The organism is Streptomyces sp. SM11, from assembly GCF_002910905.1.
In the GTDB taxonomy this organism is placed as follows: Bacteria; Actinomycetota; Actinomycetes; order Streptomycetales; family Streptomycetaceae; genus Streptomyces.
In genome coordinates this window covers 1-57,671 of the sequence record NZ_NEUE01000108.1, presented here as the reverse complement: position 1 = coordinate 57,671, position 57,671 = coordinate 1, and the positions used below count along the sequence as shown (strand labels likewise).

Annotated in this window: 38 protein-coding genes and 3 pseudogenes (1 of these 41 running past the window's edge); 25 read left to right on the top strand and 16 right to left on the bottom strand. The window is 69.3% G+C overall.

Annotated features, from left to right (window positions below):
• The 9 genes in view from B9S58_RS07885 to B9S58_RS07845 are tightly spaced (at most 50 nt apart) and all read right to left on the bottom strand, a layout consistent with a single transcriptional unit that may run on beyond the window.
• A protein-coding gene (locus tag B9S58_RS07885) for a polysaccharide lyase family 7 protein (protein ID WP_103531396.1) crosses the window boundary here: on the bottom strand, nt 1-294 show its beginning. Its footprint begins 486 nt before the window's first position; the window shows 294 of its 780 coding nt (coding positions 1-294); it begins with the start codon at nt 292-294; the stop codon falls past the left edge of the window.
• 50 nt (nt 295-344) lie between these two features.
• On the bottom strand, nt 345-1,418 hold the full coding sequence (locus tag B9S58_RS07880; RefSeq protein ID WP_103531395.1) for a DUF1565 domain-containing protein: 1,074 nt from the start codon (nt 1,416-1,418) through the stop codon (nt 345-347).
• Nucleotides 1,415-2,002, bottom strand: a complete 588-nt coding sequence (locus B9S58_RS07875) for a hypothetical protein (RefSeq protein WP_103531394.1) — start codon at nt 2,000-2,002, stop codon at nt 1,415-1,417. The genes B9S58_RS07880 and B9S58_RS07875 overlap by 4 nt, the downstream gene beginning before the upstream one ends.
• 24 nt (nt 2,003-2,026) lie before the next feature.
• Nucleotides 2,027-4,054 (bottom strand): heparinase II/III family protein, encoded by a 2,028-nt coding sequence (locus tag B9S58_RS07870; RefSeq protein WP_103531393.1) that lies wholly within the window; start codon nt 4,052-4,054, stop codon nt 2,027-2,029.
• 8 nt (nt 4,055-4,062) lie between these two features.
• A complete protein-coding gene (locus tag B9S58_RS07865; RefSeq protein ID WP_103531392.1) occupies nt 4,063-5,820 on the bottom strand; it encodes a heparinase II/III family protein in 1,758 nt (585 codons plus the stop codon).
• A complete protein-coding gene (locus B9S58_RS07860; RefSeq protein WP_103531391.1) occupies nt 5,808-6,575 on the bottom strand; it encodes an SDR family NAD(P)-dependent oxidoreductase in 768 nt (255 codons plus the stop codon). The genes B9S58_RS07865 and B9S58_RS07860 overlap by 13 nt, the downstream gene beginning before the upstream one ends.
• 40 nt (nt 6,576-6,615) lie before the next feature.
• Nucleotides 6,616-7,542 (bottom strand): carbohydrate ABC transporter permease, encoded by a 927-nt coding sequence (locus B9S58_RS07855; protein ID WP_258044220.1) that lies wholly within the window; start codon nt 7,540-7,542, stop codon nt 6,616-6,618.
• Complete coding sequence (locus B9S58_RS07850) at nt 7,532-8,473, bottom strand: carbohydrate ABC transporter permease (RefSeq protein WP_258044219.1); 942 nt, start codon at nt 8,471-8,473, stop codon at nt 7,532-7,534. Before B9S58_RS07850 ends, B9S58_RS07855 begins: the two co-directional genes overlap by 11 nt.
• Nucleotides 8,474-8,523: 50 nt before the next feature.
• Complete coding sequence (locus B9S58_RS07845; RefSeq protein ID WP_103531389.1) at nt 8,524-9,813, bottom strand: ABC transporter substrate-binding protein; 1,290 nt, start codon at nt 9,811-9,813, stop codon at nt 8,524-8,526.
• 129 nt (nt 9,814-9,942) lie between these two features.
• Between B9S58_RS07845 and B9S58_RS07840 the strand changes: the two genes are divergently transcribed.
• Nucleotides 9,943-11,061, top strand: coding sequence for a LacI family DNA-binding transcriptional regulator (locus B9S58_RS07840; RefSeq protein ID WP_181009226.1), 1,119 nt, complete (start codon nt 9,943-9,945; stop codon nt 11,059-11,061).
• Between the two features lie 239 nt (nt 11,062-11,300).
• Entirely contained in the window at nt 11,301-12,656 is a 1,356-nt protein-coding gene (locus B9S58_RS07835) for an MFS transporter (protein ID WP_103531387.1), read from the top strand.
• Nucleotides 12,657-12,936: 280 nt separating this feature from the next.
• Here the strand turns inward: B9S58_RS07835 and B9S58_RS07830 are convergent.
• Both B9S58_RS07830 and B9S58_RS07825 read right to left on the bottom strand, forming a co-directional pair.
• A pseudogene (locus B9S58_RS07830) lies at nt 12,937-13,341 on the bottom strand (GNAT family N-acetyltransferase); the annotation flags it as partial.
• Nucleotides 13,342-13,471: 130 nt separating this feature from the next.
• Nucleotides 13,472-13,870, bottom strand: a complete 399-nt coding sequence (locus tag B9S58_RS07825) for a DUF302 domain-containing protein (protein ID WP_103531406.1) — start codon at nt 13,868-13,870, stop codon at nt 13,472-13,474.
• A 160-nt stretch (nt 13,871-14,030) separates the two neighbouring features.
• Between B9S58_RS07825 and B9S58_RS07820 the strand changes: the two genes are divergently transcribed.
• From B9S58_RS07820 to B9S58_RS07810, 3 genes are read left to right on the top strand one after another with little or no spacing between them, the layout of a single operon-like run.
• Nucleotides 14,031-15,395 (top strand): rhodanese-like domain-containing protein, encoded by a 1,365-nt coding sequence (locus tag B9S58_RS07820; RefSeq protein ID WP_103531386.1) that lies wholly within the window; start codon nt 14,031-14,033, stop codon nt 15,393-15,395.
• Between the two features lie 33 nt (nt 15,396-15,428).
• Nucleotides 15,429-15,794 carry a rhodanese-like domain-containing protein gene (locus B9S58_RS07815; RefSeq protein ID WP_103531385.1) on the top strand — a complete coding sequence of 122 codons (366 nt, stop codon included), beginning with the start codon at nt 15,429-15,431 and terminating at the stop codon, nt 15,792-15,794.
• Nucleotides 15,791-16,534 (top strand): sulfite exporter TauE/SafE family protein, encoded by a 744-nt coding sequence (locus tag B9S58_RS07810; protein WP_103531384.1) that lies wholly within the window; start codon nt 15,791-15,793, stop codon nt 16,532-16,534. Before B9S58_RS07815 ends, B9S58_RS07810 begins: the two co-directional genes overlap by 4 nt.
• 21 nt (nt 16,535-16,555) lie before the next feature.
• Here the strand turns inward: B9S58_RS07810 and B9S58_RS07805 are convergent, their stop codons facing one another.
• Nucleotides 16,556-16,834 (bottom strand): metal-sensitive transcriptional regulator, encoded by a 279-nt coding sequence (locus tag B9S58_RS07805; RefSeq protein ID WP_103531405.1) that lies wholly within the window; start codon nt 16,832-16,834, stop codon nt 16,556-16,558.
• 93 nt (nt 16,835-16,927) lie between these two features.
• Here B9S58_RS07805 and B9S58_RS07800 point away from each other — a divergent pair.
• From B9S58_RS07800 to B9S58_RS07755, 10 genes and pseudogenes are all read left to right on the top strand, one after another.
• A pseudogene (locus B9S58_RS07800) lies at nt 16,928-17,498 on the top strand (rhodanese-like domain-containing protein).
• Nucleotides 17,499-19,814: 2,316 nt separating this feature from the next.
• Complete coding sequence (locus B9S58_RS07795; RefSeq protein WP_103531383.1) at nt 19,815-20,342, top strand: hypothetical protein; 528 nt, start codon at nt 19,815-19,817, stop codon at nt 20,340-20,342.
• 487 nt (nt 20,343-20,829) lie between these two features.
• Entirely contained in the window at nt 20,830-22,977 is a 2,148-nt protein-coding gene (locus B9S58_RS07790) for a hypothetical protein (protein ID WP_103531382.1), read from the top strand.
• A 100-nt stretch (nt 22,978-23,077) separates the two neighbouring features.
• Nucleotides 23,078-24,601 carry a GT4 family glycosyltransferase PelF gene (gene pelF, locus B9S58_RS07785; protein WP_103531381.1) on the top strand — a complete coding sequence of 508 codons (1,524 nt, stop codon included), beginning with the start codon at nt 23,078-23,080 and terminating at the stop codon, nt 24,599-24,601.
• Complete coding sequence (locus tag B9S58_RS07780; RefSeq protein ID WP_103531380.1) at nt 24,598-26,004, top strand: hypothetical protein; 1,407 nt, start codon at nt 24,598-24,600, stop codon at nt 26,002-26,004. Before pelF ends, B9S58_RS07780 begins: the two co-directional genes overlap by 4 nt.
• Nucleotides 26,005-26,103: 99 nt before the next feature.
• Nucleotides 26,104-27,105, top strand: a complete 1,002-nt coding sequence (locus tag B9S58_RS07775) for an SDR family NAD(P)-dependent oxidoreductase (RefSeq protein ID WP_103531379.1) — start codon at nt 26,104-26,106, stop codon at nt 27,103-27,105.
• Between the two features lie 32 nt (nt 27,106-27,137).
• Nucleotides 27,138-27,851, top strand: a complete 714-nt coding sequence (locus tag B9S58_RS07770; RefSeq protein ID WP_103531378.1) for a nucleotidyltransferase family protein — start codon at nt 27,138-27,140, stop codon at nt 27,849-27,851.
• 7 nt (nt 27,852-27,858) lie between these two features.
• The gene (locus tag B9S58_RS07765; RefSeq protein WP_103531377.1) at nt 27,859-28,785 is read left to right on the top strand and encodes an NAD(P)-dependent oxidoreductase; all 927 of its coding nucleotides are present in this window, start codon (nt 27,859-27,861) and stop codon (nt 28,783-28,785) included.
• Nucleotides 28,782-29,444 (top strand): spherulation-specific family 4 protein, encoded by a 663-nt coding sequence (locus B9S58_RS07760; protein ID WP_103531376.1) that lies wholly within the window; start codon nt 28,782-28,784, stop codon nt 29,442-29,444. The genes B9S58_RS07765 and B9S58_RS07760 overlap by 4 nt, the downstream gene beginning before the upstream one ends.
• Entirely contained in the window at nt 29,441-30,268 is an 828-nt protein-coding gene (locus B9S58_RS07755; RefSeq protein ID WP_103531375.1) for an endo alpha-1,4 polygalactosaminidase, read from the top strand. The genes B9S58_RS07760 and B9S58_RS07755 overlap by 4 nt, the downstream gene beginning before the upstream one ends.
• Before the next feature lie 1,009 nt (nt 30,269-31,277).
• Here B9S58_RS07755 and B9S58_RS07750 read toward each other — a convergent pair.
• Nucleotides 31,278-32,591, bottom strand: coding sequence for a hypothetical protein (locus tag B9S58_RS07750; RefSeq protein WP_103531374.1), 1,314 nt, complete (start codon nt 32,589-32,591; stop codon nt 31,278-31,280).
• A gap of 747 nt (nt 32,592-33,338) precedes the next feature.
• Here B9S58_RS07750 and B9S58_RS07745 point away from each other — a divergent pair.
• The 8 genes from B9S58_RS07745 (at nt 33,339) to B9S58_RS07710 (ending at nt 52,718) form a co-directional block, all read left to right on the top strand.
• Nucleotides 33,339-34,076 carry a hypothetical protein gene (locus B9S58_RS07745; protein WP_258044218.1) on the top strand — a complete coding sequence of 246 codons (738 nt, stop codon included), beginning with the start codon at nt 33,339-33,341 and terminating at the stop codon, nt 34,074-34,076.
• A gap of 275 nt (nt 34,077-34,351) precedes the next feature.
• Nucleotides 34,352-34,774 carry a hypothetical protein gene (locus tag B9S58_RS07740; protein WP_258044217.1) on the top strand — a complete coding sequence of 141 codons (423 nt, stop codon included), beginning with the start codon at nt 34,352-34,354 and terminating at the stop codon, nt 34,772-34,774.
• Complete coding sequence (locus B9S58_RS07735) at nt 34,771-36,834, top strand: Hsp70 family protein (RefSeq protein ID WP_103531373.1); 2,064 nt, start codon at nt 34,771-34,773, stop codon at nt 36,832-36,834. The genes B9S58_RS07740 and B9S58_RS07735 overlap by 4 nt, the downstream gene beginning before the upstream one ends.
• 121 nt (nt 36,835-36,955) lie before the next feature.
• Nucleotides 36,956-43,360 carry a protein kinase gene (locus B9S58_RS07730; RefSeq protein ID WP_103531372.1) on the top strand — a complete coding sequence of 2,135 codons (6,405 nt, stop codon included), beginning with the start codon at nt 36,956-36,958 and terminating at the stop codon, nt 43,358-43,360.
• Nucleotides 43,361-43,405: 45 nt separating this feature from the next.
• Entirely contained in the window at nt 43,406-46,381 is a 2,976-nt protein-coding gene (locus B9S58_RS07725) for a DEAD/DEAH box helicase (RefSeq protein WP_103531371.1), read from the top strand.
• Nucleotides 46,381-50,505 carry an Eco57I restriction-modification methylase domain-containing protein gene (locus tag B9S58_RS07720; protein WP_103531370.1) on the top strand — a complete coding sequence of 1,375 codons (4,125 nt, stop codon included), beginning with the start codon at nt 46,381-46,383 and terminating at the stop codon, nt 50,503-50,505. Before B9S58_RS07725 ends, B9S58_RS07720 begins: the two co-directional genes overlap by 1 nt.
• 25 nt (nt 50,506-50,530) lie before the next feature.
• The gene (locus B9S58_RS07715; RefSeq protein WP_103531369.1) at nt 50,531-51,028 is read left to right on the top strand and encodes a hypothetical protein; all 498 of its coding nucleotides are present in this window, start codon (nt 50,531-50,533) and stop codon (nt 51,026-51,028) included.
• A gap of 43 nt (nt 51,029-51,071) precedes the next feature.
• Nucleotides 51,072-52,718, top strand: a complete 1,647-nt coding sequence (locus B9S58_RS07710; protein WP_258044216.1) for a hypothetical protein — start codon at nt 51,072-51,074, stop codon at nt 52,716-52,718.
• A gap of 54 nt (nt 52,719-52,772) precedes the next feature.
• Here the strand turns inward: B9S58_RS07710 and B9S58_RS07705 are convergent, their stop codons facing one another.
• Both B9S58_RS07705 and B9S58_RS07700 read right to left on the bottom strand, forming a co-directional pair.
• Nucleotides 52,773-52,964: a DUF397 domain-containing protein gene (locus B9S58_RS07705; RefSeq protein ID WP_103531368.1), complete on the bottom strand. Its 192-nt coding sequence runs from the start codon at nt 52,962-52,964 to the stop codon at nt 52,773-52,775.
• Nucleotides 52,961-53,845: a helix-turn-helix transcriptional regulator gene (locus B9S58_RS07700; RefSeq protein ID WP_103531367.1), complete on the bottom strand. Its 885-nt coding sequence runs from the start codon at nt 53,843-53,845 to the stop codon at nt 52,961-52,963. The genes B9S58_RS07705 and B9S58_RS07700 overlap by 4 nt, the downstream gene beginning before the upstream one ends.
• A 170-nt stretch (nt 53,846-54,015) precedes the next feature.
• Between B9S58_RS07700 and B9S58_RS07695 the strand changes: the two genes are divergently transcribed.
• Together B9S58_RS07695 and B9S58_RS07690 are read left to right on the top strand one after the other, a co-directional pair.
• On the top strand, nt 54,016-54,210 hold the full coding sequence (locus B9S58_RS07695; protein WP_374935661.1) for a hypothetical protein: 195 nt from the start codon (nt 54,016-54,018) through the stop codon (nt 54,208-54,210).
• A gap of 522 nt (nt 54,211-54,732) precedes the next feature.
• Nucleotides 54,733-56,037: pseudogene (locus B9S58_RS07690) on the top strand (reverse transcriptase/maturase family protein); the annotation flags it as partial.
• 150 nt (nt 56,038-56,187) lie between these two features.
• Here the strand turns inward: B9S58_RS07690 and B9S58_RS07685 are convergent.
• Nucleotides 56,188-57,579, bottom strand: a complete 1,392-nt coding sequence (locus B9S58_RS07685; RefSeq protein WP_103531107.1) for an IS1380 family transposase — start codon at nt 57,577-57,579, stop codon at nt 56,188-56,190.
• Nucleotides 57,580-57,671 lie beyond the last annotated feature (92 nt).

Here is a 57,671-nt window from a genome sequence, read left to right as displayed (position 1 = left end):
CACGCCGTTGACCGGGGAGCGGAACTGCACTCCCGTGCACGCGGCGTTCACCATGAACCAGGGGTTCGAGGAGTAGGTGGCGAGTGCGGGCTGCTTGATCTCGGTCGGCGAGCCGGAGGACCCGGTCGGCAGGGTCTCCTTCCAGTTGGTGAGGTTGAGCTTCTGGGCCGGGTGGTCGCAGGGAGCGGCCGCGGCCGCGGTGCCGGAGGCGACGACGGGCGCGGTCAGTGCCGCCAGGGCGGACAGTGCGGCCACGCCGGCCGTGGTGAGCGTGCGCTTGCGAGTGAGACGCATGTCAGCTGTTTCCTTACGGTTGGTTGTGTCGGGTGCCGTGTGTGGTGCGGTCAGCAGGGGCGCGACGGGACGTACTCGTTCCCGTACGTGCCTGTCGCGTCGCCGCCGGTGTTGCCTGCCAGGGCGTTTCCGCACACCTGGCCCTGCGGAGTGGCTTCGAACTTGATGCCCCCCGCAGCGTTGGAGAGGAGGGCATTGCCGTAGATGTGGTTGCGGATGCCGTCCGTGGGGGTGTCTCCGCCGACGCGGACCCCGGCGCCGACGTTGTCGTGGCTGCGGTTGCCCCGGAAGGTGTTGCCGCTGCCGCGTGAGTCGAGACCGGCCGACTTGGGATCCTTCTGACCGGTGCAGTCGTTGCGTTCCACGAGATTCGCGGTGGAGTTCTCCTTGATGTCCACGCACTCGTTGCCCTGCGTGTTGATCAGGTTGTGATGGATCCAGTTGTCACGGCTGACGTCCGGCCGGTCGTCGGGCGCACCGTTCATGCCCTGCTGCTCGGGCGCCGTCCCCAGATAGATGCCCTCGCCGACCTTGCCGCCGTCGTCGAAGCGGAAGTCCCACACCCCGCAGCCGGTGATCCGGTTGTGGGCGACCTCGGCACCGGTGATCAGGTAGCGCAGCCGCACGCACTCCTCCCCCGCGTTGCGGAGGTTCATACGGGTGATGCGCAGACCGCCCACCCCGTCACCCGCTGTCGTGCTCATGACATATATGAGCTTCTTGCGGTAGCCGGACTTCTGCGTGGGGTCGTCGATGAGCCCGTCGACGGTGAAGCCGGTGAGGCGGACGTCGTCGTGCTGGATCTCGGCGATCGCGCGGCCGATACCGGAGCCCTGGACGACGGCGGACGCGGGGCCGGTGACGGTGACGCCGGGACTCCGGCTGACGAAGTCCTGGAGGTAGCGGCCAGGGGCCAGATGGACCGTTGATCCCCGCCCGGCCGCGTCCAGCGCCCGCTGGATGCCGGCGAAGGGCGAGTTGCGCGTACCGGTGTTCGTGTCGCTGCCGTGCGGAGAGACGTAGTAGTCGTGGACGCTCCTGGGCACGCCCGCGGATGCGGCGGGCGCCGCCGCCAGTAGGGCACCCAATGCGGCTGAAGCGGCGATGCAGCGGGTGAGTCTCATACCGGTCTCCTCGTATCCGTGGGTGTGAGCAGGGAGAGGGTCAGGAGCAGGGGAAGGGTAGGGCCGAGCAGCAGGGGTCCCAGAGGGATCGGCAGCACGGCGAGCGGGGCGAGTACGAGGACGAGCAGCAGGGCGACGGTTCGCCGTGGCGAACCGAAGGCCAGGACGGCCGCCCTGCGGCGCGGGTCTGCGTCGGCGCCGACCGCGCAGACGGCGGCCAGCGACAGGGCGTACACCGCCGACACGGCCATCAGTCCCACCTGGACGGGAAGCAGCACCAGGCCCGTCGCGCTTCCCGTGTCCAGGAGGAAGAGGCAGTTCAGGGTGAGGACGGCGAGCACGGCGGTGGCGACGAGGCTCTCTCTCCACAAGGTGCCCCAGAGCCGTGGGAAGGCACGCAGCGTTCCGGTGAAGGGACGTCCGGCCCCTTCACCACGCCAGTCCTGCAGCGCGCTTCCGGCGGCGGCCAGCGCCGGGAGCCAGGTGACGACTCCCAGGGCCAGCAGGCAGAACGCGGCGCCTGCCAGCGCCGGCTGCGCGACGAATTCCATCGCCCGCAGTGCACCGCGTTCCCAGCCCTTCATGGCGTACTCCCGGTTCTCGGTCGGTCAGATGCTCAGAAGGCCCGTGAAGGGCTGATCGGCCCGCAGTCTGTTGCTGCCGTCGAACTCGATGCTGCGTGCCCGTACGGCTGCGATGTGCGTACCGGAGAGGAGAACCGCCGCCGCGTCGGCGCGGACGCGCTCCGTCTCGATGACCCCCGTGCTCGGCGCGAGGAGGACGAGTTCACTCTCGGCGCCCTCGCCGACGGACACCGCGTGTCCCTGGTCCGAGGGCAGGAGAACGGCAGGGCCGGGCTGCGGGTCGAGCGACCCCGTGCTGTCGAGGACGGTCAGGAACGTGGCTGTTCGGCTCCTGGTGGTGGTGAGCCGCAGGGTGTGCATCGTCTTGCTGACCTTGAGGCTCGGGGTGCTGGAGGTGGGGTTCGCCTCCACCTCGGTGCGCTCCTGAGCCGCCGCGGCGTCCGTGGGCAGGAGCCGGGTGAGCCGTGCGCTTGCGGGCCCCGACTCCAGCCGCCAGCCGTCCGGGTCCAGCTGGGTGGTGGGCCAGTCGGTGTGCAGCAGGTAGGCCCACTCGCGTGGGGAGTCGGCCTCGAGCTGGTCGAGGATGACGACACGCCCGCGCGGAGTCACCACCAGCGTACGGTCGAGGGTTCGCACTCCCAGCCGTTCGGAGAACATCGCCGCGGACTCCGACGTGGCATGGGCGAACCCGCCCTCCGCGAGCACGTCCCGTACGCTCGCCCGGCGCTCGTGCGGTATGCCTTCGTACACGTGGTAGCGGCCCTCGTCCGCCCACCCCTGACCGTCGACCAGGATCAGGTTGTGGTGCCCGGCGCGCTTCTGGTTGCTGTACCCCTCGTCCACGGCGAGGAAGGCGCCGTGCGAGTGCAGGACGAAGGCTCCGGCGTCGGGGTGGTGGTGGCCCGCGCTCATGGCGTCCCAGCCGCCGGCGGCCTTCAGCCGGTGTCCCTCCTCCCAGGCCCGGTGGCCGCCGCCGGGCGCGGCCTTGAAGCTGACGCAGGTGGCGGCGCTGTCCCAGCCCGTGCGCGCCGTGATCTGCCCGAGGTCCGGGAAGTACGTGGTGAGGGGCTCCCGGTCGGGGGCGACGGGCACCACCTCCGGGTCGTACCAGAGCAGTTCGAGGAAGGCTTCGGGCATGACGCCGGGGCGCACGCCCGACTCGTACGCCTCGCGCCAGAAGTGACGCTCCGCGACCAGATCACCCAGCCACTGCGCCGTACCGTCCTGGTAGGCGGAGGCCAGGCGGTAGTAGAGGGCGACGCTGTGGCCGCTGCGCCGGTCATGGCAGTCGCCGTGGTCGATGTTCTCCTCGAAGCCCGGCGCGCTCTGGTGCAGGCGCCAGTGCGTGGTGTTGCGCAGGAACCCGCCTGTCGACCAGAGATCGGCCCCCTCCTGCTGCTGCACGAGGTCGGTGTGGATGGCGAGCCAGGGCACGCCGTACCGCCAGTAGACGACCCCTTCGGAGTCCGAACCGTCCTCGGGAAGCATCCCCAGGACCGTCTCCAGATTCGCCCGGGCCGCTTTGGTCCACTCGGAACGTCCCAGTGCGTAGCCCGCGGTGGCGATTCCGGTCCAGCAGATCCAGTTGTGGTTCTGCCAGTAGGCGCTCGACCACCAACTGCCGGTGGTCTCCACCGCGTAGGAGTGGAGCCGCTCTCCCTGGAGTTCCAGTTTGGCCCGCAGGATCTCCCGCCGTTCCGGCTCCAGGTCCTCGCCCAGCCAGGAGTAGGCGAGCGAGAGACCGTGCAGCAGCCATCCCGCGTCCAGGTCGTGGTCCGGCATATGGGCTCGGCCCCAGTGGGGGAAGGCGACGCAGGTCGAGATCCAGCGCCATGCCTCCTCCAGGTATCCGCGCTGGCCGGTGAGCCGGTAGGCGAGTGCGAGGTTGGCGGCGGCGGGCCCGAAGTAGGTGATGCTCGCCTCGGGGTGCTCGGTGGGCGGCGACTGCCTGCGGTACCAGTCGCACTGTTCGTACAGCCGCCGCCACTGGGCGGCGCGCGCGCCGTTCAGCTCGCTTCGGAGCAGTTCGAGTCGCCCTTCGAGAAGCAACATGTGCGGACTCACCTTCCGATGGAGTGGGTGGCGACGGTTCCGTCGGCCAGATCGATGTGGACGGTTCGTTCGGACAGGCTCACCCGGCGGATGGGTGGCGTCGCTTCGGCGGACTGGTAGACGGAGACGAACACCGCGCTTCGATCGGTCGTGGACCAGTCGACGCCGCGGCAGGGACGCGCCGGGTCGTCGGCGGGGCCGGGGTGTGCGACGACGGTGAAGTCGGCCGGTGTACGCGACACATGCTGGCCGGTCATAACGGCGCTCCCGCCGTCGCCCCAGACGGTGCGGGCACGATCAGGACCCTGGGCCGCGACCTCAAGATCCGTTCCCGGGCGCAGCTGGGCCGTGAGCCGGCGCTCGGTGTCGGCTTCAAGGACGAGGATGTCGAGGAGGTACCGGGAGTCCGTGACGACCCGCCGACTGGCGGCCACGCCTTCGTAGGCCCCGGTGCATCTCCCGGTGTCGCCGTCGAGAACGGCATCACAGGGGGCCTGCTCCGAGTCGTCGACACAGAACGTCGGGTGGGCCTTCGTGCCGGCGTAGTACGTCCGATAGCTCCGGTGGGCGTAGGGGACCTGGCCCGGATCCGGTTGCCAGGCGGTGCCGTCGTCGGCGTAGAGGTAGAGGGCCAGTTTGTCCAGATGCCCGTGCCCTCCACCGTGCGGTCCGGAGTCCAGCAGCGCGTGGACTCCGGCCGTACGGAACACCGCGTATCCCGCGTCCGGGAAGGACCGCCGGACGGTTGGGGCGGGCAGCGAAGGACCGGTGAACCATCCCGCGAGGTCCGCGGGTAGCTCGGTTTCGGTGTCTTTGTCCGCAGCGCCCGCCACCGCGGACAGCGGGGCGCCGGCGAACAACTGATCTGCCAGTGTCGCTACTTCGCGTATCTCGGCGGACTGCGCTTCGCGCCGGTACGGGCCGTCGTGCAGGGCCGGAAGAGTACCGGCGGGAGTCGCGATGCCGGCCAGAGCCGTGATCATCGCGCCCAGCACTCCGGCGATGTCGCGCGGCAGCTGTTCGGGACTGCTGCCCCGCAGGGCGAGCAGATAGGCGTGCAGGACGAAGAGGTGGTAGTAGGTACTGCCCTCCCACTCCCAACCGTCCTCGTGCACCGCCGTGCGCATGTGCTTGAACAGGCCGTAGTGGCTTGCCAGTTTCACGGTGTCGGGTTCGACACCCTCGACGGCGAGTGCGGCCGACCGGCAGCAGGTCTCCGCGGCGGCGAGCCATGCCGTGTAGTTGGAACGGCTCTCCCCCTTGTGCCGCAACTCCGCGCGTGCCTCGCCGGCGCAGTCCCCGAGCGACCGGAGGAAGGGCAGCAGGGCACCGAGTTCGGCGCGCATCCCCCGGTGCTCGGCGAGCGTGCGCACTGCATGGGAGACGGCCACCGCCCAGATGGCTTCGGTGAGGGCTTGGTGGAAAAGCCTGCCGTGCAGCATCCATCCGGCTGCCCCCGGGTGGGTGCTGGGAAGACCGGCGTACAGCTCCGCGTACTCCAGAAGCAGCCGCAGGGCCTCGGAGCGCTCGGCAGACCCGCCGCAGGCGAGATGCCGCAGGCGCTGGGCGGCGGCTTGATGGGCCAGCACGGTCCGCGCACCGCGCACCGCCTCGCTGTCCACCCGACAGCCGTACCGGCATGCGGCTCCGGTTCTCGGGAAGGGATCACCGAGCAGATCGCCGTGGTCGAGCTCGACACCATGGGCCGGGCACACGTAGGCGTGCCACCAGCCGCCCCTCTCGCGTGTGATGGTCAGCGCGGCCATACGCCACCACCGATGTCGAGCGTCGCTGCGGTGATGTAGCCGGCCTCGTGCGAGGCGAGGTAGACGGCCGCACCCGCGACGTCCTCCACGGTGCCACCACGGCCGATGGGAAGTTTCTCGACAATGCCTTGCTGAGCGTCGGAGGAGGTGAACGTGTTGTGGAAGGTGGTCCCGCCGATGTACCCGGGGGCGAGCGCGTTGACGGTGACGCCGGTGCCTCCGACCTCCTTGGCCAGCCCCTTGGCAAAGCCGATCACTCCGGCCTTGGCCGCGGCATAGGCGGCAGCTCCGGGGCCGCCACCGTCGTGGGCCGCCTGGGAGGCCATCAGGATGAAGCGGCCCGAGGGGCCCGCCTCCTTCACATACGGCAGCGCCGCCCGGCACGTGCGGAAGACGGAGAAGAGATTGACATCGACCACGCTGCGGAAGTGCCCTTCGCTCATCTCTGCGACCGGAACCCGGCCTACCAGGTGTCCCGCATTGGCCACGACGATGTCGAGTCCGCCCAGAACGGCGACACTCTCGTCGACCAGTCGTGTGACCTCGCCGGGGTCGGTGACATCAGCGGCGAGACAGGCGGACTTGCGCCCCATCGCGATGATCTCGGCCACCACCCTCTCAGCGGCATCGGCGGAGTGTCCATGATGAACGATCACGTCCGCGCCCGCCCTTGCCAGCCCGAGCGCGACCGATGCGCCGATGCCGTGGCCTGCGCCGGTGACGAGCGCTCGGCGACCTGTGAGATCAAAAGGCATGAGAATTCTCCATGGTTATGTCGAAAAGTAGGAAGAGGGGCTATTTGATGCCTGAGTTGGCAAATCCCTGGACGAAGTAGCGCTGGGTGAAGAGGAACAGCACCACCATCGGAACGGTGGCCAGCGTCGTGCCCGCCATCAGATACGCCCAGGCGTTCTGGTCGGCCTGCTGGAAGGCGGACAGACCCACCTGGATGACGCGCAGATCGGTGTCGCTGGTAATGATCAACGGCCAGAGGAAGTTGTTCCAGCTGCTCTCGAAGGTGAGCAGTCCGACGGTGGCGATAGCCGGCTTGACCAGTGGCGTCATCACCCGTGCGTAGATTCCGAACTCACCCATGCCATCGATGCGGGCGGCCTCCTCCAGCTCACGCGGCAGGGAGAGGTAGAACTGGCGGAAGAGAAAGATGGCGAACGGCGTCAGCGCCCCAGGAACGATCAGACCCCACCAGGAGTCGAGCCAGCCGTGCCCGCCCCGCCCCAGATAGTCGTTCCCGCCGAAGAACGGAATGCCCTTGGCTATCAGGTATTGCGGAACGATCTTCGTATACGTCGGAATCATCATGGTGGCCAGCACCCCCATGAACACCACGGTCCTGCCTCGGAACGGCACGCGGGCCAGGGCGTACCCCGCCATGGACGCCAGAGCGAGGTTGAGCGCCGTGTGTCCGAGCGAAATGAGCAGGCTGTTCTTGAAGTACGTGCCGAAGGGGGCATATTCGAGCGCTTCGGAGTAATTGCTCCAGTCCCATACCTGCGGCAGCAGGTTGGGGGGATAGGAAGCGAGGTCGGGATCCGTCTTCAGCGAGGTGATGACCATCCACAGGAAGGGGACGACCATCGCGAGCGATACCGTGACGAGCACCAGGTGCAGTGCCGTCCTCCGCAACCGGCGGGCCAGCAAGGGGCGATCCGCGAGCCGAGTTCCGCGAGCCATGTCCCTCCGAAGGAGCTTCTCAGCGGACATCGTCTTCCTTTCCGGTGAGACGCCGGCTGATCAGCATCAGCACCAGCAGGAACGCGAAGAGCACCACGCTCTGGGCGCAGGCCGCGCCCATGTTGAACTCCTTGAACGCCGTTCGGTAGATCTCGTAGGTCATGACCGTGGTCGAGTTGCCGGGCCCACCATCCGGTGTCAGCACGTACAGCTGGTCGAACGCCTGGAAGGAGTCGATGATCGACACCACCAGGACGAAGAACGTCGCCGGTTTCAGCAGGGGTAGCGTGATGGAGAAGAACTGCCGGACCTGCGAGGCCCCGTCGATCCGGGCCGCTTCGTACACGTCCTCCGGCATCGCCTGCAGAGCGGCCAAGTAGATGAGCATCTTGATGCCGATGCCCTTCCAGATACTGACGACGATCACCGCGGTGAGCGCCCAGTCCGGGTCGGCGAGCCAGGCCGGCCCGTCGATGCCCACCCAGCCGAGCATGGTGTTGACCACACCGAGCCGTGGTTCGAACATCCACATCCACACGAGCGCGATGGCCACCGTCGCGGTGACATGGGGCATGAAGACGGCGGTGCGATACCAGGCGGCTGCCCGCATCTTCACGCTGAGCAGGATGGCCAGGACCACCGCGATAGCCATGGCGACGGGCACGGTGAAGAAGGTGAAAACCACCGTGTGCCAGATGGAGGCGTTCCACGTCTCGTCGTTGAAGATCTCCTGGAAGTTGTCCAGGCCGTTGAACGTGACCGTGCCGGCAAGTATGTCGTAGTCGGTGAAGGCCAGGGCAAAGGTCGCGACCACGGGAATGCCGATCCACCAGACGAGGTGGATGACCGAGGGCGTAAGCAGAAGCACGGCCGCCCTGCGCCGGTCATGGCCGAACTTCTTCGTACGCGGCGGGCGACCGCTCCAGGGCGAGGACCCCGAGCGCTTGGTAGAACGATGCACTGGCGGCCCTTCCCTGCTCGTGTCTGCAGCCGGGCGGGTGGACGTCGGCATCACGCCCCCTTGGCGATGATCGCCTCGGCCTTTTCGGCAAGTCCGTGGAGGGCCTCGGCGGGAGTGGCCTTGCCGAGCAGCGCGCTCTCCAGCGCCGGCTTGAACTCCTCACGAATCTCGAGCCAGGTCGGCACCCCGCCCTCGGAGAAGGCGTGGTCGAGGTTGTCCACGGCGAAGGAGACGAGCTTGTTGCTCTTCACGTACGAGGAGTCGGCCGCGCTGAGGACAGCCGGGATGTTCCCCCGTTGCTCGGCCGCCCGGGGCGACACCTTCTCGCCGGACAGGAACTCCACCAGCTTCTTGGCCTGCTCGGGGTGGCTTGTTTTCGCCGACATGGTGGCCAGCGTGCCGCCCTGGAAGAGCGCGGGACGCTGCTGGTTCAGCATGAACCCGGCGACCTTGTCCTCGGCGATCAGCTCGGGCGCGCTCTCGGAGATCTGGCGCCACATGTCGTTGTGGCCGATCATCATGGCCGACCGCCCCTGCACGAGGGGAGCGACGACGGCCCCCTTCTGGGTGAACCCGTAGTCCTCGATCTTGTCCGTACGGATGATGTCCACCATCCACTGGAGGGCGTCCACCGCTTCGTCGGAGTCGAGGACCGGTTTGCCGCCGTCGAACAGGTCGGCACCGTGGGCCCACATCACAGGAAGGTAGGTCTGGCGGAGGTCGTTGCTGAGGATGTCGACGCCGGCCCGCGTCAGCTTGCCGGACTTGCGGACCGTCAACTCCTCCGCGATCTCTTTCAGTTCAGTGAGGTCCTTGGGCGGGGCATCGATGCCCGCCTCGGCGAAGATGTCCTTGCGGTAGATGCCCATCCTGGTGTCGAGCAGGATGGGCCGGGCGTAGACCTTGCCGTCGTATACACCGGACTGGGTCACGCGGGGGTTGTACAGCCGAGCCAGTTCATCCTCCGTCGTCTCCAGGTCGGCCAGAACCCCCTTCTCCGCGAAGGGTGGTATCCAGCCGACACCCATGAGCATGACGTCGTAGGGCTGGCCGCCCACGATCGAGGTGGTCAGCTTCTCGTTGAGCTTCCCGTACTCGGTGAAATCGACCTGGATGCTGACGCCGGGGTTGCCCTTCTTGAAGTCGGCGAGCAGGGACGTGAGGAGCTTCTGCCCGTCCGCGCGGTCGAAGATCGGCGTGAGCAGGCGGAGCGACGCACTGCCACCGCCCGACTTGCCGGGGGCAGCCCCGCCGCACGCGGTCAGTGCAGCTCCGGCGACCGTCGCGGCGCCCAGACCCAGCAGGCTTCGTCTGGACAGGGAAGAGGGATGTGAACGCATAACTGACTCCCGACAACAGAGCATGCACTGGGTGGGTGAGACTTGCGTTGACTGCGGTGCACCGATTTACTGGTGCATCGATGCATGAGACTAGGAACACCCATACTTGATGTCAACATCGTGGAAACAATGGGTTTTCAAGGAGAGCGGGGGCAAACTGTGGCCGGAACAACGATTTACCAGGTGGCGCAGGAGGCGGGAGTCTCACCCAGCACGGTGTCCAATTTGCTCAACGGCCGCACCGGCAAGATGCTCCCGGAGACCAGGGCACGGGTCGAGTCGGCGATCCGACGTCTGGGCTACCGCCCCAACCGGGCCGCCCAGCAGCTGCGTACCGGGCGGATCCAGATGCTCGGGCTCATCGTGCCGTCGGTCGCCAACCCGTTCTGGGGCACGTTCGCACGTCACCTCGAAGCCGCCGCCCTGGCGGAAGGCTTCTACATGCTCCTCTGCAACAGTGAGCGTGACCGCGATCGTGAGCGCCACTACATCGAGGAACTCTGGGGCGACGGCATCGGTGGCGTGGTCCTGTGCTCCTCGCTCCCGTCACTCGACCACGTGAAGCCGACTGTCGAGGCGGGGCTCAGGCTGGTGGCCTTCGACCGCACCGCCCAACCCGGCGACCCGCACAGCGTGGTGAACATCGGGACGGACAACGTGCTCGGAATGCGCCTGGCCACAGAACATCTGCTGGGGCTCGGACACCGCAGGCTGGCCTTCGTATCAGGATCGATCGGCAGCATCAACCGGGCCGAACGCTACAGCGGGTTCCGGCAGGCCATCGAGGCCGCTGGCCTGCCCCCGGAGGCCGGGATCGTGTGGTCGGGAGCGGACACCCTGGACTTCGACGACCGGGACACCGCTGAGCTGGGACGTTCAGCAGCGCGCGAGCTCCTCACGGCCGCAAACCCCCCGACCGCCATCGTCGCCATCAACGACATGTGCGCCCTCGGGGTCATCGCGGGCGTGAGGGAGGCCGGCCTGACCGTGGGCCGTGACATCTCGGTTGTGGGTTACGACGACATCATGCTCGCGAGCATGGCGATGCCCGGGCTCACCACCGTACGGCAGCCGGTGGAGGAGATGGCCATCACCGCGTTCACCAGGTTGAGGCAGGGCATGGAGAACTCCGGTGACTCGGCAGGGCACTCCGTGCTCCATCGGCCCCGGCTCATTGTCCGTGACTCGACCGCGACGCCGACTGCCCCCACCGTGAAGGCTCCCGTGCACCAGGACGGAGGACTTTGAACGAGCACCGCTGATACCCGGAGCCCCGGGGAAACCGGCCGCCGGGCGCGAGCGGGCGGCCACCTGGGGCTACGGACGCTGGAAGCGAACAGCGCTCTCCTCAGCGGCAGCGGCCGGTCCACTGGCCGCAGCGCACGGACCGGCCGGAGGCCGACACGACATCCACAAGCAGAGCCGGTCCCGGGAGCCGGTGCTCTCGACATGCCTGGCACCACTGCCGAGCCCTGGAGGCGATCCAGTTGAGTACGGGACGAGGAGTCGAATCCTCTTCCGCAGCCGACCCCGGTGACTCCACCGAAGCCCCACGCTCCGGAGGATCCCTGTTCTCCTCACTGAAGGTCAGAAACTACCGATTGTTCTTCCTCGGCCAGGTCGTCTCCAACAACGGCACCTGGACACAGCGCATCGCCCAGGACTGGCTCGTACTCAGTCTCACCGGCTCCTCGACCGCCGTCGGCATCACCACCGCGCTGCAGTTCCTGCCCCTGCTCCTCTTCGGACTGTACGGCGGCGTCCTCGTCGACCGCCTGCGCAAGCGCCCCGTGCTCGCGCTGACCCAGACAGTCATGGCACTCGCCGCTCTCGCCCTGGCTGCCTTCACGCTGACAGACAACGTCCAGGTATGGCACGTGTACGCCGCCGCGTTCGCGGGTGGCCTCGCGACCGTTCTCGACAACCCTGCCCGCCAGTCCTTCCTCTCCGAGCTGGTCGGCCCGGATCAGCTACGGAACGCCGTCGGCCTCAATTCGGCGAACTTCCAGTCCGCCCGCCTCATCGGTCCCGCCGTAGCGGGGCTGCTGATCACGGGCATCGGCACCGGATGGGCGTTCCTGCTCAACGGTCTCTCCTTTGCCGCTCCCCTGACCTGCATGCTGCTGATGCGCACGGCTGAACTGCGTACCGTCGAGCGCGCCCCGCGTGGCAGGGGACAACTACGCGAGGGCCTTCGCTACGTCGCCGACCGCCCGGAGCTGGTGTGGACCATTGTTCTGGTCGGGTTCGTCGGTACCTTCGCCCTGAACTTCCCTGTCCACCTCTCCGCCTTCGCCGACGACGCCTTCCATGCCGGTGCCGGTACCTACAGCCTCCTCAACACTCTGGTGGCGGCCGGCTCCCTGGCCGGTGCGCTGCTCGCCGCCAGGATGGGAACGGCAGGGCTGAGACTGCCCTTCCTGGCCGCGCTGGCCTTCGGCATCGTGGAGATCGCGGCCGCCCTGACGCCGTCCCTCTGGAGCTTCGCCCTGCTGATGCTGCCCATGGGGCTGCTCGCCATGGTCGTCAACGTCAGCACCAACACCACCATCCAGACGTCGACGGACTCCACGATGCGGGGCCGTGTGACAGCCCTGTACATGATGGTCCTACTGGGGGGTGCGCCCGTCGGCGCTCCGGTCGTCGGGTGGATTTCCGACACGTACGGACCTCGCGTCGGCCTTGTGACGGCCGGCGCCGTGGCCGCCTGCACCGCCACGACAACAGGGCTCGTCCTGGCCAGGGTCGGCGGCCGTAGAGTGGCAGTCGGGTGGAGCAAGCATCGCCTACGGGTTCGGATCGTGCGCCGGGAGCCAAGGGCGGAGAGAGAAGACCCTGCATGACCGGAGCATCTACGCACGGGAATCCGGGGTGCATCCGGACCCGCGGGCAGAGCGCATCACATCCGAGCTGGTCAGCCTTCGCCCTCGCGGCGCGCCGCCTCGTCCACGAGGCCGCTGCCGTGAACGGGCCGGGCACGTCCGGGCGGGGATCAGCTGCGTCGACACCGCTCCGAGTTCCCGCACGCCACTGCGCTTCGAGGATGCCGAACACCAGGGAGTCCCGCCAGCCGTCCCGGATCCATGCCGTGTGTCGGTGGTGCCCCTCGTACGTCATTCCGAGCTTTGCCAGCACCCGGGAGGATCCACGATTCCGCGGGGCGCAGGTGGCGTGGATCCGGTGAAGCCCCAACTGGTCGAACCCGAGCGAGAGAAGCGAGCGCCCGACTTCTGTGCCGATGCCTCGGCCCCATACCCGCGGATGCACAAGGTAGGAGATCTCACCCTGCCGCCGTCTGTGACTACGCACATACAGCTCGCCCATACCGACGACGACGCCCCCGCAGCGGGCCACACGGGCGAACCGCCGCCGAGGTTCGTCCGACCGCGCCGCGACGGCGGCCTTCACGAAGTGGCGCGTCTGGTCCTCGGTGTTCGGCCCCCAGAGCTGGAAACGACAAGCCTCGGCGAGGCTGGCCCATGAGTGGACGTCCTGCCAGTCGTCGAACGCGATCTCGTCCAGAGTCACCGAGGGCCGGCTCAGGGGCCGATCATGCCAGATAGATCGGACACGGCGGAGCAGTCGAGAAGCAGGCGCTGATCGCCCCTGGGAGGTGATCGCAGAAAGCGGCGGAGCGGATCGGCGGGTGAGGGCGGTATTAAGCCTGCTGCTGGTTGAGGGCGGACAGGGCTGCGTCCAGTCGGCGGGTGGCGTCTTCAGCAAGGGGCTCGAGGTCGTCCTGGCCGGTCAGCGTGACCATCGTGGCGGGGTCGAGGGCCTGGACCACGATGCGCCCACCGTCAGAACGGACGACGACGTTGCAGGGCAGTAGCAGGCCGATGGAGCGGTCCACCTCGATCGCCTGATGGGCGAGCGGTGGGTTGCAGGCGCCGAGGATCAGGTAGTTCTCCATGTCGTGGCCGAGCTTCTCCTTCAGCGTGGCCCGAACGTCGATCTCGGTCAGAATGCCGAAGCCCTGCTCGGCCAGGGCCTCACGTACGGCCCTCACGGCCTCCTCGAAGTCGCCGTCCACGTACACGGTGCGGCTGTAGGTCATCGTCATCGCCTCTTCCTCGTCCGCTGGCCCCGCTTCGCGCGGAGGTCTCCGGGTACCCGCCCGGTGACGCCCCACCCACGGAATATACCCCCCGGGGTACAGATGTTACGGTAAAGACAGATACCCCCCGGGGTAATTTCCATGCGAAAGGAGTATCCGCGTGTTCTTCGTTGACACCATTCAGCTGGAAGGTCTCGGCAACCGCAGCTATCTGGCCGGCGGTGAGTGCACGGCGGTGGTGGTGGACCCGCCGCGTGACATCGACCAGGTACTGGCGGCAGCCAACCGGCGCGGTGTGCGGATCTCACACGTGGTGGAGACGCACATCCACAACGACTACGTCAGCGGCGGCCTGGAACTCGCCCGGATCACCGGCGCCCGGTACCTCGTGCCGGCTGGTGCGAACGTCCCGTTCACGCGGGTGGCTGTCGCCGACGGCGACACCGTGGATATCGACACGGTCAGCCAGGTGACGCTGCTGGCGATCGCGACCCCCGGCCACACCCCGCACCACATCTCGTACGCGCTGCGCGAGGCGGGGCGTCCGGTGGTCGTCTTCACCGGTGGGTCGCTGCTGATCGGCACGGTAGGTCGGCCGGACCTGGTCGAGCCGCGGCTGACCGAACAGCTCGCCCGCGCCCAGCACGCCTCCGCCCGGCGTCTGACCTCCGGCCTTCCGGACGAGACGGCGGTGCTGCCCACGCACGGCTTCGGCAGCTTCTGCTCCTCGGCCCAGTCCGAGGGGGAGGAGAGCACCATCGGCAAGGAAAAGAGCGTCAATGCGGCGCTCACCTTCGATGTGGACACCTTCGTCGCCGACCTGCTGGCCGGGCTGGAGGACGTGCCCGCCTACTACGCGTACATGGGCCCGGCCAATACCGCAGGTCCGGCGCCGGTGGATCTGACCCCGCCCGCGCTCGCGGACCCCGCCGAGATCGCTACGCGGCTTGCGGCCGGGGAGTGGGTGGTCGACGTGCGCAACCGGGTGGCCTTCGCCGAGGGGCACGTGGCGGGCTCGTTCAACTTCGAGGCCGACGGCAAGATCGCCACCTACCTCGCCTGGATGATCCCCTGGGGCAAGCCGGTCACCCTGCTCGCCGAGTCGGCCGAGCAGCTCGCCGACGCCCAGCGCGAACTGGTGAGGGTGGGCATCGACCGGCCGGCCGCCGCTGCCACCGGTGGCCCCGCCTCATGGCTTCCCGCCGGACAGGCACCCGTCTCCTTCCCGCGTTCCACCTTCGCCGGGCTCGCCGCACAGGACAGCGACGTGGTGGTGGTCCTGGACGTGCGCCGCGACTCCGAGCGGGCGAACGGCTGGATCGAGGGATCGGTGCACATCCCCATCCACGAGCTCCACGGGCGTCTTGCCGAGGTGCCGCAGGGAGAAGTGTGGGTGCACTGCGCCGGCGGAATGCGCGCCGCGATCGCCGCATCCCTGCTGGACGCGGCAGGCCGGGCTGTCGTCGCCGTCGACGACGGTTTCGACGCCGCCACCGACGCCGGCCTGCCGCTGACCACCCGCTGACCCTCACCCCAGCACGAGAAAGGGGAGAACGTCATGTTCCTCTCCCGCCGCAGCCAGTCCCGCGTCAGCGTGGAACAGGCCCGCAGCCGTACCAGTGGCCAGGCCCCGGACGCGGTCCTGCTCGATGTCCGCGAAAAGCCTGAGTGGATCGCCGGCCATGCCCCCGGCGCGGTGCACGCCCCGCTGTCGAAGCTCGTCGCCGGCAGTGACCTGCCGCCCGGAGCGTCGGGCCGGCCGCTCGTGGTCATCTGCCGCAGCGGACACCGTTCCCAGCAGGCAGCCAAACTCCTCACCCGGCTCGGAGAGCAAGCAGTGGACGTCAAGGGCGGCATGAACGCGTGGGCCGCCTGCGGATACCCGGTCAGCGACGAACGCGGGAACAGCGGCCGGATAGCGTGAGTGCCCTCGTTCTCGCCCTCATCGCCGGAGCCGTCATCGGCCTCGCCCTCGGAGCCCTGGGCGGCGGCGGCAGCGTCCTGGCCGTGCCCGCCCTGATCTACCTGCTCGGCTTCACCCCGGCTGCGGCCACCACCGCCAGTCTGATCATTGTGGCCGCGACCTCCGCCACCGCCCTGTACGCCCACACACGCGACGGCCACGTCGCCTGGAAAGCCGGATCACTCTTCGCCGCCGCGGGCATCATCCCCGCCTACCTCACCGGAGCAGCATCCGGCCACGTAGCCGAAGCAGTCCTGACCGTAGCGTTCGCGGTGATTGCCGCACTGGCGGCCGTGCGCATGTTCCGCCCCTCCACGTCAGAGCCGGCAGGCCGGACACAGGCCGGTAAGGCAGCCGGGGCAGGCGCAGGACTCGGCGCGGTGACCGGATTCCTCGGCGTCGGCGGCGGATTCCTCGCCGTCCCCGCCCTGGTAGGCGTCCTCGGCCTGACCATGCGCCGCGCGGTGGGCACCAGCCTGCTCGTCATCACCGTCAACTCGCTGGCCGCTCTGACCGCCCGCGCGGGAAGCGGTGGCGGCCTCGACTGGGCGCTGATCGGCCCCTTCACCGGAGCGGCGATACTCGGCGCCTGGGACGGCAAACGCCTCAGCGCCAAGGTCTCCGGCGACGGCCTTCAGAAAGTCTTCGCCGGCGTGCTCCTGGCAGTGGCCGTGTTCATGCTCATCGACGTGATCGCATGAACACACCAGCCACTGCCGCACTCAGGCCAGCGACAGGAACAGCTTCTCCAGCCGGGCCCGCATCTCGTCCCGGTCGCCGGCCGCCTGCCCGCCCTCAGCCATGCAGTGCTGCAGGCCGGTCGCGATGATCGCGAACCCGGCCCGGTCCAACGCGCGGGAGACCGCCGCGAGCTGCGTGATCACATCCTCGCAGTCCCGGCCTTCCTCGATCATCTTGATGATCCCCGCGATCTGCCCCTGAGCCCGCCGCAGCCGGTTCAGCACCGCCTTCAGCTCGTCGGCCGCCATCTCAAGCTCCACCATCCACCTCCACCGAAAGAAATACCCCTAGGGGTATCATACCCGGTTACGGACATCCACCCCCGGGAGGACCACGGAAGGACCACTCCGCACATGAGCACCACCCCCACCGCCCTCATCCCCGCCCAGGCCGCCGCACGCCTCGACGACTACACCGTCATCGACGTGCGCACCCCCGGCGAATACACCGCAGGCCACCTCCCCGGTGCCCACAACACCCCCCCTCGACCACCTCCACACCGCCCTGCCCGCCCTCAAGGCAGCAGCCGCCCGCGGCAACCTCCTCATCGTCTGCGCCTCCGGCAACCGCTCCACCACCGCCTGCACCGAACTCGCCGCCGGCGGCATCCCCGCCACCACCCTCCCCGGCGGCACCACCGCCTGGGCCGCCGAGGGGCACGCCCTCCACCGCCCCGAAAACGCACAGGCCCCCTGGCCCATGGAGCGCCAAGTCCGCTTCGCCGCCGGATCCCTTACCGTCCTCGGCCTCGCCGCGGGCATCCGCTGGCGCCCCGCCCGCTGGCTGTCCGCCGCCATCGGCACCGGCCTCGTCTTCTCCGCCGCCACCAACACCTGCGGCATGGCCGCCGCCCTCGCCAAACTCCCCCACAACCAGCCCCGCACCACCAACCTGGACGCCACCCTGCGAGCCCTGCAGGACTGACGCACCGTCGACCACGAAGAGCTGGCGGCCAGTTGGCCTGACCCCGCTCAGTGTCCTTCGGCCGCCACACCTGCCCGCCGAAGGACACTGCCACGCGTGTCCGGCACCCGCGAGCGCACGATCCGCGGGGGTCGGGCGCGGCTGGACCGAGCTGGTCCGACACTCACTCTCCGACCACCCCGCCGTCGATGCGCCGACCACGTGACGTGTCCACCACGGCGGGAACGCCATCCGGAATCCCCCCCGCACCGGCGGGATACCTCCGGGGGGGGCGTACGCGGATGTACATGGTCCGGGAAGTCGCGTCGACGCCCGTGACAGACGCGCCCGGCTCGTCGGCGAGCCACTGGTCCACTGTGTGCTTGGGGATGCCGGTCCATGCGTTGAGCCGGAACGGGAGCTCCGTGTGGCCGTGAGCGGAACGAACATGCCGGCGAACAGCAGGACCGTAACGTCTCATGTGCTGCGGGCAGGCCGTCCGGCCGCCTTGTCGGCCTCCACGCCGTAGGCGAGTGAGCTCGCGCCGGGCTCGCGCGACAGGCTGCTCACCGTAGGGCGTGCGAGGGATACACGACCTCGTCGGCTCACTGCCGTCGGCGGCCGAAGAGTCGTCGTCGTTCATCAGAACCTCACGATCCCGCAAGGCATCGGCTGAGCGCCAGGCGCTCGACATCGAGGTTGCAGCACTCTCGTCGAGAACGAGGCGGCCGACGAGCCCGCACTGCCGTATAGAGCCGAAAGGCGCCCGTCAGCCGTGGGAGCCCCCTGGGACTTTGCTGGGACTTTCAGCCCCAGCAACCGGCACGAGCATGACAGAGCCGAAAGGCCATTCGTGCAGGTCAGCAGCCTCCGCGCTCCCATCACAGCAGGTCACGGCACTCGCTGGTCTCTTCCGGGACATCTGACGGGTGGTGTGTCGTTCCCCTCGGAGGCGAGGGGCACAACACACCACAGCATGCCAGCTGACCTGCAAATGCTTACCTTCACGGCCCTTTGCTGATCACTGTTGCTTTTCAGTACCGTGTGCAACGCACGTGCAAGCTGACCTTGCACGACTGACTGCATGTCAGGATCACCTGAGTAACCGTCAGCCTTTACGGAGGGTTGTCGCCGAAATAGCCTCGCAACATCCGATGTCGGTCGAGTCACACCGACCGCGTCTGTGCGACGAGGTGAACCGCCATCTGCCCGACGTCTCCGGCCTCGCGACGCGGCCTGGGGTCCGACCGCGCAGCCAAGTCGTCCGGTTGACCACTTCGCCACACAGAAGAGGACCCACACCACGCGGGCGCGCCCTCTGGCGTAGACGGGCACCCCGCCAGGGGCCGAGGCTTCCCCTTGATCATGGACGCATGAAGAATGGGACCTGAGGTTCCAGAGGAAGTAGCACCAGGTGGGAAGCATGTACACGTAGCGGTGCACCGAGGAGTTCAAGCGGGACGCGATCGCGCTCGTCGTCCCTTCCGGCAGTGCCTGCCGAAAGGGACGAACCTCGCAGCGTCCAGTCAGGACGACCTTGATGCCACCGCACGTGCCTGGGATTCCGCACCCCGGCCGAGTGTGTTGCCTTGACCGATTGAGCCCAAGGAGTACACCTGGGCGCACTTCCTCAACCGAATAAGAGAGTTGGGGCTGCGACAGAGGTACAGACGCACCGGACCCCGTTTCGACAACGCCGCAGCGGAGAGTTTTGGGTCCTGCTCAAGGGAGAGATCAGAACCCGGACCCGGCCCGACCGGGCCACCGCCCGCACCGAGGTCTTCACCTTCATCGAGACCTTCCGCAATCGTCGCGCCCGCGCAAACACAAGATCTTCGGCTACCTGTCACCAGCCGAGATCAGGCAGCGACATCAACACGCCCTCGCGGCACAACGAACAAGTGTCCAAGATCGCGGGGAAACTTCAAGCCGGCGATCAACGATCTACGCGGCCAACATCCATGCTCTGCTGAGCGTGCGAGACGGCGAGGCCAACTCCTGATAGGTATGCGGGCGTCGCATGAGCGGGCCCGAGGAGGCCCACAGATGTGGCGCCTGGAAGCGGGGGCGGGTGCCGGTCCACACCTCGGCGCGGGTTACGAGCCGCCGGAATCCGCCATTGACCTCGCGACCCGCATCGTCCGGCAGGGCAACGCGTGACAACTCTCCGTACCCGCACCACATCATGGCGCTGTCGTGCGGGAACAGCCCTCCACACCACCGCGTGAAGGCGACTGCACAAGACCTTCACTGTCCAATCACTTTCAGCCGCACTGTGAGCACCGGGCGACTCAGGGTGCAGACGGTGCGCGTGGACCGCACATACGCTCCCCGGCCATGAGATCCACTCGCACGAGACGTCTCGGTCTCGCCACGATCATCGCCCTCGCCCTCGCCCTCTTCGGCCTGGCGCCCTCCGCGAGCGCCGCCGACCCGGCCCCGGCCGAGCTGTCGTTCACCACCGACGCCGCCACCACCACGCCCGGTGGTGCGGTGAATCTGTCGATGACGATCAAGAACAATCAGACGTACGATATCTGGTTCATCTACCAGTCCATCGATCCGACCTGGCTGACCACCCAGCGCCCCGACCTCAAGTACAGCTTCACCGGCTGCAGCCTGGCGACGGACGCCGGAGCCATCCCGTGTTCCGGCACCGGTCCGGCGAACCTCGGCGGCAACTACGGCACCACCATTCCGCCCGGCCAGAGCCGTACCGTCACCCTGACCCTGCAGGTCGCCGTCGACTCCGGCTGCAACGGCAACATCGGCTTCTACTCGTACTTCTACACGGAGTTCAGTGATAGCAGCAGCCTCAGCGGCGGCCCGGTCTACACGCCCGAGACCCGCGTGCTGTGCGCGTGACCGCACCCCCGCGCACCCTCAGGGGCGCACACCCGCGTTGAGCGGGCACCTCATGGACGAAGACGGCGGCCGACCCCAGCTCCACGTTGGCCGCCGTCGGCATGTCACCCAGGAATGACTTGATGCAGCCCCACACCGACCGGGATTTAAGGTCTAGTCCATTGGCTTTCCTCGCCCTCGAGGTCCAGCATCCCGCATTCCGCCGTTCGCCTTCCGCAGCAGCACACCAGCCTGCGGGCGACTCCTCACCTCCAGCCTGGGAGCGTCGCAACCGGAGACGACGATCACTTCGTCAGATTGATCGCCACATACGCTTTTCCGTCAAGTTTCCCGACAGTCACACAAAAACTCCACAGGGGCCTCACCATGTGTCTCGACGGAAGCGTCGACGACCGGTGCCTCAGAGGGGCGGCGGTGTGGCCATGGGGTGGGGCAGGCTCCGACAGGAGCCCAACCCTCCCCTGCCCTGGGGAGGGATTTCCACCGCATGAAGCGGACTATTCGCACCACCGCGCTCGTAGTTGGCGCGCTGATGGCAACGATCGGGTTACCGGCTGCCCCCGCCCAGGCGGACGATCCGACACCGCGCGTCGATCTGCGCGTGCTCGTCGTGAGCGACGGCGGGCCGTCCACCGACGCCATCGCCGCCGAACTGGAGAACGCCGGAACGCCGTACACCGAGGTCGAGCTGGAGGACGCCGACCGGCCCGTGATCGACGCGGGCTTCCTCGCCGACACCGTCGACGGCCGACCGCGCGCGAAGTACCAGGCCGTCGTCCTTCCCAACGACAACCCGTTCCCGACGGGCTCCGCCGAAATGGCGGCCATCGTGGCCTACGAGCAGGCGTACTCGATCCCGCAGGTCGACGCCTACACCTACGCGCGTCCTCAGGTGGGACTCAACGCGGCGGTCGGCACGGGCTACGCCGGCACCATTGACGGGATACTGGCCGAGGTGACACAGGCCGGCAAGGCCGGGCCCTTCGGCTACCTGGAGGGCGCTGTCCCCTTCGAGGACAACTCCCCCACCGTGGGCGAGTCCTACGCCTACCTCTCGACGCCGGTGGCGGGCGCCGACTTCACCCCTTACGTCCAGGCCGCCATCCCGGGAAGGCCGACGAAGGGCTCCCTGGTGGGCGAGTACCGGCACGACGGGCGGCGTGAGCTCGTCGTCACCTTCGTCTACAACCGGTACCAGCAGCAGTACCGACTGCTGGCCAGAGGCATCGTGGAGTGGATGACCGGTGGCGTGCACCTCGGCGCCGACCGCAACTACTTCGCGGTCCACGTCGACGACGTCTTCGCCGCTGACGACCGCTGGGACACCGTGCTCAACTGCACGCCCGGCGACGTGGACTGCCAGCCGGGCGAGGGCACCCCGAACCCGATCCGCATGGTCCCGGCCGACGTCGATCACGCCACCGCCTGGCAGAACGGCCGGGACTTCACACTCGACTTCGCCTACAACGCCTCCGGCACCCTCGACCACCGCGAGGACAACGGCGGCCAGGATGCCCTCGCCGACAAGCTCATAGCCGACCGGGACCAGTTCCGCTGGATCAACCACACCTACACCCACGCCTTCCTGGGCTGCGTGCAGGACACCGGCGTGGTGCCGTGGAAGTGCGCGACGAACCCGGACGGATCCACCCGGTGGGTCGGCCGGAACGAGATCGCCGACGAGATCGCGACCAACGAGGCGTGGGGCGTGGCGGCCGGACTCCCGCTCAGGAGCGAAGAGTTGGTCACCGGCGAACACTCCGGCCTGAAGGTGACCCCTCAACAGCCGGTGGACAACCCCAACCTGGGGCCCGCCCTCACCGACACGGGCACCGAGTGGCTGGGCTCGGACAACTCCCGCGACCCCGTGCAGCGCCAGGTCGGCACCGCCACGACCGTCTCCCGCTACCCGATGAACGTCTTCTACAACGCCGGGCGGGAAGCCGAGCAGGTCGACGAGTACAACTGGATCTACACCGGGCGCGCCCAGGGCGGCAGCGGGATCTGCGAGGACAACCCCGCCACCTCAACCTGCCTGGCCGCACCACTGGACATCGCCACCGGCTACACCGATCACATCGTCCCGCTGGAGACCCGGATCGCGCTGGGGCACGTCCTCTCCAACGACCCCAAGCCCCACTTCATCCACCAGTCGAATCTCGCCGAGGACCGCATCGCCTATCCGGTGCTCGACGGTGTGCTCGGCGACTACGACGACCTGTTCACCGGCGACACCCCCGTGGTAAATCTCCGCATGAAGGACATCGGCGTCGAGATGCAGCACAGGGCAGCCTGGCGGGCCGCCCTCGACGCGGGCCAGGTCACCGCCTACCGGATCGGTGACAGTGTGACCGTGCAGGCTCCCGGGGGCGTGGCGATCGCGGCCACCATGCCCGCCGGTACCCAGCACGGCGGCACCGGCTTCGGAGCTCCCTACGCCGGCAAGGTCTCCGGCTGGGCCTCGACCGACGGCCTGCCCTACACCCTGGACCTGCCCGTGTCCGCGGGCCCGCCGGCCGCGGCGGACGGGCCGTACGGGAGGCCCGCCGTGACCGGCGCACCGACGGACGCCGCACCCCGGACCGAAGTGCCTTCCGGCGTCGCGGAGCAAGTCCCCTACGGCGCGGAGCGCTGACAAGCGTACGCCCTCCTGTCCCGGTCGCCGGTGCGGCGGCCGGGACGGGCCCGCGCCCCCCGGGCCCGACAACCTCACTTCCCGGCCGTGGAGCAGATCGATGTACTTTCCCCACGGCGCGCCACACTCCGGCGTGTCGCGCGTCACCCTGCTCACCGAAGGCACCTACCCGCACAGTCACGGTGGTGTGAGCGTCTGGTGCGACCAACTCGTCACCGGCATGCCTGACATCGCGTTCGACGTGATCGCCGTCACCGGCACCGGCCGGGAGCCGGTCGTCTGGGACGCCCCCGCCCACGTCGGCCGCATCGTCTCCGTCCCCATGTGGGGTCCCACCCCTGAAGGGCGGGCGCCGCGCGGACACCACCGCCGACGGCTCGCCGAGTCCTACGAGCGGTTCGTGACCGCACTGCTCGACCCGCGCGCGGAAGGCGGCTTCGGCCCGGCTCTGTACGCGCTGGCGCGGGCCGCCCAGGACGGCAGGCTCAGTCCTTTCCTGCGCGGAGACCAGGCCATCGGCATCCTGACAGCCCTCTGGAACCGGCCCGGGCTCGCGGCGCGCGAGGCCCGGCCGAACCTGCAGGACGCGGTGACCGCGACCGCACTGCTGGAGCACGCGCTGCGGCCGCTGGCCGCACCGTACCCGGAGGTGGGAGTGGCGCACGCGGTCAGCGGAGGCGTGGCGGCCCTGCCGGGCCTCGCCGCGCTGGAACGGCACGGTGTGCCGCTGCTGCTCACCGAGCACGGCGTGTACCTGCGCGAGCGCTACCTCGGGTACCGCACCGCTCCCTACCGGTGGCCGGTGAAGGCACTCGTGCTGGGCTTCTTCCGGCTGCTGGCGGAGGAGACGTACCGGCGGGCCGCCCTGATCACCCCGGGCAACCGCTACAACCGGCTCTGGGAGGAGCACGGAGGCGCCGCACCCGATGCGATCCGGACGGTCTACAACGGCGTGGACCCCGCCGCGTTTCCGCCCGCCGGCCCGGAACCTGCCGACCCCGTCCTCAGCTGGGCCGGCCGCGTCGACCCGATCAAGGACCTGGAGACCCTGATCCGCGCCTTCGCCCTCGTACGGGAGCGGGTGCCGGCCGCGCGGCTGCGCCTGTTCGGCGGCACGCCGCGCGGCGGGGAAGCCTACCGGGACCGGTGTGAGGCGCTGGCCGCGGAGCTGGGCCATGCCGCCGCGATCACCTTTGAGGGCCGGGTCGAGGACATCAAGGACGCCTACGCGGCGGGAAACGTCGTGATGCTCTCCAGCATCAGCGAGGGCTTCCCCTTCACCCTGATCGAAGCCATGTCATGCGGGCGGGCGACCGTCTCCACGGACGTGGGCGGTGTCCGGGAGGCAGTCGGCGACACCGGTCTCGTCGTGCCACCCCGCGATCCGGCCGCGATGGCCGACGCGGCCCTGGAGTTGCTGGCCGACACCGAGCGGCGCCGGAGGATGGGCGAGGGGGCCCGGCTCAGGGTGATCGAGCAGTTCACCCTCCGGCAGACCATCGACACCTTCCGTTCCATCTACCAGGAGCTGTCCGGATCCGGCGGCCGGAGTGCGCCCACGGCCGTCGAGGAGCACGCGCCGACGACGGTGGGCAGGTCACCTGTGAGGAGCGCGGCCGGATGAGTGGACCCATGTCGCTGGAACCGGGCGGCGCGGAGCAGGACACGCTGGCCCTGCGCCTCGCCGACGACCGCACCCTCGCCCTGCGCCTCGCCGGCCCGCACCCGTCGGGGCCGGTCCTGCCCGGCCACGGGGCGCGAGCCGAGGCGGTGGACGAGCTGGCCGCAACACTGGCCGACCGTATAGCACCCGCGGTCCACCCTTATGAGGTCGCCGCCCTGCTGGAGTCCGAGGGCCTCACCGGCGACGTGATCCGGGAGAAGTACGGGCACACCGACCTGTTCTCACTGGCGACGGCGTTGTACCGGCGCGTACCGCGGACGTTCCCCGAGCCGCCCCGTCCCGCCGATCCCTGGCGGCCCGACCATGTGCGCTGCGCCTTGCGAGGGCTGCTGTTCGCACTCCCCGGCCTCGCGTACGCACTCGCCGGGCGGATGCTGCCTCCTGACGGCGCGGTGCGGGCGCTGGTGGTGGCCGGGCTCATCTCCTGGGCGTGGAACCAGGCACTGGGCCACCGGGCGTACGTGCGCCTGGCGACCGGGCGGCTGGAGGCGGGCCGCACTCTCGCGAAGGGGGCGCCGCTGGGCGCTGCCGCGGCGGCCGCCGCCGGCGCCGCGCTCTCGGGGTCGGCCGTGACGGCCCTGGCCGTCACGGCCCAGTGCGCTTACCTCGCGGCGGCCGGTGTGCTGCTCGTACTGGGCCGCGAACGGCTGCTGCTGGCGGCCCTCGTGCCGGTCACCGTCGGCGGGACGTCGCTGCTGTGGTGGGAACCCGGGAACGCGCTCCGCGCCGGGTTGCCGCTGCTGTCGCTCCTCGGCACTGTCGCCGCGGCCGGCTGGGCGCTGCGCGCCACCCTCTCGGCCCCGGCCGCACCCGGTACCGCGCGTCCGGGGCTGTGGCCGTCCCTGCCGTACGGCCTGTTCGGACTGGCCGCCGGATCACTCGTGTTCCTGGCGGGCCGGGACCATCCCTGGGCCGTGATCGTGCTGACCCTGAGCATGGGGCCGGCCGAGTGGTTGCTGTACCGCTACCGCGGACTGTCGGTGGCGGCACTGCGGTCCACGAGGACGCCCGGCGGGTTCCGGGCCCGCTCCGCCGCCGTTCTCGCCGGCTGCCTGCTGGTGTACCTCGGCCCTCTGACGCCGGCGGCGCTGTTCGTGGACGCCGAACCCGCCACCCTGCTGCTGCTCGCCGCAACGCTGTGGGTCTCCCTGCTGCTTCAGGCGTTCGGCACCGCCTGGCCGCCGGCCGCCGTATGTCTCACCGCGGCGGCGTTCTCCGGCGCGGGGATGCTGGCCGGCGCGCCACCGGGCACCGCGGCGCTGCCGCTGAGCTGCGGTGCTGCCGTGCTCTGTCTCACAGCGTTGACCGTACGGCAGTTGGGCCGGCCCGCCGCCCACGGCTGACGGGGCACCACCGACCGCGCACACGCCACAGCCATCCGTTTCCCGGGCCCCACGGACCGCCACCGACCACCAACCACCAACCACCGGAAGGAATCCATCTTGAACGCCCCATCGCTCGCCGCCGTCACCGGAGCCGAGGGCTTCATCGGTTCCCACCTCACCGAGGCGCTTGTCGCCGCCGGACACCGGGTGAGGGCCATGGCGCAGTACAACTCCTTCTCCTCGTACGGCTGGCTCGAGACCCTCTCCCCCGCCGTCCTGGACCAGGTCGAGATCGTCCTCGGCGACGTCCGGGACCCGGGTTCGGTCCGCCATCTCGTCGAAGGGGCCGACAGCGTCTACCACCTGGCCGCGCTCATCGCCATCCCCTACTCCTACCGGGCGCCCCACAGCTACGTGGACACCAATGTCACCGGCACCCTGAACGTGCTGGAGGCGGTACGGGCCGCGGGCACACCGCGGCTGGTGCACACCTCCACCAGCGAGACCTACGGCACCGCGCAGACCGTACCGATCACCGAGGACCACCCCATCAACACCCAGTCCCCCTATGCGGCTTCGAAGGCGGGCGGGGACCGGCTGGCCGACAGCTATCACGCCAGCTTCGACACCCCGGTGGTGACGCTACGTCCGTTCAACACCTTCGGGCCGCGGCAGTCCATGCGGGCCGTGATCCCGACCGTCATCGGCCAGGTCGCGGCCGGGGAGCGGACCATCACCCTCGGCGACCTGCGTCCCACCCGGGACTTCACCTTCGTCAAGGACACCGCGCAGGCGTTCCTGGCGGTGGGCTCCGCGCCCGCCGAGCGGGTCGTGGGCCGCACTTTCAACGCCGGTACGGGCGGCGAGATCTCCGTCGGCGACCTGGTCGCCCTCATCGGCAAGGTGATGGACACCGCGCTCGACGTCCGCGAGGACACGCAGCGGCTGCGGCCCGCGAACTCCGAGGTCATGCGGCTGGTCGCGGATGCCGGGCGACTGCGCGCGGCGACCGGCTGGAGCCCGGCGCACAGCCTGGAGGAGGGCCTCGCGCAGACGGTGGAGTTCTTCCGCGAGCCGGGCAACCTCGCCCGCTACAAGACCGGCATCTACAACATCTGACCACACCCGGCACGTCGAGCAAGGGGAAGACCATGTACGCAGTGATCATGGCCGGCGGCAAGGGTGTCCGGCTGCGGCCCTACACAACCACCCTGCCCAAGCCGCTGGTGCCCATCGGAGACCAGCACGCCATCCTCGAGATCGTCCTGCGCCAGCTCGCCGCAGCCGGCTTCACCGGCTGCACCATCGCCATCGGCCATCTCGGCGAGATCATCCGGGCCTACGTCGGCGACGGCTCCCAGTGGGGCCTGCGAGTCGACTACTCCACCGAGGAATCCCCGCTGGGGACCATGGGGCCGCTCCTGACGATGCGTGAACGGCTGCCGGAGAACTTCCTGGTGATGAACGGGGACATCCTCACCGACCTCGACTACGCCGACGTCCTCCACAGCCACCAGAGTTCCGGAGCACCTCTGACCATCGCCACGTACGCGCGCCAGGTCCGCATCGACTTCGGTGTACTGACCACCGACGCGAGCAAGGTCGTCGGCTTCACCGAGAAGCCGAGCCTGGACTACCGCGTCTCCATGGGTGTGTACGGATTGAGCCGGGCCACACTCGACGGGTACACCGCCGGACTGCCGCTGGGCTTCGACGAGTTGGTGCTGGACCTGCTGGGTTCCGGTAACCCGCCGCACGCCTACGAGTTCGACGGCTACTGGCTGGACATCGGCCGTCCCGACGACTACGACCGAGCCAACGCGGAGTTCACCAGCCGCAAGTCCCTGCTGCTCAAGGGAGCCTGAGCCCCGTATGCGCATTATCGTCCTTGGTTCCACCGGTTATCTGGGGGCCCACGTCGCCGAGCGGCTCGGCACTCTCAAGGGCGCGCGGGTCCTCTCCGGCGGGCGGTCCCCCGCCGCCGGCGTTCCCGTCGACCTCGCCACCGACTCCGCCGACCGGCTCGCGAAGACCCTGGCGTCGGCGGCGCCGGACGCCGTGGTCAACTGCGCCGGTGCGACCGGCGGGGACCCGGTGACGCTGGCGGAGGCCAACGCCCGGGGGCCCGCTGTCCTGTGCGAGGCCATGGCTCTGGCGTGTCCCTCGGCCCGGCTGGTCCATCTCGGTTCGGCCGCCGAGTACGGCCCGGGATCCGGCCGGATCCCGACGGCGGAGTCGGCGGCCACCCGCCCGCTCAGCACCTACGGGGCCACGAAACTGGCCGGCACGGTCACCGTCTCGACCTCGGCCCTGGACGCACTCGTCCTCCGGGTCGGTAACCCGGTGGGACCCGGGGCGCCTCCCGGCGGACTGCCCGGCCGGGTCACCCGGCTCCTGCGCGAGGCGGGTTCGGACACCGACGCGGTGCTCCGCCTCGGGGACCTGTCGGCGTACCGCGACTTCGTCGACGCACGTGACGTGGCACGGGCGGTGGAGCAGGCGGTGACCGCGCCCGGGCCGTTGCCGCGCGTGCTCAACATCGGCGGCGGCGACGCCGTACCGGTGCGCGACCTGGTGCACTCCCTCGCGGAGATCGCGGGCTTCGGCGGACGCATCGAGGAACAGGGCGTCGGCTCCGCCCGATCGGAGCAGCTGTCCTGGCAGTGTTCCGACATCTCTGCCGCCGGAACATCCCTTGGCTGGCGTCCCTCGTATGTGCTCCGGGAGTCTCTGACGGCGCTGTGGTCCGCCGGCGCCCGCCCTCCGGCCCCGCGCGAGGAAGGCGGACCGTCGTCGTGAGCCTTCTGATCCCGCTGTACGTCCACCCGGCTGTGGACCCAGCCGCCTGGCACCGGCTCATTGAGGCGGCCGACCGTACCTACGCGGTCGTGCTCAATCCCGCGGACGGGCCGGGCGGCGCCCCCGATCCCGCCTTCGTCTCCGCGGCGGGCGCGCTGCGAGGAGCGGGCGCCCGCGTGCTCGGCTATGTGGACACCGACTACGGCACCCGGCCCTCCGCCGATGTCACCGCCGATGCCGCCCGGCACCAGGAGTGGTACGCCACCGACGGCTGTTTCCTGGACCGGGTGAGCGCCGCCGGGGACGCGCTGCCCGCCTACCGGAAGCTGGTGCGCGCGCTGCGCCGGCAGGGTGCGTCGCCCGTGGTCCTCAACCCGGGCGTGCACCCGGCTCCCGGCTACGCCGGCATCGCCGATCTCCTCGTCACGTTCGAGGGCCCTTGGTCCACCTATGTGTCGGCGTTCAGCAGGCCCGACTGGACGGCGCGCTTTCCGCCCGACCGCTTCTGTCACCTGGTGTACGGCGTACCCGAGGCGCTGACTCCGCTGGCCGTGCGCACCGCCCACGAGCGTGGTGCCGCGGTGTCGGGCCCGGTGACCGGGAAGCCACCCAATCCGTGGGCCCGGCTCACACCAGTGCTGTCCGGAGCGGGACGGTGAAACGCGGAGCCCTGCCGTGGGCAACCCTGCTGGCTGTGCTGGCGGTCGTGGTGAGCACCCTGCTGTCCGGCTGCTCCGATACGGGCGGCAGCCGGGACACGGCATCGGGCGGACCGGGCAAGGGCCGGTGGCAGCCTCGTCCGGGGCTGGCCTGGCAGTGGCAGCTCGACGGGAAGGTCGACGCCGCGGCGGCCGACGTGCCGGTCTATGACATCGACGGCTTCGAGAACGACGCCGAGGATGTCGCCCGGCTCCACCGCGCGGGCCGCAAGGTGATCTGCTACATCAACGTGGGCGCCTGGGAGGACTACCGGCCCGACAAGGATGCCTTCCCCCGCTCGGTGCTGGGCGGGCCGAACGGCTGGCAGGGTGAGCGCTGGCTCGACATCCGGCGGATCTCCCTGCTTCGGCCGATCATGGAACGGCGGTTCGACATGTGCCGGAAGAAGGGATTCGACGCGGTGGAGCCCGACCTCGTGGAGGGGTACGCCGACGACACGGGCTTCCCGCTCACCGCGCAGGACCAACTGCGATACAACCGCATGATCGCCGGCATCGCCCACGAACGCGGCCTGGCGGTGGGCCTGAAGAATGATCTCTCGCAGATCCCGCAGCTGGTGGGCACCTTCGACTTCGCGGTCAACGAGCAGTGCGCGCAGTATGGCGAGTGCGCGAGGCTCACACCGTTCATCGAGGCGGGCAAAGCCGTGTTCCACGTCGAGTACACCGAGCCGACCGACCGCTTCTGCCCCGAGTCCCGCAGTCTGGGACTCTCCTCCATGCGGAAGAAGTGGGAGCTGGGGACCTGGCGCAGTCCATGCTGAGCAGCGAGGCCGGGCCCGGAGTGGTTCGGGCCACGTGGCCCCACCTGGCCCGGCGCTCGCCCGGTCCAGCCACATCACCGGCGAATCCGTCGGCAACCCAGCACCGAAGTCCGTCTGGGACGCAGCACCGGGGATCGAGGTTCTCTCAACGGTGACCAACTCCAGATTCCCTTGAGGACGAGCGCGGCGCGGGCGAAGTCCCCGGTCCGTCCAACCCTGAGCGCGATGTGTTGCAGAGTGCGTCAACGCTGCTTGGGTTCGGCGGCGGTCCGCTCGCCGAAAGGGTGCTGCCGACCGGTCACCGGGCCTGCTCAAGGTCCTGTGTGAAACCGATCCGGAGTAGGTCCTGCTCGACGGGACGCTCGCCGAATGCCAGAAGCGAATGGTCATTCGAAAACCGTGGGAGCCCTCCGGGACTCCCGGGTCATCAACCGGCACGAGCATGCAGCGGCTGAAAGTGTTCAGCACCTTGTGCAACGCACACGCAAGATGATCTTGAATGGGTGACAGTACGTCAGGAGAGCCTGAGTGTCCATCAGTCTTCGCGGAAGGCGATCGCCGAAGTGGCCTCGCAAGTCCGATGTCGGTCGTGTCCGACGACCGCACCGGCGGACGTGGCCTGCTGCTTGCCGCCCCTCCTCCAACCGGTGGGAATGCGTCCCCCACCCACCCGGCGGCAAGTCCGTCCGGGCCGAGTTGTCAGCGCCTTGAACAGTTGTGTGGCCACGCCTGGTGGGGTTTGCTGCTCGATCTTTCTCAGCGCAGTCGACGGGTCTCAGGAACCCGTCCCTTGCGATGGGCCCTCCGGTCCTGACGTTCGGGTGCTGATCACACCGGATGCCAGGGGTCGAGCCCTGCGCTTGTCACAGGGTGGCGGAGGGATACAGCGGCCACCCGTGCTGGGGCGGTGGAACAGCTCAAGGTGAGGCTCGTCGGCTGCGTCTCACCAACGGGGGACGGGGCGGTTCGATGACGACGGCAGACGACTTCGCGGAACACACCGATACGTCTACGACGGCAACGCGGGGAACACGACCACCGAGCCGTCCTTGTCGCGGGCAATCTCAATCGCCACGTCTGTCGTACGGCTATTGACTGTGACACCACGGCCCAGCTGGTGAATCCGGTGGGTCGCGCTCATGAGGCGATCCACTTCACCGGTCGTGAAGACCGGTGCCCGCAAGCCGCTCGGGCGTGCCAGCTCCAGTGCCGACAGGCGCACCAGGACACCGGCGATGCTCGACTCCATTTCATCGAGGCGCTGCTGATCGCGCCTGAGTTCGCGGGTGAAGTTCTCGAACGGATTGCCGTCGTTGCTCTGTGCGTGCTCGACGGCCTGGAGGACAACCACCCGCCGCTTCAACGCGATGGCCAGGGAAGCGAGTTCGAGGTGGGTGCGGAACGTACCGCCATGGTCATCGACACCGGGGAACGCCTTGGTCAGCGTGCCGAGTTCGACGGCCTCGCCCTCGCGCAGTCCGTCGAGCGCGCCTTGCCACCGGGTAGCGCGGCCGTCGGCCTTGCTCAGCGCCGTGTCGATGGCGTGCACCGCCGAGTCGAGTCCCAGGGAGACACCGAGCTTGCCCTGGTCGAGCAGGATGGCCGTGGCCTTGTCGACGGCGCCACGGCAGCCGTCGAGTGTGCTGCGCTCGTCGTCGAGTTTCTCCTCCTGAAGTCGCTCAAGCAGTTCCGTGATGTGTTCGATGGCCTGTTGGCGCCTGCGATCGGCGTGGGCGCTCACTCCCACCGCCACGGCCATGAGCACGAGCGGAGCGGCCACGGTGAGCGCCGTGCCGCCGGCGGCCGCGGCACCGGCGGTAGCACCGGCCCCGCCGACCGTGCCCGCCGCTGCCACGCCTCCGACCGGCACGAATCGCGCTTTGGAGGCGATCCTGCCCGTCGAATTCACGAGCTCACCGTAGATGCCGCCGACCGCCCCGTTCGGCACCATCGGACGGACGATGCCCTGCCCGAACTGGGCGGCGACCTTCGCCGGGACCACCATGCGGTACAGATTCTCGCCGGAAGCGGTCGCTCTGGCCGCCGTAAGGGAACTTCGCGTCGATTGCGTGATGAACTGTGACAAGTGCTGCGCCAGGGGACTCGCGGCGTCGAGCGGGATGCCACGGCCGCGGTCGATCTTGTCGGGCAGCGGATGCACCTCAAGTGTGACGATCGGCTCGTCGGCCAGCGCGGCCAGCACTCCGCGCAGTTCAGCCAGGCGTTCAGCTGTCATCGACTCGCCCGCGGCCAGTCCCGGCACTCGGACGTCAGCGGTCGCCAGCGTCCACACCGGCACGGTCGTGTTGCGGTCGTCAGTCATCGTCTCCCCCTTGTTCCCGGCAGCAGCCTACGTCTGACATCGAATGCGACGATCCCAAACCGCGAATCCACCCATCCGTCCCCCACCGGATGCCGGGGCAGCCGGCTCCCCTGCCGGCCCAGCACCAGCCGCTGCCGGGCGCGGGTGATCATGGCCTAGTACGCCATGCGCAGGGTCGCCGCCGCGGGGCCGGTGGTCACGATATGTACATGGCCGTGTGGATTGCCGAATCATCCGGATAATCTGTCGACGTGTACAACACGACGGACCCGGTCGCCGCTCGTCGGGCGGCGAAAGCCGCTGAACAGGAACGTCTGAGGCGTGCGCGCGAACGCCGGGACAACAAGGGCTCCTCCGGGGTGAGCGGTTTCACCCAGCGAAAGTGGCGCTGGCTCGGTGTCGGGGGCAGCGAGGACGTGGAGGCCGTGCTGAACACGCTGACCGAGACCGCGGCCGCCGCCGGGGTTCCCGAAGCCGAGCGGGCAGTTCTCATGCGGGCCCTCGAGGGCAACCCGGACCGCAAGAGTCTGCTGCCCGCGGTGCGCTCGGGGCTGAGCCTCTTGCCGCCGGAATCGGTTCTCGGCCATGTGCGGAGTCTCTGGGCAGCCGGCGTGCGATGGTTCAACGAGGCGGGCCTGGAGCGGTGCGGGGTGTTGTGCTCGACTACGCCCGGCCCGGACCTCCTCGGCAGGCGCTCCCCCAGACGATCGGGGGCTCTGGCTGCTGATGGCCACCCTGTGGTCCCCAGTGGATCCGGTCGACGCAGGACGGAGTCCGTTCTGTGCGCTCGTCGCCCTCAACCGCACCTACGAGCTGGTGAAGGCCGGTGACCTGGAGGCGGCGGCCCAGCAGGCCCGCTCTCTCAGCCGGGACGGAAACAGCGGCAAGGTTCCCACGGGCTTCGTCCAGGAGGCCCACGCCCTGGCCGCGTACGTGGCCGTGGCACAGAGCAAGCAGGTTGATTCGGCTGCGGGGCGGGACAAACTTCTCGACACCGCCGTGGAGAGCGCCGAGAAGGCGGCGGACCTGGGCGGGCCCGTCGCGGAGCGCAACCTCCGGCTGCTGAACACCTGGCGAGCGACGAGAAAGAACGACCGCGGCCCGTTCGGCAACCCCTTCCTCGACATCGGCCTGGACCATGGTGCGCACGGGTGGGAGGAACGCTGCCGCGAGATCTTCCGGCAGCACGAGGGCGATGCCGGAGCCCAGTCGGAGCTGAACTGGGCCGAGGAGCGCATCCGTGGCGCGCTGCGGGGAGAAGCGGGCTGGGACGTCTTCTACCAGCTTCCGCTCGACCGGTCCCGGTACGTCATGCCCTCCCAGGTGCCGCGGCGTCTGGTGCCTCCGGTGGAGGCGCTGCCACGCCGGGTTCCGGTGACGAGCGGCGGCGAGTTGGAAACCCTCCGTGCCCGTGCCGCCGTCGAGCTGCTCGATGACTTCCGAACCACCGCGCCCCACCTCGACCGGCACAGTCCCGTGCGGTGACTCCGTCCACGCCCACTGTCTTGACCTGCCGTCCTGACTGATCCGAACGAAGCAGAGCAGAGCTGATGCCTCCCAACAAGAAGGTTCCCAAGAGGGAGCGACCGCACCGCCCGTGCCCCGCGTGCGGCCGGACACAGCCCGGTGGGAAGACGGCAGTGCCGCCACACAAGCCAGGCGGGCTGAAGCGCCGCAGGGAACGCCTGGCCGACGCTTCGGCGCAGCCCCTGCGGAACGGCGTCGTCGAAGCTCCCCCTCGCCCTGATCCGATCGACGCGATGACGGTGATCAAGGGGGTGGCCGCCCGGGTACCGGAGGCACTGGAGGCCGCCGGGGCCGACGAGGCGCCCCCTGCCGGAGCACTCACCGCGGCGGTACGCCGGGCGGTCCTGGACGAGTTCCGTACCCGCGCGCAGTTCGCCGGACGTCTCGCCGAGATCGACGCGCTCCTCTGGTCCCGGGCGGGAGAAAGCCGGGAGACCGTAGAGGGTGCGATGACGTCCCACCTGCGGGAACTGCGGCTGCTGCGGGTGACGGAGCCCGAGGAGAGCGACCGGTTCGTGGTGACCGAGGGCGAAGGGGACGCCTTCGAGCTGCTCAGTCCGGCGTACGTGGATGAGTTGACAGGAAAAGTCATTCTCGCCGGTCAACTGCGGCGCACCGCCGGGCCTGCGGGTGTGAAGGCGGGGGAGGAAGCATGACAGCAGCCGGGATCGACTTCGGGACCACCAATTCGGTCGCCGCCCAGTGGAACGGCGAGTATGTCGAGGTGCTGGAGATCGGCGGTCAGGGCCTGGACGCCAACTGGGGGCGCAGGGGGTTCGAGCTGCTCTACCCGTCGGTCGTCGGCACGAGCTCGCTGCGACCCGGCACGCTGTTCGGCTGGGAGGCGAAGCTGCGTTCGGAGCAGGCCGTCGAGGCGTGCAAGCGGATGCTGCGCGAGGAGCCGTCCGTCACGCTGAGCGGTGAACGGTTCGCCGCGACCACCGCGGCGGCCGGGGTCTTTCACGCCATCGCCGGGGCAGCGCTGGAGGAGGCCGCCACCGAGATCCGCGAGGCCGTCGTCACCGTACCCGCCAACGCGACGGGAGCGGCCCGTTTCCGGACGCGTGAGGCCGCACGTGCCGCGGGAATCGCGGTCCGCACCCTGCTGAACGAGCCGACGGCGGCAGCGATCGCCTACGCGCACGAGATGGAGGCCGACGGCGAGTTCCTGGTCTTCGACTGGGGCGGCGGCACGATGGACGCCACGCTCCTCCTGCATGACGACGGGTTCTTCGACGAGAAGGCGAGCCGGGGTGTCAACCGCCTCGGAGGTCTGGAGATCGACGCGCGATTGCGCCGCATGGTTCTCGATCGGGTGCCGAGGCGCGGACGTTGGAGCGATTCCGAGAACCGGATGTTCACCCTGGAGATCGAGCGGGCGAAGATCCTGCTTTCCCAGCAGGAGTCGGTCCGCGTCCGGACGCCCGACGACGTCACCGTCGAAATCGGGCAGGACGAGTTCTCCGAGGCGATCCAGGACCTCATCAGCCGTGCGCTCGACCCGGTGGAGGAATGCCTGGCGCAGGCCCGGATCGACCCGCAGGACCTCACCGCGGTGCTGATGATCGGGGGCAGCAGCCAGATTCCGGCGGTGCGTGCCGCGGTCTCGGAAGCGCTCGACTGCGAACTCGTGGACAGCGCCCTGTGCGACCCGATGACCGCGGTGGCCGAGGGAGCGGCCATCAGCGCCGCCGCCATGGACGGCGAGTTGAAGAGCATCATCCGGGTCGTCAACACGCACGCCCTGGGCACGATCACCAAGAGCCGCGAGGGCCGGCGGAGTTTCAGCGCACTCATCGACCGGAACCAGCGCCTCCCGCAGCAGCGCGTGAAGTCGTACGAGCCGACGAAGGACAACGTCTCCCAGCTGACCGTCGAGGTCTGGGAGGGGGACCCCGACCGCGGGGTCGATCACCCGGACAACGTCAAACTGACCGACCTGGTCCTGGCCTACCCCCGGCGGGTCAGAGCCGAGGACGGAGTCTTCGACCTGGAGTACACCTACAGCAAGGAAGGCCTGCTGACCGTCAGGGCAACTCTGCAGAAGACCGGTGACGTCCTCCTCGACGGCGAGGTGAAGGTGTTCGGGGACGGGAACGTGCTGCCGGAGGTGAGGAAGGAACTCGACCGCCTGCTCACCCTCGCCCCCGTCGCCCGGCCGGCGAGCGCACCGACCCATCCCCAGCAGGCCGGACCCCGGGGCGACAGCGCGCCCGAACCCACTCCTCTTCGCCCCGCTCCCCCGTCGGCCGGCGCGGTCACGGCCGCGCAGCCGCTCATCATCGACGGGTCCAACCTCGCGTGGAACGGGCGCCCTCCGCGTTCGGCGGGCGGCAGGCCGAGCTTCGCAGCCTTGCAGGCGGCGGTCCGGTTCCTGCGGGCCAGGCACTCGAAGAGCGACATCCACGTGGTGGTCGACGCCACCCTGCGCCACGACGTGTCCGCCGAGGAGCGGCCGCTCGTGGAGAAGGCCATCGCCGACGGAACCGTCGTACAGCCTCCGGCCGGAACCGAGGGACGCGGCGACGCCCTGGTGATCAGCATCGCCGAGGAGGTCCGCGGGGTCATCGTCTCGAACGACAACTTCGCGCCGTTCCAGAAGGCGAATCCGTGGCTACGGACCTCCGGACGGGTCATGGGGGCCACACACTCGCAGGGAGTGTGGGTCTTCAACCGGCGCGTGCCCAACCCCGCTCCGCCCGCTCAGCGAAGGTGACACGAGGCGCGCGTTGACGATGTCAACAGGGCCATGTCATGCTGGTGATCGGGTTAAGGTATACGCTCCCTGAGGATGTGCCTGCCCTGTATGCGACAGGTGAGGAAAAGGGGGAGGCGCAGTGGGCCTGGAGACGGTCGACGCACGGTTCCGGATCACGGGAATCGTGGGCCGCGGGAACATGGGCGAGGTACACAGGGCCGAAGACCTTCGGGCGGCACCTGACTCCCCGCACCGGGAGGTCGCGGTCAAGACCGTGCTGCGCGGCCGGACCGGGATCGCCGTCGACACCTCGGGATCCAACAGGGAGTTCGACCGCTTCCGCCGCGAAGTGCGGATCATGCGCATGCTCTCCCAGGGCCACCCGAACCTCACCCGGCTGATCGACGGCGGTGTCGACGGGACGCCGGGCGGCAGCGGCCTGCCCTATCTGGCCATGGAGCTGCTGGACGGTCATCCTCTCGCGGACCTCATCGACGAGGAACCCCAGCTCCCCGTCTCCTGGGTCGCCGCCATCGGCGCGCAGATCGCAGCCGGCCTCACCGCCGCGCACACGGCCGGGGTCGTCCACCGTGATCTGAAGCCCGCCAATGTCATGCTCACCCGCGACGGCACCGTCAAGATCCTCGACTTCGGCATGGGCACGATCGTCGACGATCCCGATCAGACACGGCTGACCAGCACGGGCGTCAGCGTCGGCACTGCTCGCTACATGGCACCCGAGCAGTTCCGGGCCGAACACGTCTCCGGCCTCGCCGATCTCTACGCACTCGGCTGCATCATGTACGAACTGCTGGTCGGACAGCCGCCGTTCTCCGCCAGGACCCCGTACGAACTCTCCGAGCAGCACCAGCACTCCCAGCCGCCCCTCCTGACGCTGGTACGCCCCGACCTCCCCGCCGAGCTGGTCCGCCTGGTGGACCGTCTGCTGGAGAAGAAGGCCGGGCTTCGGCCCGAGAACGCGGCCCTGCTCCGTGACGTACTGGTACCGCTCGCCCTGGAGCCGGACGACACGGCCGCACTGCTGGCTCCGCACTGGGTGGCGATGGACCCGGTGGCGCGGCTGCGGACCCTGCTCCCGGAGCGCACCCCGGCCGCACCCGTGCCCGTGCCGCGCAGGGAACCGCGTCTGCCCGAGACCATGGACGTCTTCGGTATCCACGCCGACCTGATCAGCGAGTACGAGGACTTCACCAAGAGCGCGACGGTGTTCCGGGACGCCCGGATCGAGGGCTTCGTCAAGGACGACCTGGCGGCGAAGTCGCAGTGGCCCGACCCCTGGCTCTCGCTGAACCCGTTCTTCGCCGACGGGGGCAAGGTCACCGACCTCGTCCAGGAGGGCCTGCTGCACCCGAAGTGTGCGGAGATCTTCCAGGCGGGCAAGAAGGAAAGCTCACGGCGCCCGGACGGGCGACCGCTGACCCTCCACCGTCACCAACGACAGGCGATCGAGGCCGCGAGGGCCGGCGATTCCTACGTGCTGACCACCGGCACAGGTTCCGGCAAGTCCCTGGCGTACATCGTCCCGATCGTGAACCACGTCCTGAAGGAGCGTCAGGAGGCGGGCCTGCGCGCGGGAGGGCGCACCGAGGGGGGCCGGGTCCGCGCGATCGTCGTCTACCCGATGAACGCCCTGGCCAACTCGCAGCTGATGGAGCTGGAGAAATACCTGCGCCACGGTTTCGGCGCAGGGCAGGAACCGGCCACCTTCGCCCGCTACACCGGCCAGGAGTCCGAGGAGCGGCGCAAGGAGCTGCGCAGGAACCCGCCGGACATCCTGCTGACGAACTACGTGATGCTGGAGCTCATGCTGACCCGGCCGGACGACCGGTCGAGCCTGATCCGTAAGGCCGAGGGCTTGCAGTTCCTCGTCTTCGACGAGCTGCACACCTATCGGGGCAGGCAGGGCGCGGACGTGGCGTTCCTGATCCGCCGGGTCCGCGAGGCCTGTGGCGCCTCGGACTCCCTCCAGTGCGTCGGTACTTCGGCGACCATGTCCACCGAGGGTTCCTGGGAGGAGCAGCAGCGTGAGGTGGCCGGGGTCGCCGGCCGGCTGTTCGGTACGAAGGTGCTGCCGAAGCGTGTCATCGGCGAGACCCTCGTCCGGGCGACCGAGGACGCGCCGGTGAGCGTGTCCGCCGAGCGCCTGCGGGTCCCGGCGGCTCCCCGTTCCTACGAGGCGCTCACGAAGGACTCGCTGGCGCGCTGGCTGGAGTCGCGGTTCGGCCTGGAGCGTGAGCGGAGCACGGGGCGGCTGCGCCGCTGTCCCCCGGGAACCGTCGAGGCCGCGGCGGCCGATCTAGCTTCGGAGTCCGGGGCGACCGAGGAGGAGGCACGCGAGGCCATCCGCACCACGTTGGAGGCGGGTTCGCAGGCGAAGCATCCGGTGACGGAGCGGCCGTTGTTCGCCTTCCGGCTGCACCAGTTCCTCTCCAAGGGCGACACCGTCTACACGACGCTGGAGGATCCGCTCAGCCGCCCCCTCACCCGCACCTATCAGCTGGAGCAGCCGAACAGCGACGGCAAGCCGCTGTTCCCGCTGGCGTTCTGCCGTGAGTGCGGCCAGGAGTATCTGACCGTCTGGCGCACCGAGGAGAACGGTTCGTTCCGCTACGAGCCGCGCCGGGACACGTCCGCCTCGGGCGGCCGGGCCGGCGAGGGCTACCTCTACGTGGGAGTGCCGGGCGAGGACTACGAGTGGCCGGCGGATCCGCAGACGGCCGTGGACGACCGGCGGCTGCCGGAGTCCTGGCTGGAGTCGGACGCTCAGGGCCTGACGGTCGTAAGGAAGTCCTACCGTCCCCGGGTCCCCAGGCATGTCGTCGTGGACGGCTTCGGGAACGAGTCGGGCGAAGGGCTGGCGGCGGCGTTCGTCCCGGCGCCGTTCCTGTTCTGCGTGCACTGCCAGGTCTCCTACGAGCAGACCCGGGGCCGGGACTTCGCCAAGCTGGCCACACTGGACCAGGAGGGCCGGTCCTCGGCGACCTCCCTGATCTCCGCGTCGATCGTGAAGTCCCTGCGGGCGGTGCCCGAGGACAGTCTCGGCAAGGAGGCCCGCAAGCTCCTCACCTTCGTCGACAACCGCCAGGACGCCTCGCTCCAGGCAGGCCACTTCAACGACTTCGCTCAGGTGACCCAGTTGCGCGGCGCGCTCTACCAGGCCGCTCTCCAGACCGGCGAGGAAGGGCTGCACCACGACGACCTCGCCGAAGCGGTGACCGAGGTCATGGGGTTGTCGACGCGGGACTACGCGGGGGGTGCGTCGCTGGCTCCCTCCATGGAGCGGCGCGCGACGAAGGCCTTCCGCGATGTCGTCGGGTACCGGCTCTACCGGGATCTGGAGCGAGGCTGGCGCATCACGATGCCGAACCTGGAGCAGACGGGGCTGCTCCGGATCGACTACGAGGACCTGGGCTGGATCGCCGCGGCAACGGATCGCTGGGAAGCCACGCACGCCGTGCTGCGTGACTCCGACCCCGCGCTGCGCGAGGAGATCGCCCGGACCCTGCTCGACTTCATGCGGCGTGCGCTCGCCATCGACGTGCAGTACTTCCGGGACGACTTCGACACGTTGCTGCGTGCCAGCGAGGAGCGGCTGACCGGGCCGTGGGTGCTGAGCGAGAGCGACCGGCCCGCCGTGGGCACCGCCTACCCGTACGGTTCGAAGCCGGGGATGGAGCGCTCCGCGCTGTTCCTGTCGGCCCGCGGCAAGTTCGGAAAGTACCTGCGGCGGAACATGCCCGAGCTGCGTGATCTTCCGCAGGACGACGTCCAGACCGTCATCGAGGACCTGCTGAAGGTGCTGCTCGCAGCGGAACTCGTGCGCGAGGTGGATGCGACTCCCGAACACTCCGGTCCGGCCTTCCGTCGCCGGGCGGCCCAGAAGCGCACCGGCTACCGGGTGTCGGCCGCCGCCCTGGTCTGGCGGGCCGGGAGCGGTGAGCGGGGCGCGATCGACCCGCTGGCCCGCACGTACACCAGCGGTGAGGGCCCGCGCGTCAACCCGTTCTTCCGCGACCTGTACCGGACGGCGTCGGCCGAGCTGGCCGGCCTGTTCGCCCGGGAGCACACCGCGCAGGTCACTCCGGAGGAACGGCTGGAGCGCGAGGGCCATTTCCGCACGGCCGAGCTGCCCCTGCTGTACTGCTCGCCGACGATGGAGCTGGGTGTCGACATCTCGTCGCTCAACGCCGTGATGATGCGCAATGTGCCGCCGACCCCGGCGAACTACGCCCAGCGTTCGGGCCGGGCGGGCCGCTCCGGTCAGCCGGCGCTGGTGACCACGTACTGCGCCACGGGCAACAGCCACGACCAGTACTACTTCCGCCGGTCCCAGGACATGGTGGCCGGGCAGGTGGCGCCGCCGCGCCTCGACCTCGCGAACGAGGACCTGGTCCGCTCCCATGTGCAGGGCATCTGGCTGGCGGAGACGGGGATGAAGCTGGGTATCGCGGTCCCGGACGTCGTCGACGTGGCCTACGACCCGGACGGCAGCGACCGTCCTGATCCGCAGATGCGTCTGCCGCTGCACTCCCACATCCGCGAAGACTCTCTGGACGAGGGTGCCCGCCGACGCGCGGTCTCCGTCGCCCATGCGGTCCTCGATCCGCTGAGGAGCCTGTTCGCCGACACCACCTGGTGGTACGACGAGTGGATCGAGGATCGGATCGAGCGGGCCCCGCAGCGGTTCGACGACTCCTTCGACCGGTGGCGGGACCTGTTCCGCGCGGCCGTCGTCGACCAGTACGAGCAGAACAAGCGCGTCGTCGACCACACGCTGTCGCAGGGGCAGCAGGTCCAGGCCCGTACCCGGCGCCGCGAGGCGGAGACCCAGACGAACCTGCTGCTGAACCGCTCGTCCGACAGCAAGTCGGTGATGAGCGACTTCAACCCGTACCGCTATCTGGCGTCCGAGGGGTTCCTGCCCGGCTACAGCTTTCCCCGGCTGCCGCTGGCCGCGTACATCCCGCGTTCCGGCAACCGCCGCAATGCCGACGGCGACTACCTGCAGCGTCCCCGGTTCCTCGCGATCCGGGAGTTCGGCCCCGGCGCGCTCATCTACCACGAGGGCGCCCGCTACCAGGTCACCCGTGTGCAGCTGCCGCCGGACGCCTCGGGCGACCTGGCGACGGCGGAGGCGCGGCGCTGCGACGGCTGCGGGTACCACTACGCCGTCCGGCCCGGCGTGGACCGGTGCACGATGTGCGGTGAGGAGCTGCGGAACAAGCGCACCGGTCTGCTCCACCTGCACACCGTGTACACCACCCCGCGCGAGCGGATCTCCTCCGACGAGGAGGAGCGCCGCCGGGCCGGTTTCCGTCTGGAGACCTCGTACGCGTTCCAGGACCACGGGGCCCGCAAGGGCCGCCTCACCTCGCAGGTCACCGACGCCGACGGCCTGCCCGTCCTCACCGTGGACTACGGCGACTCGGCGACCGTACGCATCACCAACCTCGGCCGGGTCCGTGACAAGGAGGGCGAGCCGGACGGCTACTGGCTCGACCTCGGCGACGGCCGCTGGCTCAACGACCGGGCCGCCGCGGACGCCATCGAGGGAACCGGCATGCCGTCGTCCTCCACCGGCATGCCGGTGGTCGACGACGACGGCAACGAGAAGCGCCGCAAGAAGCGGGTCCTGCCGTACGTGGAGGACCGCCGCAACATCCTCGTGGTCACGCTCGACGACCCGGAGCCCGAGCCGGTGGCGCTGTCGTTCCTGTACGCGCTGGAGCGCGGCATCGAGGCGGCGTTCGAGCTGGAGGACTCCGAGCTGACCGCCGAGCTGCTGCCCCCGGACGACGGCCCCCGGCGGCACATCCTGTTCACGGAGGCCGCCGAGGGCGGCGCCGGTGTGCTGCGGCGCATCCAGCAGGACAAGCGCGCGCTCGCCAAGGCCGCCCGGACCGCCCTGGAGATCTGCCACTTCGACGCGGACACGGGCAAGGACGAGGGCGAGCTGGTGGGCGGCGAGGGGTGCGCCCGCGGCTGCTACGCCTGCCTGCTGACGTACGCCAACCAGACGCACCACCGCAGGCTGAGCCGGCACGCGGCGCGGCCGTTGCTGCAGCGGCTGGCCGGCTCCCTCACGGAACGGGAGGATCGCGGCGAGTCCCGCAGCGAACAGTTCCGCAGGCTGGCCCCGGCCACCCACCACCGGACCGGTGACGGTGACGACGCGGCCGAGAGGCCGCCTGTGCCCTCTCCCACCCCGCTGGAGGCGGATCTCGGGGCCCTCGTCGCGAGCGGCGACCTGCTCGGCTGGCTCCGGGCCAAGGGCTACCGGCTGCCGGACGAGGTCAGGAGCCTCGTCCCGGAGGCGGGCGCCTGCCCCGACCTCGTCTTCCGGCTGGACGGCGCCAACCTCGCCGTGTTCGTCGACGGCCCCGGCCGGCCGGCCGACTCGACGCGGGACATCGAGGCGGGCTACCGGCTGGAGGACGCCGGCTGGGACGTCGTGCGCTTCCCGACGGACGCGGACTGGGACGCCATCACCGAGCACAACGCCGCCTACTTCCACCTGCGTTGACCGCCCCGCCGCCGCCCTCCTCCATCCCAAGGAACTGAGACAACCATGAGCCTCACGTACACAGCCGGCTCCCTGGTCGCCGCCCGTGGCCGGGAATGGGTGGTGCTGCCCGAGAGCGCCGCCGACATGCTGGTGCTGCGCCCCCTGGGCGGGAGCGAGGACGACATCGCGGCCGTCTTCCCCGCCTTCGAGGAGGTGCGTCCGGCGGAGTTCGCGGCGCCGAGCCCGTCCGACGTGGGCGACCAGCGGTCCGCCGGTCTGCTGCGCACGGCGCTGCGCATCGGGTTCCGTTCGGGTGCGGGCCCGTTCCGCTCGCTGGCCTCGATCGCCGTGGAGCCCCGGGCCTATCAGCTGGTCCCGTTGCTGATGGCGCTGCGGCAGCGGACCGTGCGGCTGCTGATCTCGGACGATGTCGGTATCGGCAAGACGATCGAGGCCGGGCTGATCGCCAAGGAGCTGCTCGCGCAGGGCGAGGCGACCCGGCTGACGGTGCTCTGCTCCCCCTCGCTGGCCGAGCAGTGGCAGTCCGAGCTGCGGGAGAAGTTCGGCATCGAGGCCGAACTGGTCCTGGCCTCCACGGTGTCCCGCCTGGAGCGCGGTCTGGATCTCGGCCAGTCCCTGTTCGACAAGCACCCGTACACCATCATCTCGACGGACTTCATCAAGTCGACCCGGCACCGCGAGGACTTCGTACGCCACTGTCCCGACCTGGTGATCGTCGACGAGGCCCACTCCTGTGTGACCGCCGACGACGCCGGGCAGGGGGCGGCGTCCGGTACGAACCAGCTCCGTCACGAGCTGCTGCGCAAGGTCTCCGCGGACGCGGACCGGCATCTGCTGCTGCTGACCGCCACTCCGCACTCGGGCAAGGAGTCGGCGTTCCGCAACCTGCTCGGCGTGGTGCGGCCCGAACTCGCGACCCTGGACCTGGAGTCCCCGGCGGGCCGGGCGAGGCTCGCCGAGCACTTCGTGGCCCGCAAGCGCGCCGATGTCCGTGAGTACCTCACGAAGAAGGACGGTCTCGCCGACGACTCCCAGGTCCAGCGGACGGCCTTCCCGTCCGACCGCTGGACGAAGGACGAGCCGTACAAACTCACGCCCGCCTACCGGGCGTTGCTCGACGACGCCATCGCCTACGCCCGTGACCGCGTCGCGGCCGCGGGCGAGCAGGGCAGGCGCGAGTCCCGGATCGCCTGGTGGTCGGTGATCGCGCTGCTGCGTTCGATGGTGTCCTCGCCCGCCGCCGCCGCGCAGACCCTGAAGACCCGCTCCGAGTCCGCCACCGCGCGCACCGCGCAGGAGGCGGATGCGCTGGGCTCCCCGGTGGCCGCCGACTCCGCCGACAACGACCGGCTCGAAGGCATGGACGTGGCGCCGGGGGCTGCCGAGTCGGAGGAGGCGGGTGCCCGGCTGCTCGAACTCTCCGAGCGGGCCGCCGAGCTCGTCGGCCCGGCCGGCGACGCGAAGCTGAAGGCGCTCACCCGGCACCTGAAGGGCCTCATCGCCGACGGTTACAGCCCCATCGTCTTCTGCCGCTACATCCCCACCGCCGAGTACCTCGCCACGCAGCTGGACGGCAAGCTCGGCCGGCGGACGAAGATCGCCGCGGTGACCGGGGCCCTCTCCCCGCAGCAGCGGCTGGAGCGCATCGAGCAGCTCGCCGCCGAAGCGGCCGGGGATGCCGGGGCCGACGGGGACGCCCCCGACCCGGCCGCCCGCCGGGTCCTGATCGCCACCGACTGCCTCTCCGAGGGCGTGAACCTCCAGCACCACTTCGACGCCGTCGTCCACTACGACCTGGCGTGGAACCCCACCCGCCACGACCAGCGCGAGGGCCGTGTCGACCGCTACGGGCAGAAGCGCGACCAGGTCCGTGTCATCACCATGTTCGGTGAGGACAACGGCATCGACGGCAAGGTCCTGGAGGTGCTGTTCATGAAGCACCGCCAGATCATGAAGGACCTCGGCATCTCCGTGTCCGTGCCCGACGAGACCGCCTCGGGCGTCACCGACGCGGTGGTGGAGTGGCTGTTGCTGCACGGGCGGCAGGGCAGCCAGGAGAGCCTGTTCGACCTGGACGGGCATCAGGAGTCGCTGGACCGTATCGAGCGCGAGTGGAACTCCGCGGCCGAGCGCGAGAAGACGTCCCGTTCCAAGTACGCCCAGCGCGCGATCCACCCCGAGGAGGTGGCGCGCGAGGTCGCCGCCGTACGGGCCGCGCTCGGCGGCGCCGAGGAGGTCCGCGACTTCGCCGTGGAGGCGCTGCGCGACCTGGACGCGCTGGTACGGGACCCGGGTGACGGCACCGGCGACTTCACCGCCCAGGCCGGCGGCGCCCCCGCCGGTCTGCGGGACGCGCTCGCCGCGACGCTCGGCGGACGGCTGGTCGAGGAGGACCGGCAGATCCCCTTCCGCACCACACCGGCGATCGGCCGCGGCGAGGCGGCCCTGGTCCGCACCGACCCGGCGATCGGCGCCATCGCCTCCTACGTCCTGGACTCGGCGCTCGACGCGAGCACCCCCGGCCCCCGCCCCGCCCGCCGCTGCGGTGTGGTCACCACGGACGCGGTCACCGTCCGCACCACGCTCCTGCTGGTCCGCTACCGCTTCCACCTCACGCTCCCGTCCCGTACCGGCGAACGGCAGCTCGTCGCCGAGGACGCCCGCCTCCTCGCCTACGAGGGGATGCCGTCGCGCGCCCGCTGGCTCGACGACGACGCGACCACCGCCCTGCTCACGGTCCGCGCCTCCGGGAACACCCACGAGCAGCTGGTCCGCAACCAGATCGCCCGGGACCTGGGCGCGCTGCCGGACCTCGCCGGGCACCTCACCGCGTACGGCACCCGCCTGGCCTCCGAGCTCGACGCCTCGCACCGCCGGGTCCGCAAGGCGAACGAGGAGATCGTCCGCGGTCTCAAGGTCGTCCCGCAGGAGCCCGCCGACGTCCTCGGCGTCTACGTCTACCTGCCGCAGCAGCCCGCCGCCGCGCCCGCTTCTCACGTGTCCGGAGCCGAAGCCTGATGTCCGCCGCCACCCGCACCGCCCTCGCCTTCACCTCGGTCACCACCGTCGGCGGTCTGCTCCCCGCCGACATGCTGCTGCGCGTCGCCGAGGCACGGAACCTGCCGGGCACCCGGCCCGCCGACTACGGGATGCCCGCCTCCGTACCCGTACGCGACGAGGCCGAGCGCGCCTGGGAGTACCTCAAGCCGCTCTGGCGCGACCTGCGCGCAGCCCTGCCCTCGGACCCGAAGACCGGCGTGCCCGCCGCCGACCCCACGGGCCGGGCCGGCACCGACTGGCTCGCGCAGCTCTTCCGCAAACTGGACTTCGGCGCGCTGACGGAGATCGGCGCGGCGGGCGTCCCCGCCGACTCCGACCCGGACAAGCGGTTCCGGATCTCCCACCGCCACGGCCCCGCGCTCGTCCACCAGGTCGCGTGGAACCAGGAACTCGACAAGCGTCCGGCCGCCGGCCAGGTGCCGCCCCAGTCCCTGGTCCAGGACTGCCTCAACCGCACCGAGGCCCACCTGTGGGCGATCGTCACCAACGGCCGCCATCTGCGGCTGCTCCGCGACTCCTCGTCGTTCTCCACGGCCGCCTACGTCGAGTTCGACCTGGAAGCCCTGTTCGACGGTGAGCTGTTCAGCGAGTTCGTCCTGCTGTACAGCCTGCTGCACGCCTCCCGGTTCACGGTGGCGGAGGGCACGGCGGCCTCGGGGTGCTGGCTGGAGAAGTGGCGTGCCGAGGCCGTCACCTCGGGCACCCGCGCCCTGGACCAGCTGCGCCTGGGCGTGCAGAACGCCCTGACCGTCCTCGGCACCGGCTTCCTGCGCCACCCGGACAACGCCGCACTGCGGGAGGACACCGACCCCAAGGCGCTGCGGGACGCCCTGCTGCGCCTCGTCTACCGGCTGCTGTTCGTGTTCGTCGCCGAGGACCGCGGGGCCCTGCTCGACGGGGCGCCCGACGACCCCCGACGCAAGGCGTACGAGCGGTACTTCTCCTCCGCCCGGCTCCGCGAACGCGCCCGCCGCCGCCAGGGCACGGCCCACGGCGACCAGTACGAGGCGCTGCGCATCGTCCTCGACGCGCTGGGTGCCGAGGGCGGCCGCCCCGAGCTGGCGCTGCCCGGCCTCGGCGGCCTGTTCTCCCGCACCGACGCGGACACCCCGCTGGACGGCCTGAAGCTGTCCAACGAGTCGCTGCTCGCCGCCGTCCGCCACCTCGCCCAGGTCCGCGACCCCGGCGCCCGCCGGTGGCGGCCGGTGGACTACCGCCACCTGGACGCCGAGGAACTGGGCTCGGTCTACGAGTCCCTGCTGGAGCTGGAGCCGAAGCACTCCGCCGCCGACCGCTCCTTCGAGCTGGTGGAGGTGGCGGGCAACACCCGTAAGACGACGGGCAGTTACTACACTCCGTCCTCGCTCATCGAGTGCCTGCTGGACACCACCCTCACCCCGGTCATAGACGACGCCGTCAAGCGGGGCGAGCAGCGCGCCGCCGCTGCGGGCCGGCCCGACCCGGCCGACGACATCGTCGCCGAGCTGCTGTCCCTGACGGTCTGCGACCCGGCCTGCGGCTCCGGCCACTTCCTGGTCGCCTCGGCCCGCCGCATCGCCAAGCGGGTGGCCTCGGTCCGCGAGCACAACCCCGAGCCGACCCCCGGCGCGATGCGCCACGCCCTGCGCGAGGTCGTCTCCCGCTGCATCTACGGCGTCGACCTGAACCCGATGGCCGTGGAGCTGGCGAAGGTGTCGCTGTGGCTGGAGGCCATGGAGCCGGGCCGGGCGCTCGGGTTCCTGGACGCCCACGTGAAGCGCGGAAACGGCCTGATCGGCACAACACCGAAGCTGCTCGGGGAGGGCGTCCCCGACGACGCGTTCAAGCCGATCGAGGGCGACGACCGGAAGTACGCCTCGGCGCTGGTCAAGCGCAACAAGGCCCAGCGGGGCGGCCAGGACGAGCTCCTGTTCGACACGGAGACCCTGCCGAGCAACGAGCGGTACGCGGTTGAGCTGGCGCGGATCACGCTGGCCGCCTCCGACCGCCTGGAGGACGTGCGGGCTCAGGAGTCCGCGTACCGGGCGTACACGGAGTCGGCCGCGTACGTCCACGACCTCCACGCCGCCGACGCGTGGTGCGCGGCGTTCGTGTGGCCGAAGTACGCGGGGGCGCCGGAGGCTCCGACGGACCAGGTGTTCCGTGCGCTGCGGAACCGGGACCAGACGGTGGTGCCGGACTCGACCCACCAGGAGATCCTGGAGCTGCGGGACCGCTACCGCTTCTTCCACTGGCACCTGGAGTTCCCGGAGGTGTTCGCCGTCCCGGAGTCGGGGGAGGGCGTGCAGCCGGGGACGGGGTGGGCCGGGGGGTTCGACGCGGTGGTGGGGAACCCGCCGTGGGAGCGGGTGAAGCTCCAGGAACAGGAGTTCTTCGCCCAGCGCGACCCGCGCATCGCGGAGGCCAAGAACGCCGCCGCGCGGAAGCGGCGCATCGCGGAGCTGCGGGACGACCGCGACGGCGAGCGCCTGTACGCCGAGTTCGAGGCGGCGAAGCGCCGGGCGGAGGGCGAGAGCCACTTCCTGCGGTCCAGCGCCCGGTTCCCGTTGACGGGGCGGGGGGACATCAACACGTACGCCGTGTTCACGGAGACGGACCGGACGCTGACGGGGCCTCGGGGGCGGACGGGGGTGATCGTGCCTACGGGGATCGCTACGGACGCTACTACGCAGTTCTTCTTCAAGGACATCGTGACGAAGGGGCAGCTTGCCGCGCTCTACGACTTCGAGAACGAGGACAAGGTCTTCCCCGAGGTCCACAACCAGCTGCGGTTCTGTCTGTTCATGCTGCGCGGTTCGGGCGATCTGCGTGCGCCGATCCAGATGGTGTTCAAGGTGCGGCAGCCTGAGCAGATCCCTGATCGCAGCTACCTGATGGCGGCCGAGGACATCCTGACCATGAACCCGAACACGGGAACGTGTCCTGTTTTCAGTCACAAACGGGACGCTGATGTCACTCTGGGTATCTTCCGCAGGGTTCCGGTCCTGATCAACGAATCCAAGAAGACGGACGGGAATCCTTGGGACATCTCGTTCATGGCCATGTTCCACATGTCGAACGACTCCCACCTGTTCCGTCCCTCCGCCCAGGACAACGAGACTTTCGACGACCTGATCAAGTCCGGCTGGGCCCTTGATGGAAACGTGCTCGTCCGCGACGAGGAGCGTCTGCTCCCGTTGTACGAAGCAAAGATGCTGCACCACTATGACCACCGCTTCTCCACCTATGAGAACGCCACGGAGAAGCAGCTCAACAAGGGCACCCTTCCGCGCGTCACCGTGGAGCAGCATCAGGACGCCGCTGCGGCGCCGCTGCCTCGCTATTGGGTGCCGGAGCAGGATGTTCCGACCGGAGAGGTCGACAAGAACGGCGAGCCAATCATGGAGTCAGGCGTACGCAGCCGTCTGGCTGCCAAGGGATGGGACCGGGAGTGGGTCCTCGGTTGGCGTGACATCTGCCGAGCGAGCGATGCACGGACTGCGATCCCCGCCTTCCTGCCCGTGGCAGGCGTGGGTGACAAGTTTCTGCTTGAGCTTCCTCAAGGGGATCCGGCACTTGTCTCACTCCTTGGGGCCTGTCAGACGTCCCTCGTGTTCGACTACTCAAGCCGTCAGAAAATCGGCGGCACCAGCATGAAGTATTTCACCTGGCGCCAGCTTCCCGTTCCGACTCCAAATGCCCTGTTCGCTCACGCTACTTTCATCACACGTCGTGTAGTTGAACTCACTTACACGGCAACCGACATGCGCCCGTTCGCCCGCGACCTCGGCGACTCCGGCGCCCCCTTCCGCTGGGACCCCGACCGCCGTGCCGTCATCCGCGCCGAGCTGGACGCTCTCTTCTTCCACCTCTACGGCATCACCCGCGACGACACCGCGTACATCCTGGACACCTTCAACGTTACCCGCGACAACGACGTGAAGGCGCACGGCGAGTACCGCACCAAGAAGCTGATCCTCGCCGAGTACGACCGCATGGCCGCCGCCGGCCTGACGCTGGAAAACCCGCTCACCGAGGGCGAGTCCGGCACCTACCGCTCCACCCTCACTCCGCCCCCCGGCCACGGCCCCCGCCACGCCTGATCCCGCCCGAGGAGCTGAACACTCCGTGGTACGCCTCAACCAGACCAGCAACCCGCGCACCTCCGTCGTCCTGTCGGCCGGCGCGGACTGGCGTACGCGTGCCGCCGGGCAGCGCCGGGTCAGCGGGGCCGAGTTCCCGATGCCCCGGCGGCCGGCGGCGAGGCTCAAGGCGTTGCAGCAGTGCCTCGGGGTGATTCGCGCGGCGATCAACACCAAGCGCTGGGCGCAGGCGCGCCACGGGATCAGCCGGGCCCGGGCTCTCGTCAGCGCCCTGCCCGGCGAGCTGACCGCCAAGGAGCGCGAACAGTTGTCGGTGCTCCGGAAGAGGTTCGAGGCACGGGGCACCACGACCGCCGAGAAGAGCGCTACGAAGAAGAAGACCACCCCGAAGCCCGCAGCCAAGAAGGTCGCACCCAGAAAGAAGACCGCGCCCGGGAAAGCCGCGCCGCCACCGGCGCCCGATCTCGGTGACCGGCGCATCAACCGCGCCTCACTCGGCTACGGTCCTGCCGGCGACGCCTGACGCGCACCACCTCACGTCGCATATCTCTGAGAGAGGACCACCTATGGAACCACGCGGATACCGCATGGTGGTGTCGACCGAATCGGACTACGTGGCCACCTGCGCGATAGCCGAGCGGGAGTTAGTCGAATGGCTCAAGTCCAAGCGGTACGACCCATCCGGGCTTGACGACGGACGGACCGAGCTCGCCGCCCACGCGACCCTCGACCGCGACTCCGAATCAGGCAGGAACGGCGCGCACAGCCGGTGGCGCATGCGCGAGACGCGCTCCGCCACCTCGGGCACCTGGCAGTCGACGCTCGTCGTGCGCTCCGGGCTCCCCGAGGACAAGGGCCGCACCTGGGTGCAGGTCGACATCGAGCACCAGCCCGCCCGGGCCGACGAGTTCCCCACCCGCGCCAACACCCCGGGCATCGCCAGGTCCCTCCTCGATGCGCTGGAAGCCCGTGACGGTCAGGCCGACGTCACCACCGCACCGGCCTTCATCGAGGCCGACGAGGTCGACGACCTGGTCGAAGAGCTCTGCGACGCCAACCGCCGGATGCCGGTCGTCATCGCCACCGTGCCGTACGGCAAGAACCCGGACGACTGGTCCCGCACGGTCGTCGAACCGCTGTTCCGTAATCTCCACGGGCTGGCGGTGCTGTACGTCCTCACACCGGGCGCGCAGACGTCCTTCAACACCGCACTGGAGTACCACCCAGTGTTCGGCGGGGGCGTCCGCACCTACCTGCCGGGCCTCGATCCGGCTTGGAAGCCGGACTCCCAGCGGCATCCCGTGATGTCCCGCCGGACGATCGAGGCCGGCGTCCACCGGGCTGCCTCAATCCTCGCGGTCCTCCCGCAGCGGCTGTCCTCGCGCCACCTGCTGCCCCCCGCCCTGCTGAACGTTTCGCTCCAGCGGATGCGCCTTCGGCCGAGCCCGGCCGGCACGGACATCGCCCAGCTCCGGAGCGAGAACACGGCGTTGGTCTCACTCCTGGGCGAGGCGGAACAGGCGGAGGCAGCGCGCGTCAAGGAGATCACCGATCTCTACGTGGAGCTCGGGAACGCCGAGCGGGGAAGCGACGAGCTGCGGGGAGAGAACGAGGAGCTGTACGACAAGTTCCAGGAGTCCCAGCGGCTCATCCGCTTCCTGCGCGCACGCCTGGAAGAGGCCGGACAGTTCGCGACGGCCTACGGCCCGGTCGACGCCCCGGCCATCACCTATCCGGAGACCTTCGCCGATCTGCTCGACCGGCTGAACGAGCTTCCCTTCCTCGCGTTCACGGGCAACGCCAAGACCACCCGAGGGCTCGACAGCCAGTCGGTGGACAACTGGCTGTCCGTGGCCTGGGACGGTCTCCTGGCCCTCAACCGCTTTACTCAGGCCTCGGCCGACGGCCAAGCCGCCGGTGACTTCCTGAGCTGGTGCAAGTCCGAAGCGTCGGGCGACTTCCCCTTCCCGGCCGCCAAGGTGGCCATGCGGGAGTCCGACACCGTCGCCAAGAACGGAAGACTGCGCGGCGAACGCATGCTTCCCGTACCCAAAACGGTCGACCCGAACGGCAAGGTCTTCATGCAGGCCCACTTGAAGATCGGCGGAGGCAACACCGTCGCCCCGCGCCTCCACTTCTACGAGGACGGGCCCCGGTCGGGGAAGGTCTACGTCGGCTACCTGGGCCCGCACCTACGCAACACGCTCACCTGAGACAGGGACCGTGCGCCGCTGTAGGTACAGCGCCAACAGCGGCACACCGGCCGGTCAGTCCCCCGCGACGAACCGCACGAAGGGTGCCCACTCTGCGCGTCCCACCTCGAAGGCCGGACGGGCCAGGTCCTTCGAGTCCCGTACGTGAACGGCCTGTTCGGCCATCGCGATCTCCACGCAGCTGTCGCCCTGGGTACCGCTGTAGCTGGACTTGAACCAGGCGAGTCCCGTCGTACCGCTGCTCATAGCTCTCCTCGCAATCGCTTCAGCAGGCCCCGGGATTCCTTGGGGTTCAGAGCCTGCGAGCGAAGTGTTTCACAGCGCTGACAGAGCAGACGCACCTCTTTCAGGTCGGTGATGAGCCGCCCGTTCTGCTGCCCTTCGGAGTAGCCGAGCCGCCGCCCCTCCGGAGTCTCCAGAAGCTGCACCGGCCCGTCCAGGCACGCGTGGAACTCCAGCTCCAACGGCACCACTTGTAGCGTCACGTTGCGTGGCTCTGTCAGCTCAAGCACGTGGTCCAACATGCCCGCCTGCACCTGTGCCCCACCTAGCCTGCGCCGGAACACCGACTCCTCCACGATGAAGCTGAACGGTACGGTCGGCCGCTCCCGCAGTATGCTCTGCCGCTCCATCCGTGCGGCCAGTTGCGTCTCGGTCTGCCCGTCCGTCAGCAGCGGGATGCCGTTGTCGAACACCGCCCGCGCGTACCCCTCCGACTGCAACAGCCCCGGCACCAGCCGGCACTCGTAGGTGGTCAGGCTCACCGCCTCCCGCTCCAGCCGGGCCCAGCGCCGGAACCAGGCGGCGAAGACGACCTCGCCACGGCTGAGGTGGGGGGCGGCCCGCCGCAACGCGCCGGTGTTGCCGAGGGCCGCCTCCGCGCGCTCGACGAAGTCCTCGTCCGGCATGCGGCGGCCCAGCTCGACGGACTCCACCGTGTGCTTGGAGAACCGGACGTGGTCGGCCAGCTCCGCACGGCTGATCCCGGTATGTTCGCGTAACCCCTGGACGACCGCGCCGAACGTCCGCAGACTGTCCGACGGGTGGGGTTCGCGCTCCCACTCCCCCGCCGACACCGTCCGGGCCTCGGCCGCCCCGGCCGTCTCCTCCTCGTCGGAGATGCTCATCCGCCGCCCCTTCCCTCGTGCCGGGTCCGCGCCGGTCATCGCGCCGCCCGTTGCACGACTCAGCGTGACGGATCACTTCCCGTACCGTCTACTCCTCGTGCCCGTACGCTGACTCCGCGTACGGGCCTCGACGCTCGCTCCCGGTCGCGCCCGGGCGTCACGCTGGCCGCATGAACCGACCCGTTCCCCAACTGGACCCACCCGCGTGCGGCTTCACGCAGCTCCTGTCGTCCACGCGTCGCGGGGCCCGGCTCGCCCGGCTGCTCACCGTCTCGGCGCTGCACTCCTGGGACGCACCGCCGGATCTCACGGAGCGTGCCGAGCTGGTCGTGGCGGAGCTGGCCGCCAACGCCGGTGCGCCATGAGGCGCTCTGTTGTATCCCCGGTTCAACCGGGAGGAACTGAAGGGAGGTTTCTGGGTCTGATGGCTTACCTGGATCCGAAAGGTGAAGGGGACAGCAGCATGCCAGGAAATCAACGATCACGTTCAGGTATGGAAGTGATGCGTTGAAGGACCCGCGCGATATGGCGAAAGCTGTACTGCCTGAACCCCAATCTCCAAGGGATGAAAGGGCTGGCATCCATCGGAAACTTACCTGAAACCGATGCCGCGCCCTGTGGTGGAGTAATTGCGTATCCACCACACCCTTCGGGGCGCGGACTGATTCCCAGTGAGGGAATTCAAGGAGATGAGTGGGGCGCCTAAGTCGCGCTAGATACGTACAACAGAGACGAACATGGGATCACCTAAAGGGCGCGAGCCCCAAGGTGACGGAGGCCCCGTAGTAGTCGCAGGAGTCACGACCTGCCAAGGAGGACGGTAACGCCGTCCGCAGGGCGAAGGGGGCCAGGTGATTCGGACATCACGATGCTGGGAGGTATGCGTAATGCAGAACGCCGAAACGGTGCTTGATGTCCTGCGTGAACGCGGCAGGCGGAGCCTGCCGTGTAATGAACTGTATCGACAGTTGTTCAATCCGAACCTGTATCTACTGGCCTACGGGCGCATCTACGCCAACCACGGCGCAATGACACCCGGGGCCTGCGGGGAAACCGCGGACGGCATGTCCGAAGCCAAGATCGGGCGCATCATCGAAGCCATGCGCCACGAGCGTTACCGCTTCCGCCCGGTGCGGCGCGTCCACATTCCGAAATCCAACGGAAAGACACGCCCTCTCGGCCTGCCGTCCTGGTCGGACAAACTCGTCGGCGAAGTGATCCGCCTTCTGCTGGAGGCATACTACGAGCCGCGTTTCTCCGGCCGCTCCCACGGTTTCCGCCCCGGCCGGGGCTGTCACACGGCACTGTCCGAGGTGACATACAACTGGACCGGGACAACCTGGTTCATCGAAGGAGACATCTCCGACTGCTTCGGCTCACTGGATCATGAGATCCTGCTGGCCATTCTCTCGGAGAAGATCCACGACAACCGGTTCCTCCGCCTCGTCCGACAGATGCTGAAAGCGGGATACCTGGAGGACTGGAGATGGCACGCCACACTGTCGGGATCTCCCCAAGGCGGTGTGCTTTCCCCACTCCTGTCCAACATCTACATGGACCGGCTTGACGCATTCGTCGAAACAGTTCTCATCCCGGAATACACCCGAGGGAAAACCCGCCGCAAGAACCCGGCCTACAAGGAGCTGGACAATGCGATCGGGGCTGCCCGGAAGCGGCTCGCCTACAGGAAGGAGAACACCGAGTCCGCTCAGGTCCGCCAATGGCGAAAAGAGTTACGCCGTCATCCGGCCGGAGATCCAAACGATCCGGGCTATCGGCGGCTGCGCTACATCCGCTACGCGGACGACCATCTCCTCGGGTTCATCGGACCCAAGGCCGAAGCCGAGACGATCAAACAGCGCCTGGCCACATTCCTGCGCGATGACCTCAAGCTGGAACTGAACCAGGACAAGACACTGATCACCCACGGCCGCACCCATGCGGCCCGCTTTCTCGGTTACGAGATCACCGTTCAGCACGCGGACGAAAAGGTCTCCCGGGGTGGCCGCATCAATCGCGGCCTCCGCTCCGTCAACGGGAAGATCCAGCTCCGCGTTCCCAAGGACGTGATCAAGGCCAAATGTGCCCCGTTCCTCCACCGTGGCAAACCCACGCACCTGCTCCCGCTGATGAGTTGCACACCCTTCGACATCATCGGCATCTACGGAGCGCAGTACCGGGGCATCGTTCAGCCCGGATCCACCGGCTCGTTTCGTGAGTGATCGTTTTCGGTGATCGAGGCGATGCGTCTGGCGGCGGGCATGGGGTGGCCGCTGGTGTGCCCAGCTTTTCCACATGTCCACAGCTCTCGGGCCCTGGCGGGCGGGTCGGATACGGCCTGGTCAGAACGGTTGGGGCGGGGTGTTCACGGCGTGGAAGAGGGCTTCGAAGGCGTCGTGCCAGGGCCAGCGTTCGGGCAGGTGCAGGGTGAGCCGGCGGGCTGAACGGGCCAGCCGGGCGGGCACGTTGATCAGGTGATCGCGGATGGTCGCGCACGTCGCGCGGGCGTGGAAGGTGCCGGCGAGCGTTCCGCAGGCGCGGGTCAGGTTGAAGGCGAGGGCAGCCAGTGCGAGCCAGGCGGCGTTCGCCTGGAAGCTGCTCGAGGGGGCGTGTGCGAACGGGCCGTTCTTCAGCTCGGAGATCACCTGTTCCACGATCGCGTGGCGCCGGTGGTCACGCTCGGCGTCGATGAGCGGCAGCGTGCTGTCGGTGAACGCGGCATGGTAGCGCCAGGCGGTGAACAGCTCGCCCTGGCCCCCGGGCACGGTGGCGGGGTTCAGGCGCTTGACGCGTCGCACGATGAGACGGGCGGTGACCTGCTGCTTCTTCGGTTTCGAGGTGAAGGCGGTGTACTCGATCTCGGCGATCTCGGCGTCCGATATCCAGCGTTCCTCCTCGCTGTCCCACACCGCCTTGGGGTACTTGATCGGCGTCCAGGCCATCTCGTCGATAGCGGCGATGGCCTGCTTGACGGAGGCGTTCATCCGCACCGTGACCGAGAAGCGGGCGCCGAGCGCCCGGCAGGCGGCGACCACCTCGGCGGCGTAGTAGGCCGCATCCGCCCGCACGGTCAGCATCCCGGTCGCACCGGACGCGCGGGCGGTGCGGACCGCCTCGGCGGCGAACGATCCTGCTCCGCGCACCGAGTTGACGCTGCCCCGGCGCAGCCTGGTTGCGGCGATGACCGGGGCGGCCAGCGGCGTGGACAGCGTCGCGATCAGCGCGTTCAGGCCCTTGACCTTGTTGTAGCCGTAGCCGACACCTTGCTTGGCATAGCCGTGGACCGGCTTGATGGTGTCGTCCAGATCGAGGTAGGCAACCGTGTCGGCGCCGGCAAGTAGCGGGGTGTGCGCGGCCAGGCGAGGCAGGAACCGGCGGGCGACGGCATGTAGTTGCTTCACGTGCCCGTGGGTGAAGGACCGCAGGAAGCTGCCGAGGGTCGACGGGGCGCGGACCCCGGTGAACAGGCGCCGCATCGCGCCGTGCCGCAGCCGGTCCATGTCGTCGATACTGTCCGCGCCCGCGGCCATGCCCGCGATGAGGGCCATCGCCTTGGCGGCCGGGAAGGAACCGGTGCCGTTCTTCGAGGCCGGCAGCCGCATCAGCTCGCTGACCAGGCCGGGCAGGCCGCACCGCTCGGCCAGGCGCACCAGCGGCGCGAGCCCGCCGTACGCGATCAGATTCGGATCATCGAACCGTGCGGAGACCTTCGCCGCGGCATGGGAAGATTGCATCTCAGAAGTGCCCTGTTGGTCGTGCGTGCTGGAAGCGTAGAGAACTCCCATCATCGCAGGTCACAGGGCACTTCCTCGTTCCCGGCAACATC

Bases quoted from the DNA above. Each gene is read 5' to 3' on its own strand.
- B9S58_RS07725 (WP_103531371.1), top strand. From the start codon at position 43,406: ATGAGCCTCACGTACACAGCCGGCTCCCTGGTCGCCGCCCGTGGCCGG.
- B9S58_RS07840 (WP_181009226.1), top strand. From the start codon at position 9,943: ATGGGTTTTCAAGGAGAGCGGGGGCAAACTGTGGCCGGAACAACGATT.
- B9S58_RS07740 (WP_258044217.1), top strand. From the start codon at position 34,352: ATGACGGTGATCAAGGGGGTGGCCGCCCGGGTACCGGAGGCACTGGAG.
- B9S58_RS07880 (WP_103531395.1), bottom strand. From the start codon at position 1,418: ATGAGACTCACCCGCTGCATCGCCGCTTCAGCCGCATTGGGTGCCCTA.
- B9S58_RS07735 (WP_103531373.1), top strand. From the start codon at position 34,771: ATGACAGCAGCCGGGATCGACTTCGGGACCACCAATTCGGTCGCCGCC.
- B9S58_RS07815 (WP_103531385.1), top strand. From the start codon at position 15,429: ATGTTCCTCTCCCGCCGCAGCCAGTCCCGCGTCAGCGTGGAACAGGCC.
- B9S58_RS07765 (WP_103531377.1), top strand. From the start codon at position 27,859: ATGCGCATTATCGTCCTTGGTTCCACCGGTTATCTGGGGGCCCACGTC.
- B9S58_RS07750 (WP_103531374.1), bottom strand. From the start codon at position 32,591: ATGACTGACGACCGCAACACGACCGTGCCGGTGTGGACGCTGGCGACC.
- pelF (WP_103531381.1), top strand. From the start codon at position 23,078: ATGTACTTTCCCCACGGCGCGCCACACTCCGGCGTGTCGCGCGTCACC.
- B9S58_RS07865 (WP_103531392.1), bottom strand. From the start codon at position 5,820: ATGGCCGCGCTGACCATCACACGCGAGAGGGGCGGCTGGTGGCACGCC.
- B9S58_RS07870 (WP_103531393.1), bottom strand. From the start codon at position 4,054: ATGTTGCTTCTCGAAGGGCGACTCGAACTGCTCCGAAGCGAGCTGAAC.
- B9S58_RS07825 (WP_103531406.1), bottom strand. From the start codon at position 13,870: ATGACCTACAGCCGCACCGTGTACGTGGACGGCGACTTCGAGGAGGCC.
- B9S58_RS07685 (WP_103531107.1), bottom strand. From the start codon at position 57,579: ATGCAATCTTCCCATGCCGCGGCGAAGGTCTCCGCACGGTTCGATGAT.
- B9S58_RS07855 (WP_258044220.1), bottom strand. From the start codon at position 7,542: ATGTCCGCTGAGAAGCTCCTTCGGAGGGACATGGCTCGCGGAACTCGG.
- B9S58_RS07860 (WP_103531391.1), bottom strand. From the start codon at position 6,575: ATGCCTTTTGATCTCACAGGTCGCCGAGCGCTCGTCACCGGCGCAGGC.
- B9S58_RS07695 (WP_374935661.1), top strand. From the start codon at position 54,016: ATGAACCGACCCGTTCCCCAACTGGACCCACCCGCGTGCGGCTTCACG.
- B9S58_RS07790 (WP_103531382.1), top strand. From the start codon at position 20,830: ATGAAGCGGACTATTCGCACCACCGCGCTCGTAGTTGGCGCGCTGATG.
- B9S58_RS07875 (WP_103531394.1), bottom strand. From the start codon at position 2,002: ATGAAGGGCTGGGAACGCGGTGCACTGCGGGCGATGGAATTCGTCGCG.
- B9S58_RS07710 (WP_258044216.1), top strand. From the start codon at position 51,072: ATGGAACCACGCGGATACCGCATGGTGGTGTCGACCGAATCGGACTAC.
- B9S58_RS07780 (WP_103531380.1), top strand. From the start codon at position 24,598: ATGAGTGGACCCATGTCGCTGGAACCGGGCGGCGCGGAGCAGGACACG.
- B9S58_RS07720 (WP_103531370.1), top strand. From the start codon at position 46,381: ATGTCCGCCGCCACCCGCACCGCCCTCGCCTTCACCTCGGTCACCACC.
- B9S58_RS07705 (WP_103531368.1), bottom strand. From the start codon at position 52,964: ATGAGCAGCGGTACGACGGGACTCGCCTGGTTCAAGTCCAGCTACAGC.
- B9S58_RS07700 (WP_103531367.1), bottom strand. From the start codon at position 53,845: ATGAGCATCTCCGACGAGGAGGAGACGGCCGGGGCGGCCGAGGCCCGG.
- B9S58_RS07770 (WP_103531378.1), top strand. From the start codon at position 27,138: ATGTACGCAGTGATCATGGCCGGCGGCAAGGGTGTCCGGCTGCGGCCC.
- B9S58_RS07795 (WP_103531383.1), top strand. From the start codon at position 19,815: ATGAGATCCACTCGCACGAGACGTCTCGGTCTCGCCACGATCATCGCC.
- B9S58_RS07845 (WP_103531389.1), bottom strand. From the start codon at position 9,813: ATGCGTTCACATCCCTCTTCCCTGTCCAGACGAAGCCTGCTGGGTCTG.